At 67.8% G+C, this 55,997-nt stretch carries 55 protein-coding genes and 1 pseudogene (1 of these 56 running past the window's edge); 28 read left to right on the forward strand and 28 right to left on the reverse strand.

What is annotated here, in order from left to right:
• Positions 1-127, reverse strand: a 127-nt coding sequence (locus C3L37_RS22315; protein WP_129116374.1) for a GTP cyclohydrolase IIa, incomplete at its 3' end; no start/stop codon positions are given.
• 142 nt (positions 128-269) lie between these two features.
• On the opposite strand from C3L37_RS22315, the gene C3L37_RS22320 reads away from it, so the two are divergent.
• From C3L37_RS22320 to C3L37_RS25465, 3 genes are all read left to right on the forward strand, one after another.
• Positions 270-1,067: an HAD-IIA family hydrolase gene (locus tag C3L37_RS22320; RefSeq protein ID WP_129116746.1), complete on the forward strand. Its 798-nt coding sequence runs from the start codon at positions 270-272 to the stop codon at positions 1,065-1,067.
• Between the two features lie 123 nt (positions 1,068-1,190).
• Positions 1,191-1,787, forward strand: a complete 597-nt coding sequence (locus C3L37_RS22325; protein ID WP_129116747.1) for a DJ-1/PfpI family protein — start codon at positions 1,191-1,193, stop codon at positions 1,785-1,787.
• Positions 1,788-1,913: 126 nt separating this feature from the next.
• A complete protein-coding gene (locus C3L37_RS25465) occupies positions 1,914-2,042 on the forward strand; it encodes a hypothetical protein (RefSeq protein WP_267195355.1) in 129 nt (42 codons plus the stop codon).
• A gap of 87 nt (positions 2,043-2,129) precedes the next feature.
• Here C3L37_RS25465 and C3L37_RS22330 read toward each other — a convergent pair whose 3' ends face one another.
• From C3L37_RS22330 to C3L37_RS22340, 3 genes are all read right to left on the reverse strand, one after another.
• Complete coding sequence (locus C3L37_RS22330) at positions 2,130-2,528, reverse strand: OsmC family protein (protein ID WP_129116748.1); 399 nt, start codon at positions 2,526-2,528, stop codon at positions 2,130-2,132.
• Between the two features lie 128 nt (positions 2,529-2,656).
• The gene (locus C3L37_RS22335; RefSeq protein WP_129116749.1) at positions 2,657-3,052 is read right to left on the reverse strand and encodes an OsmC family protein; all 396 of its coding nucleotides are present in this window, start codon (positions 3,050-3,052) and stop codon (positions 2,657-2,659) included.
• A gap of 117 nt (positions 3,053-3,169) precedes the next feature.
• Positions 3,170-3,895 (reverse strand): metal-dependent hydrolase, encoded by a 726-nt coding sequence (locus C3L37_RS22340; protein ID WP_129116903.1) that lies wholly within the window; start codon positions 3,893-3,895, stop codon positions 3,170-3,172.
• A 251-nt stretch (positions 3,896-4,146) separates the two neighbouring features.
• Here C3L37_RS22340 and C3L37_RS22345 point away from each other — a divergent pair, with 251 nt between their 5' ends.
• Both C3L37_RS22345 and C3L37_RS22350 read left to right on the forward strand, forming a co-directional pair.
• Positions 4,147-4,878, forward strand: coding sequence for a fumarylacetoacetate hydrolase family protein (locus C3L37_RS22345; RefSeq protein WP_129116750.1), 732 nt, complete (start codon positions 4,147-4,149; stop codon positions 4,876-4,878).
• 57 nt (positions 4,879-4,935) lie between these two features.
• The gene (locus C3L37_RS22350; RefSeq protein ID WP_129116751.1) at positions 4,936-5,856 is read left to right on the forward strand and encodes a substrate-binding domain-containing protein; all 921 of its coding nucleotides are present in this window, start codon (positions 4,936-4,938) and stop codon (positions 5,854-5,856) included.
• A gap of 54 nt (positions 5,857-5,910) precedes the next feature.
• Here the strand turns inward: C3L37_RS22350 and C3L37_RS22355 are convergent, their stop codons facing one another.
• Positions 5,911-6,609, reverse strand: coding sequence for a helix-turn-helix domain-containing protein (locus C3L37_RS22355; protein WP_129116752.1), 699 nt, complete (start codon positions 6,607-6,609; stop codon positions 5,911-5,913).
• A 107-nt stretch (positions 6,610-6,716) separates the two neighbouring features.
• Positions 6,717-7,826, reverse strand: coding sequence for a glutamate-cysteine ligase family protein (locus C3L37_RS22360; protein WP_129116753.1), 1,110 nt, complete (start codon positions 7,824-7,826; stop codon positions 6,717-6,719).
• 169 nt (positions 7,827-7,995) lie between these two features.
• On the opposite strand from C3L37_RS22360, the gene hisC reads away from it, so the two are divergent.
• The 4 genes from hisC (at position 7,996) to C3L37_RS22380 (ending at position 10,830) form a co-directional block, all read left to right on the forward strand.
• Positions 7,996-9,081 carry a histidinol-phosphate transaminase gene (hisC, locus tag C3L37_RS22365; RefSeq protein ID WP_129116754.1) on the forward strand — a complete coding sequence of 362 codons (1,086 nt, stop codon included), beginning with the start codon at positions 7,996-7,998 and terminating at the stop codon, positions 9,079-9,081.
• A complete protein-coding gene (locus C3L37_RS22370; protein WP_129116755.1) occupies positions 9,078-9,581 on the forward strand; it encodes an adenylate kinase family protein in 504 nt (167 codons plus the stop codon). Before hisC ends, C3L37_RS22370 begins: the two co-directional genes overlap by 4 nt.
• Before the next feature lie 3 nt (positions 9,582-9,584).
• The gene (locus C3L37_RS22375; protein ID WP_129116756.1) at positions 9,585-10,190 is read left to right on the forward strand and encodes a CDP-alcohol phosphatidyltransferase family protein; all 606 of its coding nucleotides are present in this window, start codon (positions 9,585-9,587) and stop codon (positions 10,188-10,190) included.
• A gap of 112 nt (positions 10,191-10,302) precedes the next feature.
• Positions 10,303-10,830: a multiprotein bridging factor aMBF1 gene (locus C3L37_RS22380; RefSeq protein ID WP_129116757.1), complete on the forward strand. Its 528-nt coding sequence runs from the start codon at positions 10,303-10,305 to the stop codon at positions 10,828-10,830.
• 16 nt (positions 10,831-10,846) lie between these two features.
• Here C3L37_RS22380 and C3L37_RS22385 read toward each other — a convergent pair whose 3' ends face one another.
• Positions 10,847-11,038 (reverse strand): hypothetical protein, encoded by a 192-nt coding sequence (locus C3L37_RS22385; protein ID WP_228546435.1) that lies wholly within the window; start codon positions 11,036-11,038, stop codon positions 10,847-10,849.
• A 143-nt stretch (positions 11,039-11,181) separates the two neighbouring features.
• On the opposite strand from C3L37_RS22385, the gene tpiA reads away from it, so the two are divergent.
• On the forward strand, positions 11,182-11,826 hold the full coding sequence (tpiA, locus tag C3L37_RS22390) for a triose-phosphate isomerase (RefSeq protein ID WP_129116758.1): 645 nt from the start codon (positions 11,182-11,184) through the stop codon (positions 11,824-11,826).
• A gap of 91 nt (positions 11,827-11,917) precedes the next feature.
• Here the strand turns inward: tpiA and C3L37_RS22395 are convergent, their stop codons facing one another.
• The 5 genes from C3L37_RS22395 to C3L37_RS22415 form a co-directional block, all read right to left on the reverse strand.
• Positions 11,918-13,723: an ATP-binding protein gene (locus tag C3L37_RS22395; protein WP_129116759.1), complete on the reverse strand. Its 1,806-nt coding sequence runs from the start codon at positions 13,721-13,723 to the stop codon at positions 11,918-11,920.
• An 87-nt stretch (positions 13,724-13,810) separates the two neighbouring features.
• Positions 13,811-15,103, reverse strand: a complete 1,293-nt coding sequence (gene dinB / locus C3L37_RS22400; RefSeq protein WP_129116760.1) for a DNA polymerase IV — start codon at positions 15,101-15,103, stop codon at positions 13,811-13,813.
• Positions 15,104-15,268: 165 nt separating this feature from the next.
• A complete protein-coding gene (lrpA1, locus tag C3L37_RS22405) occupies positions 15,269-15,697 on the reverse strand; it encodes an HTH-type transcriptional regulator LrpA1 (RefSeq protein ID WP_129116761.1) in 429 nt (142 codons plus the stop codon).
• Positions 15,698-15,835: 138 nt separating this feature from the next.
• On the reverse strand, positions 15,836-16,774 hold the full coding sequence (locus C3L37_RS22410) for a thiamine pyrophosphate-dependent enzyme (RefSeq protein WP_129116762.1): 939 nt from the start codon (positions 16,772-16,774) through the stop codon (positions 15,836-15,838).
• 3 nt (positions 16,775-16,777) lie between these two features.
• Positions 16,778-18,676 (reverse strand): 2-oxoacid:acceptor oxidoreductase subunit alpha, encoded by a 1,899-nt coding sequence (locus C3L37_RS22415; protein WP_129116763.1) that lies wholly within the window; start codon positions 18,674-18,676, stop codon positions 16,778-16,780.
• Positions 18,677-18,988: 312 nt separating this feature from the next.
• Between C3L37_RS22415 and C3L37_RS22420 the strand changes: the two genes are divergently transcribed.
• The gene (locus C3L37_RS22420; protein WP_129116764.1) at positions 18,989-22,354 is read left to right on the forward strand and encodes a PKD domain-containing protein; all 3,366 of its coding nucleotides are present in this window, start codon (positions 18,989-18,991) and stop codon (positions 22,352-22,354) included.
• An 87-nt stretch (positions 22,355-22,441) separates the two neighbouring features.
• Positions 22,442-23,296, forward strand: a complete 855-nt coding sequence (locus C3L37_RS22425; RefSeq protein ID WP_129116765.1) for a hypothetical protein — start codon at positions 22,442-22,444, stop codon at positions 23,294-23,296.
• A 2-nt stretch (positions 23,297-23,298) separates the two neighbouring features.
• On the opposite strand, the gene aroC is transcribed toward C3L37_RS22425, so the two are convergent.
• The gene (gene aroC, locus C3L37_RS22430; protein WP_129116766.1) at positions 23,299-24,453 is read right to left on the reverse strand and encodes a chorismate synthase; all 1,155 of its coding nucleotides are present in this window, start codon (positions 24,451-24,453) and stop codon (positions 23,299-23,301) included.
• A gap of 248 nt (positions 24,454-24,701) precedes the next feature.
• Positions 24,702-25,988 (reverse strand): 3-phosphoshikimate 1-carboxyvinyltransferase, encoded by a 1,287-nt coding sequence (gene aroA / locus C3L37_RS22435; protein ID WP_129116767.1) that lies wholly within the window; start codon positions 25,986-25,988, stop codon positions 24,702-24,704.
• 146 nt (positions 25,989-26,134) lie between these two features.
• Here aroA and C3L37_RS22440 point away from each other — a divergent pair, with 146 nt between their 5' ends.
• From C3L37_RS22440 to C3L37_RS22455, 4 genes are all read left to right on the forward strand, one after another.
• Positions 26,135-27,310, forward strand: coding sequence for a M24 family metallopeptidase (locus C3L37_RS22440; RefSeq protein WP_129116768.1), 1,176 nt, complete (start codon positions 26,135-26,137; stop codon positions 27,308-27,310).
• Positions 27,311-27,412: 102 nt separating this feature from the next.
• Positions 27,413-28,585 (forward strand): MFS transporter, encoded by a 1,173-nt coding sequence (locus C3L37_RS22445; RefSeq protein ID WP_129116904.1) that lies wholly within the window; start codon positions 27,413-27,415, stop codon positions 28,583-28,585.
• 42 nt (positions 28,586-28,627) lie between these two features.
• Positions 28,628-29,389: a prephenate dehydrogenase/arogenate dehydrogenase family protein gene (locus C3L37_RS22450; protein WP_129116769.1), complete on the forward strand. Its 762-nt coding sequence runs from the start codon at positions 28,628-28,630 to the stop codon at positions 29,387-29,389.
• Complete coding sequence (locus tag C3L37_RS22455) at positions 29,386-30,795, forward strand: small ribosomal subunit Rsm22 family protein (RefSeq protein WP_129116770.1); 1,410 nt, start codon at positions 29,386-29,388, stop codon at positions 30,793-30,795. The genes C3L37_RS22450 and C3L37_RS22455 overlap by 4 nt, the downstream gene beginning before the upstream one ends.
• A gap of 85 nt (positions 30,796-30,880) precedes the next feature.
• Here the strand turns inward: C3L37_RS22455 and C3L37_RS22460 are convergent, their stop codons facing one another.
• Complete coding sequence (locus tag C3L37_RS22460) at positions 30,881-31,387, reverse strand: YciE/YciF ferroxidase family protein (RefSeq protein WP_164974848.1); 507 nt, start codon at positions 31,385-31,387, stop codon at positions 30,881-30,883.
• Positions 31,388-31,558: 171 nt separating this feature from the next.
• Positions 31,559-32,872, reverse strand: a complete 1,314-nt coding sequence (locus C3L37_RS22465) for a dicarboxylate/amino acid:cation symporter (RefSeq protein WP_129116772.1) — start codon at positions 32,870-32,872, stop codon at positions 31,559-31,561.
• 241 nt (positions 32,873-33,113) lie between these two features.
• Between C3L37_RS22465 and C3L37_RS22470 the strand changes: the two genes are divergently transcribed.
• A complete protein-coding gene (locus C3L37_RS22470; RefSeq protein ID WP_129116773.1) occupies positions 33,114-33,317 on the forward strand; it encodes a hypothetical protein in 204 nt (67 codons plus the stop codon).
• 109 nt (positions 33,318-33,426) lie between these two features.
• Here C3L37_RS22470 and C3L37_RS25470 read toward each other — a convergent pair whose 3' ends face one another.
• Positions 33,427-33,552, reverse strand: a complete 126-nt coding sequence (locus C3L37_RS25470) for a hypothetical protein (RefSeq protein ID WP_267195356.1) — start codon at positions 33,550-33,552, stop codon at positions 33,427-33,429.
• A gap of 225 nt (positions 33,553-33,777) precedes the next feature.
• On the opposite strand from C3L37_RS25470, the gene C3L37_RS22475 reads away from it, so the two are divergent.
• Positions 33,778-33,975 carry a hypothetical protein gene (locus C3L37_RS22475; RefSeq protein ID WP_129116774.1) on the forward strand — a complete coding sequence of 66 codons (198 nt, stop codon included), beginning with the start codon at positions 33,778-33,780 and terminating at the stop codon, positions 33,973-33,975.
• A 13-nt stretch (positions 33,976-33,988) separates the two neighbouring features.
• Here the strand turns inward: C3L37_RS22475 and C3L37_RS22480 are convergent, their stop codons facing one another.
• The 8 genes and pseudogenes from C3L37_RS22480 to C3L37_RS22510 all read right to left on the reverse strand — a co-directional run bounded on the left by C3L37_RS22480 (position 33,989) and on the right by C3L37_RS22510 (position 41,707).
• The gene (locus C3L37_RS22480) at positions 33,989-34,354 is read right to left on the reverse strand and encodes a hypothetical protein (protein ID WP_129116775.1); all 366 of its coding nucleotides are present in this window, start codon (positions 34,352-34,354) and stop codon (positions 33,989-33,991) included.
• Between the two features lie 132 nt (positions 34,355-34,486).
• Positions 34,487-36,016 carry a multicopper oxidase family protein gene (locus C3L37_RS22485; RefSeq protein ID WP_228546436.1) on the reverse strand — a complete coding sequence of 510 codons (1,530 nt, stop codon included), beginning with the start codon at positions 36,014-36,016 and terminating at the stop codon, positions 34,487-34,489.
• 107 nt (positions 36,017-36,123) lie between these two features.
• A pseudogene (locus tag C3L37_RS25475) lies at positions 36,124-37,894 on the reverse strand (carbamoyltransferase family protein).
• Positions 37,895-38,115: 221 nt separating this feature from the next.
• Complete coding sequence (locus C3L37_RS22495) at positions 38,116-39,120, reverse strand: sulfite exporter TauE/SafE family protein (RefSeq protein WP_129116777.1); 1,005 nt, start codon at positions 39,118-39,120, stop codon at positions 38,116-38,118.
• Positions 39,121-39,122: 2 nt separating this feature from the next.
• Positions 39,123-39,272 carry a DUF7512 family protein gene (locus tag C3L37_RS24625; RefSeq protein WP_164974849.1) on the reverse strand — a complete coding sequence of 50 codons (150 nt, stop codon included), beginning with the start codon at positions 39,270-39,272 and terminating at the stop codon, positions 39,123-39,125.
• A 183-nt stretch (positions 39,273-39,455) separates the two neighbouring features.
• A complete protein-coding gene (locus tag C3L37_RS22500; RefSeq protein ID WP_129116778.1) occupies positions 39,456-39,938 on the reverse strand; it encodes a YeeE/YedE family protein in 483 nt (160 codons plus the stop codon).
• Positions 39,935-40,480, reverse strand: coding sequence for a YeeE/YedE family protein (locus C3L37_RS22505; RefSeq protein ID WP_129116779.1), 546 nt, complete (start codon positions 40,478-40,480; stop codon positions 39,935-39,937). Before C3L37_RS22505 ends, C3L37_RS22500 begins: the two co-directional genes overlap by 4 nt.
• A gap of 36 nt (positions 40,481-40,516) precedes the next feature.
• On the reverse strand, positions 40,517-41,707 hold the full coding sequence (locus C3L37_RS22510) for an MBL fold metallo-hydrolase (protein WP_129116780.1): 1,191 nt from the start codon (positions 41,705-41,707) through the stop codon (positions 40,517-40,519).
• A gap of 287 nt (positions 41,708-41,994) precedes the next feature.
• Between C3L37_RS22510 and C3L37_RS22515 the strand changes: the two genes are divergently transcribed.
• Positions 41,995-42,249: a sulfurtransferase TusA family protein gene (locus C3L37_RS22515; RefSeq protein WP_129116781.1), complete on the forward strand. Its 255-nt coding sequence runs from the start codon at positions 41,995-41,997 to the stop codon at positions 42,247-42,249.
• Positions 42,250-42,252: 3 nt separating this feature from the next.
• Positions 42,253-42,855, forward strand: coding sequence for a DsrE/DsrF/DrsH-like family protein (locus tag C3L37_RS22520; protein ID WP_129116782.1), 603 nt, complete (start codon positions 42,253-42,255; stop codon positions 42,853-42,855).
• Positions 42,856-42,935: 80 nt separating this feature from the next.
• Here C3L37_RS22520 and C3L37_RS22525 read toward each other — a convergent pair whose 3' ends face one another.
• Positions 42,936-43,517, reverse strand: coding sequence for a flavin reductase family protein (locus C3L37_RS22525; protein ID WP_129116783.1), 582 nt, complete (start codon positions 43,515-43,517; stop codon positions 42,936-42,938).
• Positions 43,514-44,002, reverse strand: coding sequence for a VOC family protein (locus tag C3L37_RS22530; RefSeq protein ID WP_129116784.1), 489 nt, complete (start codon positions 44,000-44,002; stop codon positions 43,514-43,516). The genes C3L37_RS22525 and C3L37_RS22530 overlap by 4 nt, the downstream gene beginning before the upstream one ends.
• A gap of 573 nt (positions 44,003-44,575) precedes the next feature.
• Between C3L37_RS22530 and C3L37_RS22535 the strand changes: the two genes are divergently transcribed.
• From C3L37_RS22535 to C3L37_RS22545, 3 genes are read left to right on the forward strand one after another with little or no spacing between them, the layout of a single operon-like run.
• Positions 44,576-46,156 (forward strand): COG1361 S-layer family protein, encoded by a 1,581-nt coding sequence (locus tag C3L37_RS22535; protein ID WP_129116785.1) that lies wholly within the window; start codon positions 44,576-44,578, stop codon positions 46,154-46,156.
• A 6-nt stretch (positions 46,157-46,162) separates the two neighbouring features.
• Entirely contained in the window at positions 46,163-48,670 is a 2,508-nt protein-coding gene (locus C3L37_RS22540; protein WP_129116786.1) for an efflux RND transporter permease subunit, read from the forward strand.
• Positions 48,667-49,434 carry a TrmB family transcriptional regulator gene (locus C3L37_RS22545; protein ID WP_129116787.1) on the forward strand — a complete coding sequence of 256 codons (768 nt, stop codon included), beginning with the start codon at positions 48,667-48,669 and terminating at the stop codon, positions 49,432-49,434. The genes C3L37_RS22540 and C3L37_RS22545 overlap by 4 nt, the downstream gene beginning before the upstream one ends.
• A gap of 12 nt (positions 49,435-49,446) precedes the next feature.
• On the opposite strand, the gene C3L37_RS22550 is transcribed toward C3L37_RS22545, so the two are convergent.
• On the reverse strand, positions 49,447-49,725 hold the full coding sequence (locus C3L37_RS22550) for an acylphosphatase (protein ID WP_129116788.1): 279 nt from the start codon (positions 49,723-49,725) through the stop codon (positions 49,447-49,449).
• Between the two features lie 168 nt (positions 49,726-49,893).
• Between C3L37_RS22550 and C3L37_RS22555 the strand changes: the two genes are divergently transcribed.
• The 5 genes from C3L37_RS22555 to C3L37_RS22575 all read left to right on the forward strand — a co-directional run.
• Positions 49,894-51,249: a phosphopentomutase/phosphoglucosamine mutase gene (locus C3L37_RS22555; protein ID WP_129116789.1), complete on the forward strand. Its 1,356-nt coding sequence runs from the start codon at positions 49,894-49,896 to the stop codon at positions 51,247-51,249.
• A 165-nt stretch (positions 51,250-51,414) separates the two neighbouring features.
• Positions 51,415-52,524, forward strand: a complete 1,110-nt coding sequence (locus C3L37_RS22560) for a BMP family lipoprotein (protein WP_129116790.1) — start codon at positions 51,415-51,417, stop codon at positions 52,522-52,524.
• 58 nt (positions 52,525-52,582) lie between these two features.
• Positions 52,583-54,163, forward strand: a complete 1,581-nt coding sequence (locus C3L37_RS22565; RefSeq protein WP_129116791.1) for an ABC transporter ATP-binding protein — start codon at positions 52,583-52,585, stop codon at positions 54,161-54,163.
• Positions 54,160-55,488 (forward strand): ABC transporter permease, encoded by a 1,329-nt coding sequence (locus C3L37_RS22570; RefSeq protein WP_129116792.1) that lies wholly within the window; start codon positions 54,160-54,162, stop codon positions 55,486-55,488. Before C3L37_RS22565 ends, C3L37_RS22570 begins: the two co-directional genes overlap by 4 nt.
• Positions 55,481-55,997: the 5' portion of an ABC transporter permease gene (locus C3L37_RS22575; RefSeq protein ID WP_129116793.1), read on the forward strand. Its footprint extends 548 nt past the window's final position; 517 of the gene's 1,065 nt are visible here — the first part of the coding sequence; its start codon is at positions 55,481-55,483; the stop codon falls past the right edge of the window. Before C3L37_RS22570 ends, C3L37_RS22575 begins: the two co-directional genes overlap by 8 nt.

The raw sequence follows: 55,997 nt of genomic DNA on the forward strand, positions 1-55,997 counted from the left end.
ACTGCGCGAGGTCGGCGAAGAGCCGCGACTGCATGGTCTGGAGGTCCATCTCGCGTCTGGGCTCGGGCGTGACCGTCCAGGGGCCGTAGTTGTCGATCTGGATCTGGGTGAGCTGCGCGTTCGTCACGTCGGTATCGAACGGACGGTGAACACATCGTTCTTTGGTTCCTACAGGCCGAAGGTCGTCTCTACGGATCGAAACGGTCGGACGGCCGCCGAACGCGGCCCGAACCGCCGGGTTCAACAGCGGGTACGCCCTAGACGGGACGATGAATCATCGCGGTGTCGTGCTCGACGTCGACGGGACGGTCGTGATGGGCGACGAACCGATCCCGGGCGCGGCCGAGGGCCTCGCGGCGCTCTCGGACGCGGGAATGCGGCGGCTGTTCGTCTCGAACAACCCGACGAAGCCGCCGGTCGCCTACGTCGACCGGCTCGCCCGCGCGGGCTTCGACGTGGCGGCCGAGGAGGTGATGACATCGGGGACGGTGACGACCGCCTACCTGCGCGAGACGTACCCCGACGGGACGCTGTTTCTCGTCGGCGAGTCGGGGCTGCGCGAGCAGTTCCTCGACGCGGGACTCTCCGTCGTCCGCGACCCGACCGCGACGGAACCGATCGACGCCGCCGTCGTCTCCATCGACCGGCGGTTCGACTACGAGCGACTGACCGACGCGCTGTCCGTTCTCTCGGACGAGTCGGTGGCCTTCGTCGGGACCGATCCGGACGTGACGATCCCGACGGCCGACGGGCTGATCCCCGGGTCGGGCGCGATCATCAACGCCGTGTCGGGCGTCACGGGGCGCTCGCCCGACTGCGTGCTCGGCAAACCGTCCGCGGTGGCCCAGCGGATGGCGCTCGACCGCCTCGGGTTGGCCCCGGAGGAGTGTCTCGTCGTCGGCGATCGCCTCGACACCGACGTCGCCCTCGGCGAGCGCGCCGGGATGACGACGGCGCTCGTCCGAACGGGGGTCACGGACGAGGGGGCGCTCACCGACGCGGCCGTCGAACCCGACTACGTCCTCGACTCGCTCGCGGACGTCGAGCGGATCATCGGGGAGGGTTGAGATCGGAACCGGAGGTGGCGAGGAGGCGACGGCGAGGCGAGTAGCGGGACCGCTCACGAGTCGCCGACGGGTCGCCGATCGTGAACAACCGTTAACCTTCCGCGCGACGAACCCGCGAGTGTCATGTCCGGAAAGAAACTCCTGATGTTCGCCGGCGACTTCGTGGAGGACTACGAGATCATGGTGCCGTTTCAGGCGCTGGGGATGGTCGGCCACGAGGTGGACGTCGTCTGTCCCGAAAAGGAGGCGGGCGAGACGGTGAAGACGGCGATCCACGACTTCGAGGGCGATCAGACCTACACCGAAAAGCCGGGCCACGCCTTCGAACTGAACGCGACGTTCGACGAGGTCGACCCGGACGAGTACGACGGCCTCGTGGTACCCGGCGGGCGCGCGCCGGAGTACCTCCGGACGTACGACGAGGTGCTCGACGTCACCCGGCGCTTCGCCGAGGCCGGAAAGCCAATCGCGGCGCTCTGCCACGGGACGCAGATCCTCGCCGCGGCCGACGTCATCGAGGGGCGGGCCTGCACCGCCTACCCCGCGGTCGCGCCGGAGGTGACCGCGGCGGGCGGCGAGTGGAACGACGGCGTCACCGTCGACGGCAACCTCGTCACGGGGCAGGCGTGGCCGGACCACCCCGAGTGGCTCGCCGCCTTCCTCGACGTGCTCGGGACGTCCGTCGAACACGACGCGGCGGAGGCGACGGCCGACGACTGATCGCCGCCCCGCGGCGCGCGAATCCGCGGCCGTCGCGACGCGAACGCCTCCCCGTCGCGGTGCGATCGCCCGGATTTTCATCCCGTCTGACGATACGTTTATGTCGAGGAGCCCGTACTGTGTGGTATGGAAGCTATTGACACGACGTACGTCTTCCGCGACGAGGTGGAAACTCCCCGAACGCCCGATCCCGAGGGGCGCGACGTCGTCATCGTGGACGGGCAGGCGATGAGCTACCGAAGCTACCGCCGGTGAGAGCGGTCCCGTCCGCGCGGGTGAGAAAGATTCTGCCGGCGTCGCCGCACAGAGCGGTCGCGCCGGCGATCGGAGCCACGCCGCGGTCTAAAACGCGCCGCCGTTGACGGAGATGTCGGCGTGCAGCCCCTCGCGGAGCGCGGCGTGGACGTGGCAGATCTCCTCGCCCCGGGCGACGATCTCGTCGAGTTCGTCGTCGGCGATGTCCTTTTCGACGTGGATCTCGAAGCGGATCGCTTCGAGGTCGTCGTCCCCGTCGAGGTCGGCGTCGGCGTCGATCTGCACCTTCCCGAGGTCGTCGTGGCCGACCTGCCGGCCGCCGACGCGGAACGCGGGCAGGAAGCAGGCCGCGTACGTCGCCACGAGCGTCGCGTTCGGGTTCGGCCCCTCCTCGTCGGTCGGATCGATCGAGAGGTCGTAGTCGCCGACCTGACTGGTGCTCGCGAAGCCCTGCTCGCTGACGGTGGTCGTCTGGATGTCGCTCATGCGGTCTTTCCGTTGGACGCGACGGTCCTAAAACGTGTTCACTCTCGATCGCCGTCCGTTCTCGATCACCGTCCGCTCGCGATCGAATCGGCTCGAAAAATACGGAGGTTTCCGCCGGTCGGGCGGCGTCAGGCCGAGCCGCCTTCGATGGTCGCGTCGGCGTGGAGGCTGTCTTTGAGCGCGTCGTGGACCTTGCAGAGTTCGAAGGCGCGTTCGATTATCTTCTCGCCCTGCTCGTCGTCGACGTCGGCCTCGACCGCGATGTCGAAGGCGACCGATTCGAGCTTGTCGTCGTCGTTGAGTTCGCCGGAGGCGTCGATCTCGATGCGGCCGAGATCGTCGACGCCGCGCTGCTGGCCGCCGACGCGGAGCGCCGGCACGTAGCAGGAGGCGTACGCGGCGAGCAGGCTCTCCAGCGTGTCGGGCGCGTCCTCCCCCGTGGCGTCGATGGAGGTCTCGAAGTCGCGGATCTGGTTGGTCGTGCTGAACCCCTCCTCGGAGACGGTCTGGACTGTCTTCGCCATGCGGGTGCGATATCGACCGCCAGAACCTAAATCGTTCGCGCCGCGGCCAGTCCGGCCGGACCGGACATCGAGTCCGGGCTCCGAGATCGGGCGACGCCCGACGGGGCGCGCCCGGCGCTACTCCAGCGTGAACGTCTCGTCGCCGTCGAGGACGTGCACCTCGGCGCTCGCGCCGGTCGCGTCGACCTCCCGCACGAAGTCGTCGGTGTCGATCTCGATCGGCGGGAAGGTGTCGTAGTGCATCGGGAAGACGTGGTCGACGCCGAGCCAGTCCGTCGCGATCGCGGCCTGCCACGGTCCCATGGTGAAGTGGTCGCCGACCGGCAGCGCCGCCGCGTCGGGTTCGAGGTACGGGCCGATGACCTCGCGCATCTCGGTCATGAGCGCCGTGTCGCCGGCGTGGTAGAACGTGCGGCTCTCCTCGTCCGACACCTGCGTCGGCTTGGTGTCGCCGATCACGTACCCCGCCGGCACGCCGACGTCGTACTCGTAGCCCGTGTTGACGCCGTTCGTGTGGTCCGCGCGGACCATCGTCACGAACGCGTCGCCGCACTCGACGGTGCCGCCGATGTTCATCCCCATGCCGCCGACGGCGTCCTCGAAGCCGAGTTCCTCCTGCGCGTACCCGACGAGTTCCGGCGTCGCGACGAGCGTCGCGCCCGCGAACTCGCCGGCGTGGCCGATGTGATCCGCGTGGCCGTGCGTGAGGAGGACGTAGTCGGGCGAGTCGAGATCCGACGGCTCTTTCGACGTCTTCGGGTTGTCGAAGAACGGGTCGACGAGGAGCGTCGTGTCGCCGACGGTGACGCCCCAGGTGGAGTGACCGTGCCAGGTGAGTTCCATCGCCATGATCGGGGGACACTACTCACGACGCGCACCTGAATGTTGCCCCGGCGGAAGCGTTCGCCCCGTGTCGCCGCTCGCCCCGCGTCGCGTGATCGCTCGGTGTCACGTGATCGATCGACGTCGCGCGGCCGATCGGCGTCACGCGATCGCTCCGTGTCTCGCGGTCGTTCGCGCCGTCGACGCGCTTCGGCCGCCGTCGATTCGCCGCCTTGCAAAGGCCTAACAGACAGTGGCGCACACCGACCGCCATGCACCACGTCAGATTCCGAGACCCGGCCGGCGCGGTCCGGCGGGGCCTGTGGCACGACGACGCGATCACCTTCGGCGGCGAGCGCTTCGACCGCGACGAGGTGGACGTCCTCCCGCCGGTCGAGCCGTCGAAGCTCGTCTGCATCGGCCGCAACTACGCGGACCACGCGGCCGAACTCGGCGGCGACGTGCCGGAGCGTCCGCTCCTCTTTCTCAAGCCGCCGAACGCCGTCGCGGGCCACGGCGACACCGTGACGCTCCCGGCCGGCAAGGAGCGGATCGATCACGAGGCCGAGCTGGGCGTCGTCATCGGCGAGCAGTGCCGCCACGTCGCCGCCGCGGACGCGATGGACGTCGTCGCCGGCTTCACCTGCGTGAACGACCTCTCCAACCGGGACGACCAGCGACGGGAGACCAACTGGGTCCGCGGGAAGGCGTTCGACGGGGCCGCGCCGATCGGCCCCGTCGTCGCGGACCCCGAGCACGTCCCCGAGGACGCCGCCGTCCGACTGCGCGTCAACGGCGAGACGAGACAGGACGGCCGGCGCGATCGAATGGTGTTCGACGTGCCGTCGCTGATCGAGGAGATCACGACCTACATGACGCTCGAACCCGGCGACGTCGTCGCGACCGGGACGCCCGAGGGCGTCGGCCCGCTCGCCGACAGCGACCGCGTCGAGGTCGAGGTCGAGGGCGTCGGGACGCTCGAACACGCCGTTCGAATCCCGTAGGGCGGCGCTGCGAGCGAGTTCCCAAGGATCTTACGGGGCCGGGACGAACCCGTAGCGATGGATCGCCGACGGTATCTTCGCGCGCTCGGCGTCGGAAGCGCCTTCGGGCTAGCCGGGTGCGCGAAACACGCCACGGAGGCGCATCAGTCGGGCGATTCGCCCCGACGCGACCTCGACGGGACGGCGACGCTCACGCTCGCGACCGCCACGACGGCGTACGACACCGGCCTCCTCGACGCGCTCCATCCGGCGTTCGAGCGGCGGTTCGGCGTCCGCGTGAAGACGCTCGTCCGCGGGACGGGTGCATCGCTCCGAACGGCCGCCGACGGCGACGCGGACGTCGTTCTCGTCCACGCCCGCGACGCCGAGGACGAGTTCCTGCGCGAGGGCTTCGGCGTGAACCGACGAAACGTCATGTACAACGACTTTCTCGTCGTCGGCCCGGCGGACGATCCGGCGGGAATCGGGACGACGCGGGATCCGAGGGAGGCGTTCCGCCGCATCGCCCGGACGGAGGCGACGTTCCTCTCGCGGGGGGACGACTCGGGGACGAACCTCAAAGAGCGGGAGCTGTGGGACGCCGCCGCCGTCGATCCGAGCGGACGGTGGTACCTCGAAGCGGGCGACGGGATGGGAGACGCGCTCGTCGCGGCCGGACAGCGCGGCGCGTACACGCTCTCCGACCGCGGCACCTTCCGGGCGATGCGCGACACCGTCGACCTCGACGCGCTCGTCGAGGGGCCGCTCGGGGGCGGCCCCGCGATTCTACAGAACCCCTACGGCGTCATTCCGACCAACCCCGCTCGTCACGACGTGAACTACCCCGAGGCGATGGCCTACGTCGGCTTTCTCACCGGTCGAGAGGGACAGCGGCGGATCGACGAGTACGGGGGAGAAAGCGCGGGCGACGGGCCGCTCTTCGTTCCCAACGCCCTCTCCGGGAACCCGGCGTTCGGACAGTACGCGCCGGAAGACTGACGACTTCGTGACCGGAACCCCCGGCGCGAAATCGAGCCACGGGGTCTCGAAGGGCTACGCCGGGTCCGTCCGTCCGTCCGCGTCCCCCCCGGCTTCGTCCCCCTCGACGTCGAGGGTCCGCTCCGCGAGTTGCTTTTGCGCGCGTCGGAGTCGCTCGGAGAGCGCCTGGTGGGAGATGCCGAGGTCCTCGGCGAGTTCCTCCGCCGAGACGCCGCGCGGAACGTCGAAGAAGCCGCGCTCGACCCCGGCGACGAGCGTCTCGTACTGTTCCTTCGTCAGCCCGTACCGGCCGCGTTCGGCTCCGCGTTCGAGCCGGTAGATCCCCTCCGCGTCGAGGTCGATGCCGCGATCCTTGCAGGAGCGAAACGTGGCCGACAGCGACTCGTGGTCGGCGAACAGGATCCGGAGCCGCCACCCGTCGGTCGTCCCGCGCGCGCTCAGGATCGTCCCCTCGTCGCCGACGATCGCGCGCAGCGTGGCGCGCGTCCGCTCGTCCCACTCCATCGCGTAGAGGCGTTCGCCCTCCAGCTCGGCGACCGGTTCGATCGCGTCGACGCTCGGGTCGGCCCGGAGGGCGTCGTCCAGCCCCGAAAGGCGCGCTTCGTCGCCGACCGCCCACACGAACGGTATCACCCGCTCGCCGCCGTGTGCGACCACGCGCTCGATCTCGAACGAGACGTCCGGAACCGCGGCGAACGTCTCCGCGAGGGCGAACTGGTCGGTCGGGACGCGGACGGCGGCGATGGTACCCATGCGCGTGGAACGGCCGGCCGAGGAATCAGGGTGACGGCCACGGCGATCCGGCGGGCGGTCCGCCCCGTCGACGCGAACCGCGATCGCTTCGACGTTTCGCTTCGGCGTCACGCGTACAGGTACGGCGCGCCCGCGGGCTCGGGCTCGACGACGCCGCGCTCGGCCAGCCGCTCGACGTCGGCCCGAAGCCGGGCGGCGCAGTCGAGGCGCATCCGCCGCGCCTCCCCCTCGTACAGTTCGCCCGGACCCGAGAGTTGCATCGAGAGCGGACGGTAGGCGCGGGGGTCGAAGCCGAGGGCATCGAGGTACTCGCGGACGCGAACCGACCCGAGTCCCCACCGGACGGCCTCGTCCGAGACTCCCCGAAGGCGTTCGAACGGGGGGACGCGGATTCGGTCGGCCAGCACCCCCGGTTCGCCTCGCTCGATCGGTTTCCGGTCGGTTTGCGCCATCAGGGCGGCGACGTCGGCCGCGAGCTGCAGGAGCTGGCTCGGCAGCGCGGCGTCCGGCGCGCGCCACTCGACCGTCGGGAGCGATCGCCTGAGTCGGACGGGAGCGAGGACGGCGTCCTCGGGCGAGAAGTGCGCTTCGACCTCCTCGCGGGGCACGCCGCGCTCGGCCGCGATCTCGACGAAGCGCTCGAAGTCGCGCTCGACGCGCCGGTCCCACTCGTCCTCGCCCTCGACGTACGGCTGGAGGTCGCAGTAGCGCCGGAACCGTCGGCCGCAACGTCGGCGATAGGCGTCCGCGCGGGCGCAGTCCACGGTGCGCGTTCCCAGGTAGTACGGCGAGGAACTGACGAGCGCGACGGCGGGATCGAGCGCGGTGAGCAGATCGAGTTGCCGCTCGACGTTCCCCTGCTCGAAGTGGAGGTGCGTGCCGGCGCAGTTCTTCGCACTCGCGACGCCCTCGCCGTAGATCTCCTCGAAGAGTTCGCCCCGGCGGGTCGTCGCCGGCGCGGACAGCTCCGAAAGCGGCGTGCCGAGCGGGACGAGGTGCCGGCCGCTCTCCTCGGCCGCTTCGAGCACCGTTCGGAGCGTCTCGCGCAGTTCGCGGCCGAGCGAGCGAACGCTCCCGTGCGGCGAAGTCTGGATCTCGAGCAGCGGCCCGACGAACTCGGGCTTCGCGCGCTCGTGCGCGTCGACGAGGTCGCGCCCGTCGCAGGGACGACCGCGCTCGTCGACGACCCAGTACTCCACCTCGAGTCCGAGTTTCATGAGTGTGTTCCGGGCGCGACTCTCGGGTCGCGCCCCGGGATCCGGTTTTCGATCCGATACCGACTAAGCGCAGAGCCTGCGAGCGCAACTCGGTTAAGTAGGCGCGGCGGCGCCGGTGCCCCCGACCGCTGTAAGCACCCTTAAGAGCCGCCGCCCGCATCCATCGCACATGCAACCACGGGACCTCTCAGCGCACACCCCGTACGTCCCCGGTCGCGGCTCCGAGGAGGTCGCCCGAGAACTCGGGATGGACCCCGACGACCTGACGAAGCTCTCGTCGAACGAGAACCCGTTCGGCCCGAGTCCGAAGGCCGTCGACGCGGTCCGCGAGGCGGCGGCGGACGTCGACGTCTACCCGACGACCTCCCACACCGACCTGACGGAGACGCTGGCCGCGAAGTGGGACCTCGCGCCGGCGCAGATCTGGGTGAGTCCGGGGGCCGACGGATCGATCGACTACCTCTCGCGGGCGATGCTCGACCCCGGCGACAGCGTGCTCGTTCCGACCCCGGGCTTTTCGTACTACGGGATGAGCGCGCGCTACCACCACGGGTCGGTCGCGACCTACGAACTCTCGAAGGCGGACGACTTCGCGCAGACGCCGGAGGCGGTGCTCGACGCGTACGACGGCGAGCGGATCGTCTACCTCACGACGCCGCACAACCCGACCGGGGCGGAGTTCTCCACGGAGGGGGTCGTCGAACTCGCCGAGTCGGTCGACGAGGACGCGCTCGTCGTCGTCGACGAGGCGTACGGCGAGTACGCCGACGCGCGGAGCGCGATCGACCTGCTCGGTGAGCGCGACGACGTCGCCGTGCTCCGGACGTTCTCGAAGGCGTACGGCCTCGCCGGCCTCCGGATCGGGTGGGCCGCCGTCCCCGACGAGTGGGCCGACGCTTACGCCCGCGTGAACACGCCCTTCGCGGCCAACGAGGTGGCCTGTCGGGCGGCGCTCGCCGCGCTCGACGACGAGGCGCACGTCGAGCGGACCGTCGAGACCGCCCGGTGGGCGCGCGGGTACGCGTCCGACCACCTCGACGCGCGCACGTGGGAGAGCGCGGGCAACTTCGTGCTGGCGGACGTGGGCGACGCGAGCGCCGTCGCCGAGGCGAGCCAGCGCGAGGGCGTCATCGTCCGCGACTGCACCAGCTTCGGCCTCCCCTCGTGCGTGCGGATCTCCTGCGGGACGGAAGACCAGACCAGACGCGCCGTCGAGACGCTGAACGGCGTCCTCTCCGAGGTGGCGAAGGCGTGAGAGTCGTCGTCACCGGGACGCCCGGGACCGGCAAGACGACCGCCGTCGACGCAGTCGACGCGGATCTCCCCGTCGTCCACCTCAACGACGCCGTCCGCGAGCGCGGGCTCTGGACCGAACGCGACGAGGGCCGCGACTCGCTCGTCGTCGACCTCGACGCCGTCGACGAGTGGCTGGGCGACCGCGAGGGAATCGTCGAGTCGCACGTCGCACACCTCCTCGACGCCGACAGGGTCGTCGTCCTCCGCTGCCGGCCGGACGTGCTGGAAGCGCGGCTCGAAGAGCGCGGGGAACCCGAGACGAAGGCGGCGGAGAACGCCGAGAGCGAGGCGCTCGACGTGATCCTCTCGGAGGCCGTCCGGCGCCACGGCGAGTCGCGGGTGTACGAGATCGACACGACGGACCGGACGCCGGCGGCGGTCGCCGCGGAGATACGGGCCGTCGTCGACGGCGACCGCGGACCCAGCGCGGGAACCGTGGACTTCGTCGACTACCTCTGAGAGATGACGCTCGACCAACTCCGCCCCGTCGCGGACCGCGCGCTCGGCCCGTTCGTGTCCGTCGCCGACACGGCCGGGCTGACCCCGAACGGCGTGAGCGTCATCGCCTTCGGCTTCGCCGCCGCCGCGGGCGTCGCGTTCGCCCTCGCGACGCCCCTGTGGTACGCGGTCGGCGCGGGCTTCGTCTTCGTCAACGGCTGGCTCGACCTCCTCGACGGCGCGCTCGCCCGCGAGCAGGGCGTCGCGTCGAAGGGCGGCGACCTGCTCGATCACGTGCTCGACCGCTACGCGGACGTCGTCATCCTCGCCGGACTCGCCGCGGGCGTCGGCCGGTACGCGCTCGGCTTCGCGGCGGTCACCGGCGTGCTCATGACCTCCTACCTCGGCACGCAGATTCAGGCGGTCGGCCTCGGCCGGGAGTACGGCGGGCTGCTCGGACGGGCGGACAGGCTGGCGCTCGTCGGCGTCGTCGGCGTGGTCGCGGCCGCCGTCCCGGAGCCGATCGTCGGCGGGGTGACCGTCGTCGGGCTGTTGCTCGCGCTGTTCGCGGTGGTCGGTCACGTCACCGCGCTCCAGCGCTTCTGGGGCGCGTGGTCGGACCTGCGCTGATCCGCGCCGGCGAGCGTCGGTCCGCGACGGCAGCCGAGCGGCGTCGTTCGCCGGAATCGGCCGACGGGGTCGCGGCGTGCGTTTTATAGCGAGGGGTACTCTATGGGGACTCATGCCCCAGTGCGAGATGTGTGGCGCCGAGAAGCCGTCACTCACCACCACGAAAGTCGAAGGCGCCGAGCTGGAGCTGTGCGGCAACTGCAAGGGGTTCGGCACCGAAGTCCGCACCGAGTCCTCGGGATCGGCCGCCTCGACGAAGTACTCGACGTCCTCGTCCTCGTCTTCCTCTTCGTCCTCGTCGCGCTCGTCCGGTGGCCCGTCGGGTGGCTCGTCACGTCGTCGCCGAGACATGTTCGACGACATGGAGGAGGTCGCCGCCGACTACGACGCCCGCATCCGCAACGCGCGCGAGTCGAAGGGATTGAGCCAGGAGGACCTCGCCAAACAGCTCAACGAGAAGGCGAGCCTCATCCGAAAGCTCGAACGCGGCGACATCCTTCCGAGCGACGACGTGCAGCGGAAGCTCGAACGGAAGCTCGACATCTCGCTAACCGAAGGCGGGGACGCCGACGAGGCCGAGTGGTCCGGCGGCGGCTCGACCACGACCACCCTCGGCGACGTGGTCAAGCGGAAAGACTGAGCCCCCCACTTCTTCCTCACCGCCCGTACCCGTGCCCGGCCGCCAGCGCGACGGCGTTCAGCGCGAGCAGACCCAGGAACACCGACAGCCAGCCGCGAGGGAGGCCGACGGCAACGAGCGCGAGCAGCGCCAGCGGGAGAATCACCGCCAGCCAGAACGCGACGAACTGGACGGATCGGGCGACGGAACTGTCGTTGTGCGCTCCCATGTTTCGTACCGCGCGGTACGGCGGTCGGGTACGTAGCTAAGCGGTCCCTAGCCGGCGGAAACGATCCACTTCGATGGTCATCCGTCGGCGACGGGCGCGCCCGAATGCTCAAGCTATTTGGCACCTCGCCTCCGTGTTCCGGTATGTTCATCCTGGTAAACCTCAAGGCGTACCCCTGTGATCCCGTCGAGGTCGCGACCGCCGCGCGCGACGTGAGCGACGACGCCGGCGTTCGGATCGCGGTCGCGCCGCAGGCCGCACACCTCGACCGGGTCGACGAAACCGGGGTCGAAACGTGGGCGCAGCACGTCTCGCCGAACGACTACGGCAGCCACACCGGGAGCACGCTCGCCGAGGCCGTCGCCGAAGCCGGCGCGGAGGGGACGCTCGTCAACCACTCCGAAAAGCGCCTGAAACTCGCCGACATCGACGCCGCCGTCGAGGCGGCGACGCGATCGGGGCTCGAAACGGTCGTCTGCGCGAACAACCCCGCACAGGTCGGCGCCGCCGCGGCGCTGTCGCCGGACGCGGTCGCGGTCGAACCCCCGGCGCTGATCGGCGGCGACGTCTCCGTGAGCACCGCCGATCCCGAGATCGTCGAGGACGCCGTCGACGCCGCCGCCGCGGTCGACGACGACGTGGCGGTGTTCTGCGGTGCGGGCGTCTCGACCGGCGACGACGTCGTCGCCGCCGCGGAACTCGGCGCGGAAGGCATCCTGCTGGCGAGCGGCGTCGCCAAGGCGGACGACCCCCGCGCCGCGCTCGAAGATCTCGTAGAGAAGTTGTAACCCGCCCGAAACGGTCGGTAACGAACAGTTTTGCCGACCGTTTCGGCCCGTCGGTCGCCGTTACTCCCGCGTTTCGTCTCCGTCGACGATCTTACGGTCCGCGGTCGGGCCACGGATGCGGGTCGTCGGCGTCCGCGTCGGAATCGACATCGGCGTCGGCTCCGACGCTCGCGTCCGCGCACTCGCCGTCCTCGGCCGTGTCGCCGTCCGCCGCTCCGTCGAGAAACGTCGCCTCGACCGCGGCGATGGTCTCCTCGAACTCGTCGTCGTCGAGCCTGTCGGCGTACTCCTCGCGGACGAGCTCCGGGAGGGCGTACGCGTACCGGCCGCGGCCGGCGTGTCGGACGAGCCCCGCGCGCCTGAGGGGCCGGTTTCGGCTGTACGCCAGCCGCTGGTCCCCCGACCCGCCGGCGGCGACGTGGGCGTCCACCGGTTCTCCGACGCGATGGTCGCGGTAGTACCGGAGCATCCCGCGGGAGATCGGGTCGAGGTTCGCGACGGTCGCCCCGAGCCTGACGACGACCCCGCGTTGCGTCGCGGCGGCGTCGTTCGGTTCGAACGCGGGTTCGTCGTCGGCCGACTCGATCGCGGATTCGGCGTCGGATTCGGCCGTACGCCCGTCGTCGTCGCCGAAGCCGGGGTACGGCGGAGCCACGAGTTCGACGTCGTCGGGGTCGTCCTCGTCGTCACCGTTCATCGGCGTTTCGGCGTCGACACCCGTCGGCGTTTCGACGTCGCCGACCGAGTCGGTCGTTTCGCCCTCGTCGCCACGCTCGTACTCGTGGAGGTCGGTCTGGTGCTCCGGCCGGTCGAGGTTGCGCCCGTTGCCGCCGCGGTACGGCGCTTCCGCCTTCTGGAGCATCGCCTGCGCGAACTGGTCGGCCATCCGGCTCATGTCGCGGGCCTCCTCCAGTTCCGCCTCCAGCTGATCGATCCGCTTTCGCTTTCTGTCGAGTTCCTGTCTCAGGTCCGCGAGTTCGCTCTCGCGGCGCGCCCGCTCGTCCGAGATCTCGCGGATCTCGGAGACGAGGTCGTCGCTGACGGACTTGAGTTCGGGGCGCTCGAAGTCGTCGAGACCGGGCGTCGCCCCCGCGTCGAACGTCTCCTTGCGGTGGAACTGCACCCGGCGAACGGATTCGCTCCAGTCCGTCACCAGGAAGGCCTCGCCGTTGCCCATGTCCTCGATGGCGTCGGCGTACTCGCGTCCGAGGATGCGGCCGACGACCTTCGTGTCGTTACCCCACGTGAGCCGGTGCCAGACGAGCCAGTCGCACTGGGTGATGAAGTCCTTCTTCACGTCCGCCGGGCGCTGGCTGATGCCGACGACGCCGAGGCCGTGTTTGCGCCCCCGCTTTCCGATCTTGATGAGCATCTTCCCCGCCTCGTCCATCCCGCCCTTCTCCGGGATGTACTCGTGGCACTCCTCTACGAGCATGAGGAAGGGCTTCTTGAGCTTCTTCTCCTTCGCGAAGAGCTGTTTGGAGACTTCGAGCAGGAGTTCCTGCGCGTCGCTTTCGTCGAGGTAGCCGGACACGTCGAGGATGATCGGCACGTTCTGCTCCAGCGCGAGCGACGCGATCTTCTCCGCGTGCTCGGGGCTGACCTGGATGTCGCACTCGTCGTCCGCGCCGACGTGGAGGATCTCGTACGACTCCTTCAGGCCGTAGTACTCGCCGTCGGTGTCGACGATGAGGACCGGAAACTGCGAGTCGAGCAGCTTCTCGATGACGACGCTCGCCGTGTTCGACTTTCCCGACCCGCTCTTTCCCGTGATGAACCCGCGTCCGGTGAGGATCTCGACGACGGGGAGCGCGACCGACGAGCCGGGCTCGGCGCCGTCGGTGCTCCCGGGACCGGCGCTCACCTCCGCGACCGTGATTGTCTCCGTGTCCGTCATGCGCTCCGTGGCGGTTCCTCTCGCCCGGGCGGTATAACTTCTCGGGGCTTCGATCGATCGCCGCGGGATCGGTCGAACCGGCGGCGGTCACCCGAACTCGCCGAGCGACGCCTGGCCGTCGCGGTGCCGGTCGCGGTCGGTCGGGATCACCTCTTCGCCGTCCGTTCCCTCGCCGATCGTCTCGTCTTCGTCCCCCGCCGATTCGTCCCCCCACCCGTCGAGGCGAGATTGATCGGCCGCGTCGAAGCTCAGCTTCGAGACGCGGACGCCGAGTTTTCTCACCGTCTCGTCGTCGAACTCCGAGAGCAGATCGAGGGCGACGCGTTCGACCAGCTCGGGGTCGTCAACCGGCCCCGACAGCGACCGGGCGCGGGTGTGCACGTCGAACGGCGGGGTGACGACCTTGACGCCGATCGTCCGGTACAGCGCGTCTCGGGTCCGCGCGCGTTCGGCAACGTCCGCGGCGAGCGCGCGCACCTTCTCGCGCTTTCTCTCCGCGTCGGCGGTAGCCTCCGTGAAGGCCGACTCCCTCGAGAGGCTCTTCGGTCGGCCGGTCGGCGTCACCTCGCGGTCGTCCGCGCCGCGGGCGCGGTCGTACAGCTCCCTCCCGCGCTCGCCGAACCGCGAGCGGAGTTCCGCCGGGTCAGCCGACGCGAGGTCGCCGGCCGTCTCGATCCCCATTTCGCGGAGTTCTCGGGCGGTGACGGGACCGACGCCGTGGACGTCCGCCACGTCGATCGGCGCGAGAAAGTCGCGCACCTCCGACGGTCGGACGACGACGAGTCCCTCGGGCTTGTCGTAATCGCTCGCGACCTTCGCGGTGCTCATGTCGGGCGCGACGCCGATGCTCGCCGGCACGCCGACCTCGCGGGCGATGCGATCTCGGACGTGCCGGGCGTACCCCTCCGCGAGCGTCCGATCAGCCCCTTCGACCGTCTCCCACGACGTGCGGTCCGTCACGTCGAGGTACGCCTCGTCGACGCTGACCTCGCGGACCACGTCGGCGCACTCGTGGAGGATCTCCTTGATCTGCGCGCTCACCTCCTTGTAGAAGTCCATGTCGACGGGGCGGTAGTGGCCGGCGTCGGCGGGATCGAGGCTATCGTCCTCGCGCGCGTCCTCGATTCGGGGGAGCGCCTCCAGCGCGCGCGAGATGGCCTGCGCGCTCTCGACGCCGTACTCGCGGGCCTCGTAGCTCGCGGTCGCGACCGCGCCGTGTCCCTCGCCGGGTTCGTACCCCATCCCGACCACGACGGGCTCGCCCTCCAGCGCGGGCTCTCTGAGGCGTTCGCAGGAGGCGTAGAAACAGTCCATGTCGACGTGGAGGACGATTCGCTCCTCGGCGTTCGAGCGCGCGCCGGGCAGCGTCCTCCCGTCCATCGACGAAGGGTAGGGGACGGCGACAACTTAAGCTTCCCAAAGCGCGGCGAAAGTGAAGCGAGAGCGGATCGGGCGTCGATTCGGGATCGCGGGGCACCGCGACGCTCCGGCACCGGTATCGGGTTCGGCGCTATCGCGGCGGTCGAGGGCGCGACGGACGGGCGGTTACTTCAGCCGTTCTTGCAGGAACGAGGGGTGTGCGGCGGTCACGCCGTCGACGGAGAGGATCTGTTCGCTGATCACGTCGCCGAGGGAGTCGCCGTCGGACGCGCGCACCTCCGCCATGAGCATGTGGTCCCCGGACGAGGTGTACAGCGACTCGATCGCGTCGAGCGACTTCAGCGCGCGAGTGGCCTCGACGTACCGCTCGCTCTCGACGTCGATCCCGACGAGCGCGATCGACTGGCTCGAAAGCTTCTTCGGGTCGATATCGGCCGAGTAGCCGACGATGACGCCGTCGTCTTCGAGCTTTTTGATGTACTTCCGCACCGTCGGCTTCGACACCCCCGCCGTCTCCGCGATCTCCGCGTAGGAGGCCTGCGCGTCCTTTTCGAGCGCTGCGAGGACGCGGTCCTCCGTCGATGGCGCTCTCATGGCTGCTACTTTTGCTTCCCATAAAAAATATCTTGCGAACCGTAAAGGGTTGTCGGCGAGCGAGAAAAGGAGCGTCGTGATCGCTGACGGCGGCGCTCGGTCCCCTTACCGATGCCCGTCGAGCACGCCGCCTTCCCCTTACCGGTGTTTGTCGAGGAAGTTGTCGTACGACCGCTCCCACTCGTAGTCGCCGTCGAAGTAGCGCTCAGCGAGCGGCGTCTCGGGCATCTCGCCGATGGCTTGCTTTTCCTGCTGGTACGAGGGACGGTCCTCGTCGACGTAGTAGCGGCCGGTGAGCACCTTGCCCTCATGGAGGGCGTCCTCGGTTTCGGCCATCATCTCCGCCGCCTCCCGGCGGTCGTGGACGTCGAAGTCGTAGTCGTCGGACTCGTTGACGTCGATGTAGGGGACGTACTGCCGGGCGTCCTTGTTCCAGGTCGGACACTGCGTCAGGAAGTCGATGTGCGCGAAGCCGTCGTGCTCCATCGCCTCCTTCAGGATCTCCTTCGCCTGGTTCGGGTTGACGGCGGCCGTCCGCGCGATGTACGACGCCCCCGCGTTCAGCGACATCGAGAGCGGCCGGAGCGGCTCCTTCGCGCTGCCGTGGGGCTGCGTCTTGGACTTGTGACCCTTCGGGCTCGTGGGCGAGGTCTGGCCCTTGGTCAGGCCGAAGATCTCGTTGTCGAACACGATGTAGGTCATGTCGTGGTTCTCGCGGGCCGTGTGGATGAAGTGGTTGCCGCCGATGCCGTAGCCGTCGCCGTCGCCGCCGGCCGCGATCACTTCGAGGCCGGGGTTCGCGAGCTTCGCGGCCCGCGCGATGGGCAGCGATCGGCCGTGGATCGTGTGGAACCCGTAGCTCTCGAAGTAGCTATTCAGTTTGCCCGAACAGCCGATACCCGTGACGAGAAGCGTCTCGTCCGGGGTGCGGCCGACTTCGGGCATGGCCTGCTTCAGTGCTTTGAGGACGCCGAAGTCGCCGCAGCCGGGACACCACGTCGGCTGCGGTTCGAGTCCGGGCGTGAACTCGTCGCGGTCGATCTCGCGTTCTTCACCGATTGCGCTGAATGCACTCATTGGTTAATCACCCGCCGCTGGGACGAATTTGGTTCGAGTGTGGGGCAGGTCCCCCTCCTCGACGATGTTGACTTCGAACCCCTCGACGATGTCCTGCGGTTCGAAGGGGTTGCCGTTGTACTTCAGGAGGCTCGACAGTTTCTCGCCGTACTGGCCGAGTTCCTTCTGAGTCAGTCCGCGGAACTGCGCCGAGGCGTTCATCTCGACGACGAGACACTTGTCGACGCTCTCGAGGAACTCGGAGACCTCCTTCTCGGGGTAGGGCATGAGGTCGCTGACGCCGAGCGCCTTCACGGAGTGACCTTCCTCGTTGAGCCGGTCGACCGCCTCCTCGACGGTACCCTGCTGGCTGCCGAACGTCATGATGCCGTACTCGGCCTCTTCGGGGCCGTGCGGCGTCTGGTGACTCGCCTCCGCCTCGTCGAGCTCCGCGCGGATGGATTCGAGCTTCTTCATCCGGCGGTTCATCTGGAAGACGCGGTTGTCGGCGTCCTCGCTGATGTGCCCTTCTGGCATGTGTTCGTTGCCCGTCGCGAGGAAGCGGCCGCCCTTCTGGCCGGGAACCGACCGCGGGCTGACGCCGCGGTCGTCGCCGTCGTGCTGGAACCGAGCGAACTTGCCGCCCTCGTGGACCGCGTCTTCGAGTTCGGCCTCCGTGAGGGTGCTGCCGAGGCTCGGATTCGGCTCGCGGTCGAAGTGGCCCGCCGGCACGTTCGTCAGCTCGCCGCCGAGTTTCTGGTCGTACAGGATGATGCTCGGAATCTGGTACTCGTAGGCGATCTGGAACGCTTTCCGCGCCTGATCGTACGCCTCGTCGACGGTTCCGGGCGCGAACACGATGCGGTTCGAGTCGCCCTGGCTCGTGTAGAGGACGTGCTCGAGGTCACCCTGTTCGGGCTTCGTCGGCATGCCCGTCGACGGACCTGCGCGCATCGCTTCGATGAGTACGACCGGCGTCTCCGTCATCTCGGCGAGGCCGAGCGGCTCGGACATGAGCGCGAACCCGCCGCCCGAAGAGCCGGACATCGCCTTGACGCCGACGTGGCTGGCTCCCATCGCGAGCGCGGCCGCCGCGATCTCGTCTTCGACCTGCTCGGAGATGCCGCCGACCTCGGGGAGGTTCTGCGACATGATGGTGAAAACCTCGGTCCACGGGGTCATCGGGTACCCCGCGATGAACCGACAGCCCTCGTCGAGCGCGCCGTAGGCGATCGCGTCGCTGCCGGAGAGGAGCACCTGCTCCTCGTCGTGGTCGCCCTCGGGAACCGCGACGTCGGGCGCGTCCACGTCGTACTCCTCCTGGACCATCTCGTAGGCCTCGTGAAGGATTTCGATGTTCGGTTCGAGGATCTTTTCCGGCATCGCGTCCGTCATCAGCTCCTCGATCCACTCGAGGTCGATGCCGGCGATCGCGCAGGTCACGCCGACGCCGGCCGTGTTGCGCATGACCTCGCGTCCGTGCTCGCGCGCGAGACTGCGCAGATCGAGGTCATAGACGTGCCAGCCGTTCTCCTCGACGCGTTCGTCGAAGTCCTCGATCTCGCTCGGGTCGAGCAGGCCGGCGTCGTAGATGATGACGCCGCCCTCGCGGAGTTCGTCGAGGTTCTCCGAGAGCGGTTTGATCTCCTCGTTGCCGTAGTAGGCCGCGTCCTGCGGATTTCGGGCGAACGAGTCGCCGAGTGCGAGGAGGAAGTTGTACCCGTCGCCGCGCGACTTCACCGGATCCGCCGACGCGCGAATCTCGGTGTACGTGTGACCGCCGCGGATGCGCGAAGGGTAGTGGCGATGCGTGAAAACGTGCAGGCCCGAACGCATCAGGGCCTTTGCGAAGTTCTGGCTCGTCGAGGCGATGCCGTCGCCGGACCCGCCCGCGATCCGCCAGATGAGTTCGTGGTCAGTCATATTGTGCAATCACGGCCCCCGTAAGGACCACTGGTATTCGTTTTTCGCTAGGCCCGGACTAAAGGCTTTGCTATGGATTACCAAGGATCGATAATGAAGAATCGAAGGACCGGGCGGGGATGGTCAGAGCTAATATTTCAAAATCATGTGTGCATGAAATCACGCGAACGGGACGGTACAGATCGGATTTCTTATTCGATCTAATGAGCGTGAGAGAATCGATTTTACACGGAAATAATAATTAATCGCACATGATGTGAGCTCATCCGAACGTTTAAATCGGGTAATCAGACAATCAATTCCCAGCACGAAATGAAGATCCGGATACTTGTCGTGATTTTGGTACTGCTCGCGTTCGTTTCCACCGACGCGGTCGCGAGCGAGAACGAACCGCCGCTGGTCGACGCAGGGCTCGATCAGACCGTCGAACGCGGATCGACCGTCCTGCTCGACGGGACGGGCTCTCGTGATCCGGACGGCGAAATCGAATCGTATCGGTGGACCGTCACCGCTCCCGATGGGACGACCGTTTCACCGGACGACTCCTCGGAACCGAAAACGCGGTTTTCCGCGGATCAACGCGGTCGGTATGAGGTCACGCTGACGGTGACGGACGACGACGGAAGGCGGAGCGACGACACGCTCTACGTTACCGTCGAGAGAGGGGCGAAACCTGCCGTGTCGCTCTCGGGACCGGGAGAACCCGAGGTCGGTTCGGAGCGTACGTACACGGCCTCGGTAGAGCCGGGCGCAGCGCCGCTCGATCGAGTCGTCTGGATCCTCGACGGCGCGACCGTCGCTCGGCGCGATCTCTCGGCGGAGCAGGAGACGGACGCGTTCAGTAACGCCTTCGGGACGACGACCGAGCGAAATCTGACCGTCGTCGTTCACGACGAGGACGGACAGAGCGCGTCCGCGACGCAGGCGGTGACGCCGGAGTCGGCGTCCTCTTCGGAACCGTCCGGCGAGACCGATAGTTCGCTCGCGGAGCGGCGCTCTCCCACGGTCGACGGTGAGCAGATCGTCACGGGTGAGGAGCCGCTGACGGCGGAATATGATCTCTCGGGCCTTTCGTCTGGAGACGTCAGGTCCGTACGGTGGTACGACGAGACGGGACCTGTCGAGCGAGGAAAACGAGTCGAGACGGAGTGGGAGCCGGGCGATCACGAGCTCCACGCCGCTGTCACCTACCGGGACGGCTCGCGCGATATCGCGAAATTCGACGACGGAACGACCCGCGTGGTCGCCGACCCGGCTCCCGAACTGTCCCTCGATAATCTCTCCACCACCAACCTCATCTCGGGTGAGACGGTTGCGACCGACGGGTACGGCAACCTCGAAGACGTCGAGATCAGAGTCGGCGACGACCCGATCGAACGGTGGAAGCAGAACGGAACGGCGGTACGCGACCGGGAGAGTGATCGGCACGAACTCGGATTCGAGACGGAGGACGTCGACTTCGGTAGCGAGTACAGACTCACAGTCGTGGCTCGCGACGCTCGCGGGCAGGAGACGACGGTCGAGCGCGAGGTGACGCCGACCGGGACACCCGAGATCGTCGAGTCGAGGTTCGTGAACACTCCCGTGGACTCGTATCACGAGCGCATCGATCCAGAGCGGTACACCGCGAAGCACGTTTTGAAAATCGATTTGAACGGGGTTTCGAGGGATGATTTGGAGTGGAAGTACAGGCCAGGTGAACAAGAACAACTTAAAAAAATTGGAGAAACATCTACCACGTACACATCACATAATGATGGTCTTGTCATAAAGTCTTCCTGGGCTGGCCATATACCCGGTACCCATTACATGTCATCTTATGCCGAATATACTGGAAATAACGGTGATATCGTCAACGCTGATAAGAGCACAGATAGTCTTCACGTTGAATCAAGTCCACCAGAACTTCGGCTAGATATTCTCGATGACGGCACGCCACGACAGGTGACAGAGTGGGGGATCACCGTGGACGTGAGTGACTCATTCGATCCTGATGGGACGGACTTAAAATACGTGTGGGGTGCAGGCGCGACTCCGATAAAACCGGACAATCAAACGGCGAAGTTCCGTTCATTCAGGCGCGCCTCAATAACGCTCACTGATGGATACGGCAACTCTGTGACTCGGCACGATAGATTTCACCAGTATTACGCGCCCGAGATCGCGTCCGTCGAACCGATCGAAAAGGGTCCGTACGGACCGAACGATACCATCCGATATCGAGTCCAGACGGAGAAGTACGCATTCAGTAAAAACACGTACAAAGTCCGGTTGGCTCTCACGCTGAACGACGTGCCGGGTGAGGTAACGAACTGGAAAAAGTTCAGAGACAACGCGACAAAAACGGCCGAAATCGATCGCTGGTGGGTGGGCGGAGTCGAGGTTCCTGCCAGGGCTGTGAGAGACGAAAATGATGGGCGTCTTGAGGTGTACGGCAAAGACAAGCCGAACCAGGCCAGAACTTCCACGTCACTCCCTTCGGTTACCGTCCTGGAAAACGCTAGCTCGGTCAAAAAAGACGTACTCGTCTCAGACCTCGAATACGTGGTCGAAAAGCCGAAGATTTCGCGTGTCCGCACAGAATCCCACGACAAACGAGACGAGTATCTCGCGGACGGGTACAGCCTCGAAGAGACGAGGAATCTCGCTCCGGAGTTCACGATCGAAAAACGCGTGAAGGTCAAGGACGCCGTCTACGAGACCGAGACGGAATCGTTCAGACACCCGTCCCATCGGCGGCAGTTCATAAACATGAAGCCGGAGTGGGAGGACTCGGGTACGAAGACCATCGTGAAAGAACGGACGAGGACGGAAACCGAATGGCGCGACAAAAAAGCCGGAAAGGGAACGTTCACCGGCGAGACACGGCGAGTCGAGTCGAAACCGCCGCAGTATCGCGTGAAGAAGCAGTTCGAGTACGATCGAACCGTGGAAAAAACCGGCGAGCGGACGGTCAAGCGACCGAAGACGATCACCGTCCGTGAAAAGAGAACTCGAATGGTCCGTCGGTGCACCTTTGGCTTCTGTCGCAAGGTGCCGGAAACCTACACGGTTCCGGTCAAGAAGACGGTCCGAGTACCGACGACGGAAACCTACACGTACACCACCACCGAGACCGAGACGTACTGGTCCTTCAGTAAGCAGCAGCCCAGCCACAGCTACACGGGTGAAAGCAAACGGGTCAAGATCGCGGATGCAGAGTATAAGACTCAGTACCAGTACGAATTCGAGGAGACGTACGAGGAAAGAGAGACGATGTACGTCGCGAGTCGAGAGGTTCAGGTCGAACCGGCTCAGTTCGAGTGGCAAGAGCACGTCACGACCGATAACCGCCTATTCGTGAACGATATCACGAAGAAAAAGCAGTTCCGGCTCGGATCTGTCAAGAGGCCTAAAGAATGGACGCTCACGAAGGAAGTCGGGACGAGACGGGTCACGGCGGACAGTTACGAGGACGAAAGTGACGTAGTCGAGACGCGTGCGAATGTGGTGGGGACGACCGAACACCGGTTGTTCAATCCGGAAACGGGACGATTTGTGGTTGATAAGCGCACGCCATTCAGCGAGGACTATACGTCTTCCAAAGCGGAATCGGAGACAGAGGTCTCAAAAAACATAACACACAATCAGGATCAGAGATGTAGTCCCGAAAAAATGAATATTCCTAGGTGTAGATGAGATCATAGTATGAAGAATATGAGTATTCTGTTACTGCTTATGTGTGTATTCTTTAGCATGATGAGTACCCCAGTAACAGCAATAATGATGGAAGATCAGCATAGAAACAACACAATTAATGAAAATAAGACTATAGTTTCAGCAGAGGGGATGGAGGTGGATATAAATATAAAGCAAAGCAGAGTCCTCACCCTCAATATTCTAAATCCAACAGATGATAAAATTTCGTCTGATATCTTTATTCGGCTAGATGGGATACGAGTCAATACATTACGCTACAAATTGTCTCCCTACGAGAATCAAACTGATCAAATAAATATATCAAAATATTTAAAAGTGGTTCAAATTAATCACACCGTTACAGTCTCCACGTACGGAGACTACGCCCAATTCAACTTCACCCGCGAATTCGATTCGGCAGATCCGGGACCGATTCCGACGCCGACCATCACGGACGTAGAGATCACGAACGGAACGATCGACGGTCAACCGTCCGCAGTCGCAAAGGTGACCGTCTCGAACCCGGGCGTCCAGCGGTACGGGACGAAACTGATGGTCCACACCGAAGGAACGGACGGAAGCCTCTACCCGGCCGTCGTCCCCCCGGGCGAGAACAAAACCATCACGGTCGAGCTGCTGGACGAACGCGGCGCGAAAGTCGCCGGAGAGGCACGCCTCTACACCGGAAACATCTCGGAACGCGACGGGAGCATCGACCAGGTCGAGTTCGTCGGACAGGCCGAAAAGAACACGACCGTCTGGAACGCGGACTACCAGCCGGTGAGCGGACCGTGGCGCGAGAACCACTACACGTATCAGAACGACTCGATCGAAACGGGCGCGGACGAATCCGACTCAGACGGATTCGACCAAACGCAGAAGATCTATTTGGGCGTCGGCGTGGTGCTTCTCGCGTTCGTGGCCGTACGGCGGTTCCGATAGCGCTACTCGGTGTTCTCCGGGCTCCGCGGGTGGTAGTCGGTTCGGTACTCTCCGGGCTTTCCGTCCAGGCGATCCGGATTGATGCGCCCGCCGAGTAACATGAAGTCGACGACCGTCAGCGCCAACATCGCCTCGACGACGGGGACGCCGCGCGGCGGGAGCACGGGATCGTGCCGACCGATGACCTGGATTTCCTTCTCCTCGCCGGTCTCCCAGTCCACCGTCCGCTGCGTCTTCGGGATCGACGTCGGCGCGTGGAGCGTCACCTCGCCGTAGATCGGTTGACCGGTCGTGATGCCGCCCTGTAGCCCGCCGTGTTTGTTACCGACGGGCGCGGGATCACCGTTCTCGTCGAAGGTCCAGTCCTCGTTGCGATCGTGTCCGGTCCACTCGCGGGCCTCCTTGCCGAGTCCGTATTCGAAAGACGTCGTCGCCGGAACGGAGAGCAACGCTTGACTAAGTCGCGCTGGAAAGGCATCGAACCGCGGTGCACCGAGCCCCCGCGGGACGCCCCGAATCTCGAAATAGATGCTCCCGCCGATGGAATCGCCCTCCTTTTGGTATCGATCGACGAGACCGAGCATCCGGTCGGCCGTCTCGGGGTGGGCACAGCGCACGTCGTTTTCTTCGGTGTGTTCGAGCATTTCCTCGAACGTAACCTCGGGCGCTTCGACGTCCCCAATCTGATTGACGTGCGCTTTGATCCGGACGTCGTGCTGGTCGAGGATTTTTTTCGCGATCGCGCCCGCCGCGACCCAGTTTACCGTCTCTCGCGCGCTGGAACGCCCGCCACCACCCCAGTTCCGGGTGCCGAACTTGGCGGAGTACGTGAAGTCCCCGTGGCTCGGACGTGGCGCGGTGATGAAGGGCTCGTACTTCTTCGAGCGCGCGTCCTTGTTCTGAATGACCATCCCGACGGGGGTTCCGGTCGTGTGTCCGTCCTGGATACCGCTCTTGATCGACACCTCGTCAGGTTCGCCTCGACTCGTCGTGATCATCGATTGACCGGGTTTTCGTCTGTCCAGTTCGCGCTGGACGTCTTCCTCCGCGAGTTCGAGCCCGGCCGGGCAGCCGCTCACCGTGACGCCCATCGCCTCGCCGTGGCTCTCCCCGAACGTGGTGACCTGAAACAACCGACCGAATCGGTTTCCGTTCATTACCTGTGCGTGTGAGTTCGGGGCATTTAGCGTTTGCAGAAGACGCAAGGGCACGAGCAGTGAACGCTACAGTGTCGTCACGATAGTTTAAATCCGAAGACGGAACCACCGACCTTATGAGTTGATCGCCGACCGCGAGTCGGTCAGCGGTTGTACGGCACACCGTCTCGCACGTCCGCACGCCGTCTGTTAGCCCATCAACCTCATAGCAATTCCCATCAACCTCATAGCAATTCGAGGCTTCGCGTTCACGGCCGTCGGACGTCCGCGCCGAGGTCGTAGAGAACGTCGAAGAAATTGGGGAACGACACGTCCACGTGTTCCGCGCCGGCGATCAGGGTCGTGCCGCTCGCGACGAGACCCGCTATTCCGAGCGACATGACGATCCGGTGGTCACCACGACCGTCGACTGCCGCTCCATCGAGATTCGACGCGCTCCCGTGAACGGTAAGGACGTCCTTCTCTTCGGTCACGCTGGCACCGAGTGTCGTCAGCTCCTCAGCCATCGCACTCACGCGGTCCGTCTCCTTGTAGCGGACGTGTTCGCAGTTCACGATTCGAGTGTCTCCGTCCGCGATCGCACCGAGCGTCGCGATCGTCGGCAGGAGATCGGGCGTGTCACCGACGTCGACTTCGATCCCGGAAAGGTCCGAGCGAGCGACGGTGATCCGACCGTCACTTCGGTCCCAGTCGATTTTCGCGTCCATTCTGCCGAGCACGTCGACGATGGCGCTGTCGCCCTGGGAGCTAGGTTGCGCTCCCGTGACGACGAGTTCGTCCTCCGCGGCGACAGCACCTGCCGCGAGCAGGTAGGACATCGAGGAGAAGTCGCCAGGAACGTGGTACGTCCCGTCGGCCGGTTCGTAGAACTGTCCACCGTCGACGGAAAATCCGGCCGACGTTGTGTCCGCGTCGATGCCGAAGTCTTCGAGTACTTCGATCGTGATGTCGACGTACGGCGCCGACTTCAGCGCGGTCTCCAGTTCGACGTCGATCCCGTCGTCGGTGATCGCACCGGCCATCAGGAGCGCCGAGATGTACTGCGATGAGACGTCACCCGGGATTGAAACGCTCCCTCCTTCGATCGATCCCTTGATGACCAACGGGGCTTGTCCGTTTCCGCGGGTACTCTCCGCTCGCCCCCCGAGGTCGTCCAGCGCGGAGAGCAGCGGACCGTGCGGCCGCGACCGGAGCGAGCTGTCGCCCGTGAGAACCGTTATACCGTCGGCCAATCCGGCGCAGGCGGTCACGAGCCGCGTCGTCGTTCCGCTGTTCGCACAGTCGACGACGTCGGCCGGCACGTCCGGTCGACCGGCGAATCCGGTAACGTCGAACGTTCGCCCGTCGCGATCGACGTTTCCACCGAACGCTTCGACCGCCCGCACCGTCGCCTTCGTGTCGGCGCTGACGAGCGCGTCGCGGACGGTCACGCCGTCGCTGTAGCCGGCGGCGAGGATCGCCCGGTGCGTGTAACTCTTCGAAGGCGGCGCGCGCGCCGTTCCGTGCACGCGCGACTCGGAGATCTCGATGTCCATGTCGGGGTGTGAACGTCACCCGGCATGAGGGTACCGGAGGTGGTGATAATGGTGATAACTGTCTCGCACGGGAAGGAGACTCGTCGTCACGGCAGGCCAGTTCCGCGAAGGGAACCAATTTACCGTCGCGGCGACCCACCGTAGACATGGAACCGGACTTCTCTCCGCTCGCTTCGTTCCTCGACGCCAACGACCTCGGCGGGTATCTCGTCGACGCCGACGGCGCGGACTCCGACCAGTTGTACCTGTCGGGATTCGACGCGCCGGATTCGTTCGTCACGCTGTACGCGCCGGACGGCGTTCACCTGCTCGTCTCGGGGCTCGAATACGGACGCGCGAAGAAGGAGAGCCGCGCCGACACCGTCTCGCGGACCGCCGAGTACGATCTGCAACGAAACGTCTCGGAGTACGGGTCGGTCGAGGGATACGCTCGAACCGTCACTGCGTTTCTCGTCGACCGCGAGATCGATTCGGTCGCCGTCCCTCGGCGGTTCCCGGTCGGCGTCGCGGACGGTCTTCGCGAGCGAGGCGTGTCGGTGACCGTTGAAACCGACGACGTCGTAACGAGCATCCGCGCGGTCAAGACTGACGAGGAAGTCGATCACGTCCGAGCCGCACAGCGGGCGAACGAACGGGCGATGGCGGCCGCAGAACGCCTCGTTCGCGAGGCGGCCGTCGAGGACGGCGTGCTCCGCTACGACGGCGAACCGCTCACGAGCGAGCGCGTCAAGGAGGAGATCGAGGTGACGCTGCTCCGCGAGAGCTGCGCCCTCGACGAGACGATCGTCGCGTGCGGAGCCGCCGCTTCCGACCCCCACAACCGCGGGAGCGGACCGCTCGAAGCCGGCGAGGCCATCGTCGTCGACATTTTCCCGCGAAGCAAGGCGACGAAGTATCACGCCGACATGACTCGGACCTTCGTCAAGGGCGATCCGAGCGACGAGATCCGCGAGCGGTTCGATCTGACGGACGAGGCGCGGCGGGCCGCCCTCGACGCCGTGGAACCGGGTGCGACGGGCGCGGCGGTCCACGACGCGGTCTGCGACGTGTACGAAGACGCCGGGTTGCCGACGCTCCGAAGCGATCCCACGACGGAAGTCGGATTCATCCACAGCACCGGCCACGGCGTCGGCCTCGACGTGCACGAGCTCCCGCACGTGAGTCCGAACGGCGGGGAGTTAGAGCCCGGTCACGTCATCACGATCGAACCGGGGCTGTACGATCCCGCGGTTGGGGGCGTCCGGATCGAAGACCTCGTCGTCGTCACGGCGGACGGCTACGAGAACCTCACCGACTATCCGATCGAATTGGTCGTGGAGTAGCCCCGGCGACTCGAGACGGCCGCGTCGCTGTCCGCTCGCGATTTCACCGGATCCCATCTCCGCAATCACAACCAACTTGGGCCAGTGCGAACGAGCGTCCGCGTGAACTGGCAGTACCGGCACACCGTGCTGGGTCTCGCCACCCTCGCGTTCTTTTCGACGATGGTGGCGAGGCTCGCTATCAGCCCGGTGGTGCCGGACATCAGGGCGACGTTCGGCGTCTCGAACGGCGTCGTCGGGGTCGCGCTGGCGGGTATGTGGACGGCGTACGCGTGCTCACAGTTCCCGAGCGGCGTGCTCGGCGAACGGTTCGGCGAGCGGCGGATCATCCTGACCGCCGTCGGGCTCACCGGCGTCGCCAGCGTGCTGCTCGCGGCGTCGCCCACGTTTTCGACGTTCTTCGCGTTCACGCTCGTCCTCGGGGCGGGCGCGGGGCTGCACTACAGCGTCGCGACGACCTTCATCTCGAAGCAGTTTCCGAACGTCGGGCGGGCGATCGGCGTCCACGTCGCCGGCGGCCCGCTGGCCGGCCTGCTTACGCCCGTCGTCGTCGCGGTGATCGCCGTCCGCTTCGGCTGGCGAAACGCTCTCGGCCTCGGTGCACTCGTCGCGATTCCCGTGTTCTTCGTGTTCGCCGGTCGGATCCATCCGACGCAACCCGACCGCCCGGATCAACCGATGCGCGAGCGGTTCGCGCTCGGGTCGCTCTTCGAACTCGTCTCGCGTCCGGAGATCGCGTACACGATCGTCCTCGCCGTCGCCGGCGCGTTCACCTGGCAAGCGACCGCGTCGTTTCTGCCGACGTTTCTGGAGGAGCACCACGACCTCTCGGGGACCGTCGCCGGCGTGCTGTTCTCGCTGTACTTCGTCGTCCACGGGGCGACGCAGCCGATGACGGGGTGGCTGTCGGATCGGTTCAACCGGGACGCCGCGGCGGCGCTCACGATGGGCGTCGGCGTCGTCGGCTACGGGCTCCTCGTGTTCGGATCGGGCCTCGTCGCGTTCGTCCCCGGCGTCTGCCTCGCCGGGCTGGCGATGAGCTGGGGCGCACCGATCCAGTCGCGGTTCATCGACCTCCTCTCCGCGGAGGAGCGAGGATCCGGCTTCGGCCTCGTCCGAACCGTCTACATGGTGCTCGGCGCGAGCGGAAGCGTCGTCGTCGGCGGTCTCTCCGACGCGGCCGGGTGGACGATCGCCGTCGGACTGCTCGCGTGCGTCATGGCGTTCGGCCTGTCGGTGCTCGTCCTCAACCGCGCGCTCGGGCTCGGGCTCTGAGCATCGAACCCCTTTTGAGACGCCGCCGGCTATCACGGGCCAATGAACCTACTCATCGTCGGCGCGGGTACGATGGGCCGCTGGGTCGCGAGGGTCGTCGACGCGGAGATCGCGTTCGCCGACGCGGATCCGTCGGCGGCCCGCGCGGCGGCCGACGCCGTCGACGGCCGCGCCGTCGAGGTCGACACCGACGAGCCGTTCGACGCGGTCTGTCTCGCGGTGCCGATCTCGGCCGTCGCCGAGGCGACCGAGAGCTACGCGCCGAACGCCGACCGCGCGATCTTCGACGTATCCGGCGTGATGGCCGCCCCGGTCGCGGCCATGCGCGAGCACGCCGAGGGACGGGAGCGGGTCAGCTTTCACCCCCTCTTCGCGCCGGAGAACGCGCCCGGGAACGTCGCGGTGTTCGCCGACGAGTCCGGGCCGATCACCGACGGCGTCCGCGAGGACGTGGTCCGCGCCGGCAACCACGTGTTCGAGACGACCGTCGAGGAGCACGATGAGGCGATGGAGACCGTGCAGGCGGGCGCGCACGCCGCCGTCCTCGCGTACGCGATCGCCGCTGATCCGGTGCGAGAGGAGTTCGCGACCCCCGTCTCGGCGAGGTTGGAAGCGCTCGTCGACGCGGTCGCGGGCGGAAGCCCCCGGGTGTACGCCGAGATCCAGTCGACGTTCGGCGGCGCGGACGCCGTCGCCGACGCCGCGAGGCGGATCGCCGACGCCGACGCCGAGGCGTTCGAGCGGCTGTACGCGGAGGCGGGCGAACGCGACCGCTCGGCGGCGGAGATCCCGACCGACGGATGATCGATCGAGACGCCGTTCGCGCGAACGCGAAGTACCTCCGACGCGTCCGCCCGATCGACCCCGAGGAGATCTGCGAGTACGTCGAGGGTTCGCCCCACCCCGCCGTCGTCCGACGGACGCTCCGCGAGGAGGCGTTCGACCTCGGACTCGTCGAGCGGGCGGACGGGACCTTCGTCCCCGTCGACGACGACCCGATTCGGCCGCCGGGGTGGCGACCGGAATCGTTTCCGGAGGACTACGCGTCCGCGCTGGAGGACTTCCTCGCCGAACGCTACGGCGCGAACTGGCACGGCGGTGAGTCGGGCGATCGGCTCCGGGAGACGATCCGCCGGCTGAAGGCCGACTACTACCACGGGAACGACGTCGAGTACGACGCCGAGGCCGCGGCCGGGTACGCGATCTACCACCTGCCGGACTACTACGCGACGGTCGGGTACGTCCTCGACGACCTCGCGGAGCGCGGGTTGCTTCCGCGAACGCTCCGCGTCCTCGACGTGGGCGCGGGGACCGGCGGCCCGGCGCTCGGCCTGCACGACTACCTCCCGGACGACGCGCTCGTCGAGTACCACGCGGTCGAGCCGAGCGCGGCGAGCGACGCGCTCCGTGCGCTGCTCTCGGGGACGCGGACGAACTTCCGCCCGGCCGTCCACCGGACGACGGCCGAGGCGTTCGAACCGAGCGAGGTCGCAGACGAGTGGGATCTCGTCCTCTTCGCCAACGTCCTGAGCGAACTCGACGATCCCGTCGCCGTCGTCGACCGCTACCTCGACGCGGTCGCGGACGACGGCTCGCTCGTCGCCGTCGCCCCAGCCGACCTGAACACGAGCACCGGGCTCCGCGAGGTCGAGCGGGCGGTCGCGCCGCCGGATTCGGGGGCGGCCGTCTACTCGCCGACGCTCAGGCTGTGGCCCGGCCGCGCCCCCTCGGACCGCGGCTGGTCGTTCGACGTGAAGCCGGACCTCGACGTGCCGCGGTTCCAGCGGCGGCTCGACGAGGGCGGCGACGACGAGCCCGGGACGTTCGTCAACGTCGACGTGCAGTACTCCTACGCCATCCTCCGACGGGACGGCGCGCGCCGGTTCGACGTCCGGGCCGACCCCGGTCGTCACGCCGCGATGGCCGAGATGGAACGGCACGTCACGGAGCGGATCGACCTGCTCGCGGTCAAACTGAGCTGCGACCTCTCCGAGGGCGGCAACCCGCTGTTCAAGGTCGGCGACGGGAGCGAGGCGATCGAACACTACGCCGTGTTGACGCGGGAGTCGGGCCTCAACGAGGCGCTTCGCCGCGCGCCCTACGGCGCGGTGCTCGCGTTCGAAAACGCGCTCTGTCTGTGGAACGACGACGAGGGGGCGTACAACCTCGTGGTGGACGGCGAGACGGTGGTCGACGTTGTCGCCGCGTAACGTCGTCCCGTCGCGCGGCGGCCGCGCGGCCGCCGCGAGTCGTTCTCCGCGAGCCGGTGTTCCGGCCGAGAACCGCCCTCAGCGATCACCCGGTCAGTCGTCGGATGAGCGATCCGAGTTTGGATCCGCCGGCCATGCTCCGCAACCGATGCAGCGTCTCCTCCTCCTCGTCGAGGGTGTCCTCCAGCGGCTTGCGGACCTCGTTGCCGAGGTCGAGTTTGTCGACGTGCATCAACAGGGTCCGGTAGCTCGCGATCTCCAGGCGCTCCGCCCTCGCGGCTGCCCCGAGGTAGTACATGTCGCGCAGATCGTCGTCGCGGATCGACGCGTCGAACCGCTCGCGATCTTCGATCAGGCCGTCGAGTTCTCGCACCGCCGCTTCCGCGGGCGTTCTCCCGAGCAGTTCGAACACGCGTTCGAGCCGATCGACGTGTTCGCGCGTCTCGTCCCGGTGCGCCTCGAACGCGCGGCTCACCTCCTCGTGGGTGGCCCTCGCCGCCATCCCGTCGAGTTCGTCGACGAGGCGGTTCTCGACGTAGTACGTCCCGTCGAGTTCGTACTCGAACAGGTCGGAAAGCGAATGTATCTCCACGATGTTCCCTCCCTCGTCGAGGGTAGGTGCCGCGCCGACATAGATCTGTCAACTCCCGCCCCGCCGGACAGTACCGTCGACGCGTCGTTCGGATTCGCGGGGTCGACGACGGGGGAGTCGCGAGCCGCGAGAACGAGGCGAGAACGCGAAACAGAGACAGTTTCCACGGGATCAGTCGTCGACCGCGCCGTCGACGACCGAACCGGTCGGCGCGTCGCTCCAGACGGTACCGGCGTAGTCGATCGCGCCGTTCCACTTCGCGACGAGCGTCGTCACGGCGAGGTCGCCCGTCACGTTGTTCATCGTACGCATTCGGTCGAGAAGCGGGTCGATACCGGCGATCATCCCGACGATTTCGAGCGGCAAGCCGACCTGCGTCAGGACGATCGTCATCATGATGAGCCCCGCGCTCGGGACGCCCGCGGTGCCGACGCTCGCGAGCAGCGCGGTGGCGAGGACGGCGAATTGCTCGGCGATCGTGAGCGACTGACCGACGACGTTGGCGGCGAAGACGGCCACGATCCCCAGGTACATCGCCGTGCCGTCCATGTTGATCGTCGCGCCGAGCGGGAGCGAGAAGCTGTACACCTCCTCTGCGACGCCGAAGTTCTCGTCGGCGTCGCTCATCGACACCGGGAGCGTTCCGCTGCTCGAACTGATGCTGAGCGCGGTGACCATGGCGTCCTTCGCGCCGCTGAGGAACGAGAGCGGCGATTCGCCCATGAGGCCGCGCTGGATGACGACCAGGTAGACGAGTCCGATGTGGATGCTGACGGCGAGCGTGAGCGCGAGCGCGAGCTTCGCGTAAGGGACGATCGCGTCGACGCCCGCCTCGCCGAAGGTCGTCGCCATGAGCGCGAACACGCCGAGGACGCCGAACTCCATCACGCCCCAGACGATCTTGAACATCGCCTCCGACCCGGCCTCGGCGACGTCGAAGATCGCCTCGACGCCGTCGTGAACGGCGCTTCCGGGTTCGAACTCCTCGCTGAGCATCGCGAGGGCGATCCCGAAGACGACGGTGAAGAAGATCGTCGGCAGCACGTTGCCCTCGGCCATCGCGCCGAGCGGATTGTCCGGGACGACCCCGAGCAGGACGTCGACCATGCTCGGCGCTTGCTCCGTCTCCCCCGCCGATCCGGCGAGTTCGAGACCGACGCCGGGCTGGACGAGGTTCGCCACGCCGAGGCCGATGACGATGGCCACGGCGGTGGTGAGCAGGTACAACCCCACGACCTGTCCCCCGATACGTCCGAGTTTCGAGGGGGTCAGCCGGCGCGCCCCGAGCAAGAGCGTGAAGACGACGATCGGGACGACGATCATCTCCAGCAGGCGGACGAACAGCTCGCCGATCGGTTCGAGCGCCGTCGCCCGTCCGCCGACGACGAGCCCGAGCGCGGATCCGAGGACGAACGCGATCCCGATCCGGTAGACGAGCGGAACGGAACGGTACCGCCGCCACGATCGCGTGATAGTACCAGTCATGCTGATCGTCCGTGTAGTGGACCGGTCACCGACAACAACGTTTCGGTCATCGACGGGTCGAGAAATTACAATTATTATCTTTTTGTGTCATATATTGAGGTTCGGCCATTTCGCCGTCGAAGGGCAGTAGCCGGACGAATTCCGCGCCGAGAGCGGAGGACACGGGCGGACGGGAGACGAAGTCGGGATCGGGACGGACGCGACTCGCCAACTTTTTTATTTGCTGTCCGAATAGAGCAGTATGATAGCGCCGTTTTCTCTCGTCCGAGAAACGCTCGCGGACGTCGCCGAGGGGGAGTACGACCGGGCCGTCGTGTACGCCGACGCCGGCGAAGAAACCGTCCTTCACGAGGATCCCGTGCGCATCCAAGCGAACGGATGGATCGAACTCCCCGCCGAGCGGTTGCTCTCGCCGTCGTCCGTCCACCACGTCGACGTGTGGTGAGCCGGGACGTCGACGGTCGAATCGCGAGCCTCGAAGTCGGGGATCGCGCGGGGATCGGCGAGCGACGCCCCGGGAAAACCTCCCCCGTCAGCGCGCGTGCGGGACCGTGCTACTCGTCGTCCTGTTCGGTTTCGGATTTTCGGCCGCGTCGCCAGACGTTCGAAGCGGACACGCCCGTCGGTGCTTCGTGACTCACGTCTTTCATCGTTCGATTGTCTCGGTCGTCTTCGTTCATCGTGCCACGGATTAGCACAACCGTATATTAACTCTTTCTCGGATGTGATTATAAGACATAATACCGATCGGATCACCTAATATCGGCCCGCCGAAGCGGCGGAAACGCCGCGCCGACCGGTCGCCGAAGCACTTACTTGAAATGAGGCGCAAAAGCCTCTTCCTCAAGAGCGAGCGAAGCGAGTAGGGAGGAGATACAGCGTTCACAAGAGCTTTGCTCTTGTGCGTGAACGAGACGCTGTGCGTCTCGTCAACGTCGCACGAGTACCGAATACGTTCGACGCTCGCGGTCGCGGTCGCGGTCGCGCTCGGGTTGGCCCCGCTCGCCGTGCTGTTCTCCTTCGTCCTCCGTCTCGCGTGGATCGCACAGCAGACGGCGACGGTGGCACCCTTCGCCCCGAAGAATCGAGAGTACAGGCGGTAGCTCGCGTTCGGAGTCACTCGACCCGCGTCTTCGCGACGCCCCCGTCCGGACGACGGGCGACGAGGTATCTCCCGACTTCCACGACGACGGTCGCGGCGAGCCACACGCCGATCGCGAGCGACGCGACCGCGATGGAGTCGTTCGGATCGAGCAGGTCGAGCGCGCGGTGGAACCAGAACACGTCCGCGGCTGCCGAGTCGTGTACGGCCTCCGTCCGCGCGGCGAGCGCCGGAGCCGGCTTGTACGCGTCGGGGATCAGCCCCCAGCACCCGCCCAGGAGGATCAGCGTCCGCTCGAACGGGACGCGGCGGCCGACCGGCGCGAGGAGGACCGTCATGACCGTCGCTCCGACGGCGAAGTGGGTTATCGCCTTGGACATTCTGAGCGGGTCGGCGTAGCGTCGGGTCGCGCTTAGTATGGCTCCCGCTTCTATTCGGTAAGCCGTGCGTACCCGGTCGCGACTCGGCGTCTTCGGCTGCGAGGCGGCCGCGGACGTCGCCCGACCGCCGCCTCAGCCGTACCGGAGGACCCTCGCCATTCCCGCTTCGAGGTGATACAGCGTGTGACAGTGAAAGAGCCACTCGCCCGGGTTGTCGGCGACGAAATCGAACGTCAACTCGCCCATGCGACTCGGGACGCGCACCGTGTCCTTCACCGCGTCGCCGACGCGAAAGAAGTGCCCGTGGAGGTGCATGGGGTGGACGACCGGGCTGTGGTTCACCATGCGAACGCGGACGTGTTCCCCCTCCCGGACGGTCAGCGGCTCGGCGTCCGGGTACGCCCGTCCGTCGATCAGCCACGCGTCGGATCCGCCCGCTCCGCCCATCCCGTCCATACCCCCCATCCCGCCGGACAGCGTCAGATCGAACGTCCGATCGGGGGTCCCGTCGATCCCGTCGAGCGGCTCGATCGCCCGCAGATCCGCGTACCGTAGCCGCCTGCCGCCGGACCGCGGCGGGGCGGGAGTCCCGCCGCTCCCGTCGTAGCGCAGGACCGCTCGCGCCGGCGGTTCGGTGCCGGAAACCGCGTCCGCCCGGAGTTGCCACGCGCCGGGGTTGTCCGCCTCGACGACGGCGTCGTAGCGCTCGCCCGAGCCGAACACGAACTCGTCGACGGGAACCGGATCGACCGGTCGGCCGTCGGCGTGCGACACGTTCAGTCGGTGGCCGGCGAGTCGGACGCGGAAGGTCGTCGCGCTCGCGGCGTTGACGAACCGGAGGCGGACGCGCTCGCCGCGTTCGACGGCGAGGGTCGGCGGATCAGACGGCAGTCGACCGTTGACGAGCAAGCCGGCGTACGACGGTCGGCGGTCCCTCATCATCCCGCCGACCGCGCCGCCACCCATTCCGCTGCCGTTCGGTCCGCCGCCCATCCCACCCCCGCTCATCCCCCCCATTCCACCTCCGCCCGTTCGACTTCCGCTCATTCCGCCCATACCCGTTCCGTCCGATCCCGACGGCATCTCCGGCTCTCCGACGAGGTAGTCGTCGAGTACGAGGGTGTACTCCCGATCGTACTCGACGTGCGGCTCTCCCTCCTCGACGATCAGCGGACCGAGCAGTCCGCGGTCGGATTGCAGACCGACGTGACTGTGATAGAAATACGTCCCCGCGGGATCCGCCTCGAACTCGTAGGTGAACGTCGAATCGGGGGCGATCGGCTCCTGCGTCACGCCGGGGACGCCGTCCATCCGGTTCGGAAGCGGCACGCCGTGCCAGTGGATCGTCGTCCCCTCGGAAAGCCCGTTCGTCACGTCGACGCGGAGAACGTCGCCCTCCCCGACGCGCAGTTCGGGGCCCGGAAACGTCCCGTCGTAAAGCCAGGTCCGGGAGGCGTCGGAGTCCGACGCCCCCGGACGAACCGTCCCCGTCGAAGCCGTCAGGTCGACTGTCGCGTCGGCGGGGCCGGATACCGTCGACCGGGGCGTTGACGAGCGAGCGGGGTCGTCGGGGGAACCCTGGACCGTACATCCGGCCAGCGCGACCAGCCCCGCGCCGCCGAGCGAGCGTAGGACGCCGCGTCGCGTCGAGTGTCTGCGCATCATCTCGTCCGAAAGAAGGCGTCGATCGGTGATAAAGTGTAGTTGTGGGTAAACCGAGAATCACTGGATCGGACTTCACAGGGAGTCCTGACGACGCGGGGATGAGGTCAGTTCTCGGGAAGCGCGGCTTTCCGCGCGCCGGACGCCGTCCCCTCCGTCGTCGCCGCTTTCTCGACCACCAGATCCTCCAGCACGAGCACGTCGAGGCCCATCCCGTAGAAGTCCTTGAGCGCCTCCACCGGCGTCGTGACGATCGGTTCGGCGTGATCGTTGAACGAGGTGTTGAGCAGGACGGGCACGCCGGTGATGCGGTCGAACTCCGAGATGAGGCGGTGATACCGCGGATTCTGATCGGCGCTGACCGTCTGCGGGCGGGTCGTCCCGTCGGCCGGGTGGAGCACCGCCGCGACGTCGTCCGTCCGTTCGTCTCTCACGTCGAACGCGTCGATCATGTACGAGGAGGCGGTCGCGTCTTCGAGGTACTCCGCCGCCGCCCCTTCGAGCATCGACGGCGCGAAGGGCCGCCACTCTTCCCTGTGCTTTACGAATCGGTTGACCCGGTCGCGCGATTCGACCGTTCGCGGATCCGCGAGGATGCTGCGGTTGCCGAGCGCGCGCGGTCCCATCTCGGCGCGACCCTGAAACCAGCCGACGAGCGCGCCTTCCGCGAGCCGTTCGGCCGCGTACCGCGCCACGTCGTCGGGTTCGCCGTACGGGATCTTGTTCGTCTCCAGCAGCTCGCGAATCCCACCGACGGCGAACTCGGGGCCGAGGGAGACGGTCTCCATCTTCGGGACGTCCGCGGGCCGTCGATCGATCCACCCCGCGCCGAGCGCGAGGCCGGCGTCGTGGGCGACCGGCTGGACGAACACCTCCTCCACGACCGGCGACTCCCGGACGCGGGCGTTCATCTTGCAGTTGAGGGCGACGCCGCCCGCGAGCGCGACGTTTCCGACGCCGAGCCGACCGGCGTAGGTTTCGGCGATGTCGACGACGGTCTCCTCCAGCAGTTTCTGGGCGACGTGCGCCAGGTCCTTCTGCCACTGATCGAACTCGCCGGGCGTGCCCTGTCGCGGGCGGCCGAACGCCCGCTCCAGCCGCCGCACGCCCCGACCGGTTCCCCAGCCCTCGGTCAGATCGGTCACGTCGTAGTCGACGCCCGTCGCGACCAACCGCCGGAGCGTCCGCTCGATCTCCGGGTTCTCCGTCCCGTACGGGGCGAGCCCCATCACCTTCCCCTCGCCGTTGAACATGCGATAACCGAGGTACTCGGTGACGACGGCGAAGAACAGCCCGAGGCTGTTCGGGTGCTCGTAGGTTCGGAGCCGCCGCAGGCCGTCCCCGTCGCCGTACCAGACGACCGTGGAGTCGTACTCCCCCCTTGGCGTCGACGGTGAGCACGAGCGCCTCGTCGAACCCGGAGGGGTGGAACGCGCTCGCGGCGTGGCACGCGTGGTGCGGCCTCGTGTGAATCGGGGGGACGGGCGTCCCGATCTCGGCCAGCCGCGACTCGATCTCACCGACGGGTCGGAGCCGCGCCTGCAACTGCGTCATCGCGGTCCGTTCGAGCGCGGAGAGCTTCGACAGGACGCCGGGTTGGCGGAGGGAATCGCGGAGGTAGTGCGGGAGGATCTTCGCCCTGAGGCGCGGGTCGTAGGGGAGGACGATCCGGTCGAGGTCGCCCAGTTCGAGGCTCCGGTGGTCGAGACACGCCCGGATCGCCCGTTCCGGGAACGTGTTCGTGGCGTGCTTGGTTCGACAGAGCCGCTCCTCCTCGATGCCGAAGACGAGGTCTCCGTCCGCAAAGAGGGCTGCGCTCGGGTCGTGCTGTCCGTAGAGACCGATCGCGGGTTTGAACGCGAGGACGTACGTCGTCATGGTGCGCGAGGTGTGTCGTTCCGGCGGGTTCGACGTTCGAACGCCGGGTCCGTACCCGAAGCGACGATGCGGGGGAGAATGAGTCGGTGAGCGCGGTTTCAGAGCGAGCAAACGCGCCTCGCCGTTCATATAGTCAGGGAGTGTCGTCGTCGAACGGGCGGCGTCCGGAAGGCTCCGGTGCGGGCGTCGAGGGACCCCCATCGGGGGGAGGCGCGGACCCGTCAGATCTGACGGTCCGTCCCCGACTCGGGCGACGGACGTCCCTCGCGCAGGCGCTTTACGCCGCTGTACACGATCGCCCCGCTGACGAGGACCGCCGATCCGAAGATGAGTGCGACGCTCAGCGCGTCGAGCGCGGCCACGCCGTACGCCGCGCCCAGTTTCTTGCTCGCGACGGCGACGCTTCCCGCGAGAAGCATCGCCGCGAAATACCCTTTGATCTCGTCGTCGTCGACGAGGTTCGTCGCGGCCGATCCGACGCGGGCGCCGAGTGCGCTCCCCGCGAGCAGCGACGTGACGGCCGGGACGTCCACGGCGTTCGCCTGGGCGTAGACGAAGGCGCCGAAGCCGCCGGAGACGGTGATCTGGAGCGCGTCGGTTCCGACGGCGACGGACGCAGGGACGCCGAGGCCGTACACCATCGCCGGCATCAGGAGGAACCCGCCCCCGACGCCCAGGAATCCGGAGAGGACTCCGATCGCGGCGGCGATCGCGAGCGCGATCCACACGGAGACTCGGGGGCCGCCCCTGAGTTCGACCGTCGGCGGTAGCTGGTGGCGCTGAACCCACGCGGCAGCGGCCGCGTCTTCCCCGCCCGTCGCGTCGCCTTCGCCGAGCGAATCGCGCAGCGTGAACAACCCGACTCCCGCGAGCAACCCGACGTACGCGACGCCGATGACGAGATCCGCGAGGCCGAGCGATTCGAGGTGGAAGACCGCCCGCTTTCCGACCTCGATGCCGGCGGTCATGCCGACGGTCATCAGTCCGGCCAGCTTGTAGTCGACCTGCCCCAGATCGCGGTGACGGAGCGCCGCGATGATCGACGTGCCGAACACGAAGGCGAGCCCGCTTCCGACGGCGACCTTGGCGGAGTAGCCGAGCACCAACAGCGCCGGGGTCACGAGGAAGCTCCCGCCCATCCCGAAGAATCCGAACAGGACGCCGATGAGGAGTCCGAATCCGACGAACAGTCCGATCAGCGCGAGGCTCAGTCCGAACGGCTCCATCCTCACTCACCGCCGATCGCGTCCACCACGGCAGCGCCGGCCGCGTTCGTCACGAACCCGTACCCGACGTACAGCGCGAGGGATTCGGCGAGTACGAGCCCCACGACGGCCGCCGCGTGCGCGTTTCCGGAGAGCGTGGCTAGTCCGAACATCGGTCCATCCTCCTTCGACGGAATCGCGGTGATCGCGTGCGTTTCATGCTGCGCTGTCCGTTCGATCGTCGATCGACGAGTTTCTTAATGGTTGTGGGCATATTGTACAATATTATCTCGTTCCGACAGGACTCGGACGGTTCGGTCGTGATCACGTTCTTCGCTCCGTGGGTTCGGTCGCGGTCAGTCCGCCTCCGTCGGCGTCGAACGGGCGTCGTCGGTTCGGGTCCGCCAGTACCCCTGCGCGTACGCGCCGAGGAACATGCCGGCGACGGCCCAGAGGATCGGCAGGTTTCCGACGCCGAGGCTGGCGTACGCAGCGCCGGGGCAGATCCCGGAGATTCCCCAGCCGACGCCGAAGACGGCGCCTCCCGCGACGACGTCGCGGTCGAACTCCTTCAGCCGTCGGCGATAGGCGTCGCCGGTCAGCGGGGCGCTTTCGAGGTACCGGGTCGCGATCGCGAACGTCGATCCGGTGACGAGCGCCGCGCCGCCCATGACGAACAGGAGGCCGAAGTCCTCGAACCGGAGGAAATCGAGCACGACCTCCGGCCGGGCCATGTGACTGTACCCCAGTCCGAAGCCGAACGCCAGCCCGCCGACGAGGATTACCGCCACGAACGGGAGGCCACGCCCCCCGTCGCCGCCCGCCGCTCGTTCGCTCACGGCGTCACCCCCAGCGCCGCGACGAACTGCGCCGTTCCGACGGCGACGGCCATGAACGTCAGGACGTTCGCGATCGAGGTCGGAGACCCCGACCCGACGCCGCAGACGCCGTGGCCGGAGGTGCACCCCTTGCCGAGGCGGGTGCCGACGCCGACGAGGGTCCCCCCGACGAACAGCCGCCACCACTGCACGTCGGTCGTCCAGAAACCCTCCTGAAACAGCGCCGCGTAGAGCGCCGCGCCCGCGACGATGCCGACGGTGAAGACGACGCGCCAGTCCCGCGAGGCGACGTACCGCGGGCGGTTGAACCGGTCGACCGACGAGACGTACGACAGCGTCGATTCGAGGAACGTGCTCGCGCCGGCGATGATGCCCGTTCCGAGGTAGATCGTCGCGACGCCGATCCCCACGAGGACCCCGCCGACGGCGTAGTGACTGACGCCGTTCGGGAACGCCTCCCCGAACGACGCGGGGGCGGGTCCGGCGAGCGGCGCGACGATCGAGGCGACGGTCGCGACGGCCGAGAGCGGATCCGACGTCATCGGCGGTTTCGCTCCGTCGTCGATTCCTCCATCCGTCTACTCGCCCGCCGTGGCGTCCCGACCGGCGGCGCAGTTGTTCGGCCCGAGTTCGAGCTCGAACGCCTCCCCGTCGGTCGCTTCGTTCCGTCCCAGGTTCGTCGCGACGATCTCCTCGTGGTTCGCCGGCCGCGGCGGCAGATCCGAGCGGACGAACTCGACGAACGTCGCCTCGTCCATCGACAGCGCCGCCATCGACGACTTCAGCTCACCGAGGGTCGCGGTGTACGTTCCGTCGGCGGCCGGCGTCGCGGCGTCGCTGAAGTGCCCCGGCGCGACAGTGGTGTCGTCCGGAAGCGGCAGGATCCGCTCGTGCAACGTCTCGTAGAGCCGGCGGGCGGCGGCGGGCGCGCACTCGTCACCGTCCTCCAGATCGGGCCGGGCGACGCTCTCGACGAAGAGCCCGTCGCCGGTGAGGAGAACGTCGCCGACGCGGTAGGCGGTCATCCCCGTCGTGTGTCCGGGCGCGTGGACCGCCTCGATCGTCTCGTCGCCGAGCGGGAGTTCGTCGCCGTCCGCGACGGTCGCGTACGCGCTGTCGTACTCGACGCCGCGGGCGGCCGCGGGTTCCGGAATCACGGCTTCGGCCCCCGCCTCGTCGGCGAGCGCGCGGACGCCGCTGACGTGGTCGGCGTGGACGTGCGTGTCGATGGCGTACGCGATCTCCGCCCCGAGCGCCCGGGCGTCCCGGACGTACTCGGGGACGAACGCCCGGAGCGGGTCGACGACCGCCGCCTCGCCGCCCGAGACGATCAGGTAGGCGAGACAGCCGCTCGACGGCCGCCGGTACTGCGCGACCGTCGCGTCCGCCCCGACGTCGAGCTCCGCGTACTCGTAGAGGCGCGCCCAGCCGTTCATCCCCTCGGCGAGGTGGACCGCGTCGTATCCGCGCTCCGCCAGGAGACCGGCGACGTACTCGCTGGACTGTCCCTTCGCGCAGACCGCGACGAGCCGTTCGTCCTCGGGGAGCCGCTCGAACAGCTCCTCGTCCGGATCGTCGACGAGGAAGCCGTAGTAGGGGAGGTTGATCGTCTCGACGCCGTCGCCGCCGATTCGCCACGATTCGGATTCCTCGGGGGCGCGCGTATCGAGAACGACGACGTCGTCGCCCGCGTCGATTCGCTCCTTCAGAGTCTCCGGTTCGATGCTCTCGACCGACGCGTCCGGCCGCGGAAACGCTGGTTCGCTCATGTGTTCCGTTTCTCGCTACCGGACCGTCGCACATAAGAGTTGTCATAGTATTCCCAATAATATACAATACTATTGGCGAAGACGCTCGAAACAGGGACGGGAGAAAACGCGCGCTGAGCGCCCTGAATGCGCGGAGGTGACTGGGACCGCACGATTTCGTCCGTTTCGCCCGCCCGTTCGGAGCGACCTCGGTCGATGTAACCGCGTCCCGTCGTCCCGATGATCGACACGCTTTTAGCCGAGCACAAGATATTGTGCTTTGAAGCCAATATAATACACTACTACCCATGAACACGAACGACATCGCGGAAACGCTGGACGTGAAGGGGCAGAGCTGCCCGATGCCCGTCGTGAAGACGCGACAGGCGATCGACGCGCTGGAGGCGGACGACGTGCTCGAAGTCCTCGCCACCGACTCCGGAAGCGTGAGCGACATCCGCGGGTGGGCGAACGCGACGCCGGACGTCGAACTCCTCGACCAGACCGAAGACGGGTCGGGCGGCGAGACGGTGTACAAACACTACGTGAAGCGGACGAGCTGAAGAATGAGCGCCGACGCACGTCCGGTCGGAACGGACGACGAGGACGCCGGCGACGGCGTCGAGAGCAACGACGTCGCGGTCCTCCGCGAACGAGTCGCGGATCTCGAAGCGCGGCTCGCGGACGCACGGGCCGAGGGGGGTGACGGCGGCAGGAAGATGACGATCGTGGCGACGAAGGGGACGCTCGACATGGCGTATCCGCCGCTCATCCTCGCGAGCACGGCGGCGGCCTTCGGCTGGGACGTGGTCGTCTTCCACACGTTCTGGGGACTGGACATCCTCCGCGAGGGGAAGTCCACGAACCTGCGGCTGAGCGCCGTGGGGAATCCGAACCTGCCGATGCCGAACGCCCTCGCGGCGCTTCCGGGCATGGACGGGGTGGCGACGCGACTGATGAAACGGAAGATCGAGGAGAACGGGACGGCCACCGTGGCGGAGCTGATCGACGTCTCGCTCGAAAGCGGGGTCGACCTCCAGGCCTGCCAGATGACGATGGACCTCATGGGATACGAGGCGGAGGACCTCCACGACGGCGTGACGACGGGCGTGGGCGCCGCGACCGCCCTGGAGCACATGGCCGACGCCGACGTGCAGCTTCTGATCTGAGGGCCCCAGTCGACGGGCGCACCGCCGGAACCGCGGCCCGGGATGGCCGCGTCCGGCGGACCCCGCTCCGGAACCGGGACTCAGGGCGGTCGTTCCATCGCGAACCGATCGCGGGTCGTCGCGTAGTGGCTCCCCGACAGCCGCCCGACGGCGTCGAGCTTCGTCACGTCGAGTTTGCCGCCCGTCGTCACCTCGTCGTCGACGTGGGCGTAGACGACCTCGCCGAGGATCATCGTGGAGCCGCCGACCTCGATCGAGTCGTACAGCCGACACTCGAAGGAGATCTTCGCGTCCGCGACGCGCGCCGCGTTCACCCACTCCGCCTCGGCTTTCGCGAGGTCGGCGCGGTCGAACTCGCTCTCGCCGGACGGAAGCGACGCGCTCGTCTCGTTCATCCGCTCCGCGAGGTCCGCCGTCACGACGTTCACGACGAACTCGCCCGTGTCGAGGACGTTCCGCGGCGTGTCCTTGAGGTCCCCGCCGGTCCCGACCGGCGCGAACATCAGGACGGGCGGGTCGACCGCGACGACGTTGAAGAAGCTGTAGGGCGCGAGGTTGTCGACGCCCGCGGCGCTCCGGCTGCTGACCCACGCGATGGGTCTGGGGACGACCGCGCCGGCGAGGAGTCGGTAGGGGCCGAACGTCCCCGGTTCGCCCTTCATTCGTCCGCCCCGCGGCCGTCTTCGAACGGATCGATCGCTCGGCTCCCCGGCTCGTCTTCGTCGACGCCGAACCCCGGGCCCGCGGTCGCGAGTTCGAACACGAGGCCGTCCGGGTCGGTGAAGTAGACGCTCCGGAAGTACGTCCGGTCCTTGACCTCCGAGACCCGCACGTCGCGCGAGCGCAGGTGCTCGCGCCACTCCCGCAGCGTCTCCTCGTCCTCGACGCCGAAGGCGAAGTGGTGGCTCGCGCCCGGTCCGGGCGTTCCCCGGGAATCCGGGTACTCGAAGTACGTCACCGTCGTTCCCGGCTCGCCCGCCGGCGTCGACGAAAAGTAGTAGTGGGGCGTCCCGGGGTCGTCGTAGTTCTGCGTCCGCTTTACCGTGTGCCAGCCGAGTGCCTCCTCGTAGAACTCCCTCGTCCGCTCCATGTCGGTACAGACGTTCGTCACGTGGTGCAGGCCGGTGGTCGGTGGTGCGTCGGTCATGTCGAGTGCGGTGCGTCGAGCTACGCGCCCGACGCACATACCCGTTTTCGGACGCGAACGTCACCCGGTGACGCCGACGTTAGCGGGGAGTCGCCACCGCGCACCGCGTGCGTTTCCCGTCGACTCTCGATCGCAGTCCGACGAACCGACTATTTTTAGACGTATGGGGTTTAACGCGAGGTATGGCCCGATTTCCATCGGGCTTTAACCGTATATACTATCTAATCATCTGGTGTAGGAGCTTTTTTATGCGATAATGTGATTTTCTACTGTGGCGCGATCCGCTCTGGAACCAACCTGTCATGTGTGAGCTATCAACCGTTACACGGTCGCGCCGCGCCGAAACGGCGTACGCTCGTCGGCGCGGGCGTCAGCCCGTCCGCGTCCGGCGTTCGCACGAACGACTACTTGACCGGCGGGGAGTGACGACGCGGTCGACCGGCGAGGGGCGACGTCACAGTCGATACACGGGGAGCGGCCGCGCACGTCGCGCCGGGCGAACAACGCGAGATCCGTTTGTAGAAATTTACAACACCTTATATAGGAAGGCTCCGAGAGACGGATAAGCGGCGGGTGAGCGCGCCCCGACGATCGCCGGCGGTCGACGGAGCGGCGTTCGACGCCGGCCACAGAGACATGCAACGACGCACGCTCGTCACCGCCCTGATTCTGGTATCGCTCCTCGCGTCGCAACCGGCCGGCGCGGCGGATCCCGAGTTCCGGGTGTACGTCCCCGAGCCGACGCTCGCGCCCGGCGGGGAGGCCGAACTCACCGTTCAACTGACGAACGACCCCGACGATCCGGACGAGCGGGCCGAACCGGCCGAGAACGTCCGTGCCACCGTCGAGTCGGGCGACGCGCCCATCGACGTCACCTCCGGCACGCGGCTGCTCGGTTCGACGGCGGACGGGCAGGTACAGGAGGTCACGGTTCGCGTCGACGTCCCCTCGACGATCGAGCCGGGGTCGTACGAGCTACCGATCGACGTCGAGTACGAGCACGACGGCGACGAGGAGTCGGAGCGCGTCTACGCGTCCGTCGAGGTCGAAGACCGCGCCCAGTTCGCCGTCGACGGGGCGGAGACGACCGCGCCGGTCGGCGGGGGCGGCACGTCGACGGTGACGATCACGAACGTGGGCACGGAGGCGGCGTCGAACGCCTCGACGACGGTCACCTCGACCGATCCGGACGTCCAGTTCGGCGGGAGCGAGTCGGCGACGCAGTACGCCGGCGAGTGGGAGCCCGGCGAGAGCAGGACGTTCGAGTACCGAACGACGGTCGCAAACGGCGCCGACGCCCGGGATCACACGGTCGAGAGCGTCGTCGAGTACGACGACGAGGGCGGCACGGAGCGGACGTCGCGGACGCTCTCGTTCGGGCTGACGCCCCTCGGAGAACAGACGTTCGCCGTCGAAAACGTCGACAGCGCGCTCCGGGTCGGACAGGAGGGGACGCTCGGCGGCGAGATCGTGAACACCGGCGAGACGACGGCGAGCAACGCGGTGGTCGTCCTGGAGAGTTCGAACCCGAACGTCGAGGTGCTCGAATCGGAGTACGCCGTCGGCGAACTCGGGCCGGGCGACCGCGCGGACGTCGCGTTCGACACCGAGGTGACCGACTCGGCCGAGGCCGGACCCCGTCAGCTCTCGATGCGGGTCGAGTACCGCGACGAGGACGACGACGAACGCGAGAGCGACCCGATCGACGTGCGCGCCGACGTGGGACCGAAAGAGAGCGAGTTCGACGTCGAGCCCGTGAACGCGACCTTCGAGGCGGGCGAAGACGGCACGCTCGAGCTGAACGTGACGAACAACCGCGACGAGACGCTCCGCGAGATCTCCGCGAAGCTGTTCGAGGAAGCGCCGATCTCCGCGTCGGACGACGAGGCGTTCGTCCCCGAACTCGAACCGGGCGAGAGCGCGACGCTCCGCTTCGAAGTCGGCGTCGAGGGCGACGTGCTCGCGAAGACCTACCCCCTGAAACTCGACTTCCAGTACGACGACGAGGAGGGCGAGACGCTCATCTCCGACACGTACCAGGTGCCGATCGCCGTCACCGACGAGGGCGGGAGCGGCCTGCCGCTCGGCATCGCCGTCGGGATCGTCGCCTTCGTCGCCCTCGGGGCGGTCGGGTACGTCTACAGCCGGCGGTAAGCGCGGATGGACCACCAACGACTCATCGACTGGGTGGACGACCGCATCGTCGACAGCCCGTGGCGCGTCGTCCTCGCGTTCCTCGCGTTGACGGCCGTGTTCGCCGTCGGACTGGGGAACGTCTCGACCGAGGCCGGAACCCAGCAGTTCGCCGAGGACATCCCCGAGGAGCGCGCGCTGTCGGACATCAACAGGGAGTTCGGCCCCTCGTTCGAGCCCGACACGGGAAGTACGCAGCTCATCCAGCGGGGCGACGACGTGCTGTCGAAGCCGGAGCTCCTGCGGATGCTCCGTGCTCAGGAACGCCTCGAAGAACGCGAGGATCTGCGCGTCTCCTCCACGTCGAGCGCGGCGCAGGTCGTGGCGCGGACGATCGATCCGGACGCGGACACGCTCGACCGACAGATCCGGGCGATCGAGGGGGCGACGGCGACCGAAGTCGAGCGCGCGGTGCGGGAGAACGCGAACAACCCCGGGTTCACCGGCACGGTGAGCAACGACTTCAACGAACGCGACGCGTCGGCGTCCGCGACGATCGGCGTGGTCGAACACACGCTCCCGGCCGGGCTGAGCGGCGGCACCGGCGAAGGCGGCTCCAGTCCGCTGACGCCGATTCAGCTGAACGCACAGCGCGTCGTCGACACGGTCGGGGGCGACATCACGGTGTTCGGGAGCGGGATCACCTCCGAGGAGTTCGGAAACGTCATCAGCGACTCGCTCTTCATCGTCACGCCGGCCGCCGTGGTCTTCATCCTCTTTTTCCTCGTGATCGCCTACCGCGACCTCGTGGACCTCCTCCTCGGCTCGTTCGCCCTCCTCATGGCCGTGGTGTGGACGTTCGGCTTCCTCGGGCTGGCGAACATCCCGTTCAACCAGATCATGATCGCGGTGCCGCCGCTCTTGCTCGCGGTCGGCATCGACTTCGGCATCCACGCCATCAACCGCTACCGCGAGGACCGGATGGACGGCCGCGGCATCGACGAGGCGATGCGTCTCGCGACGGACCAGCTGCTCGTCGCCTTCTTCATCGTCACCAGCACGACCGTCATCGGGTTCCTCTCGAACCTCGCGAGCGACCTCGTTCCGATCCGCGACTTCGGCGTGGCGGCGGCGATCGGCATCGTCTTCACCTTCCTCATCTTCGGGATCTTCCTCCCGGCGGCGAAGGTGCTCGTCGACCGGGCGCGGGAGCGCTACCCGATCCCGACGTTCAGCCGGACGCCGCTCGGTGCGGAGGGTTCGCGGCTCGGCTCCGCGCTCCGCGGCGGCGTCGTCGTCGCCGAGCGCGCGCCGGGCGCGTTCCTCGCGCTCGTCCTCGTTTCGAGCGCCGCGGCGGGCGTCTACGCGACCGAGATCGACACCAGCTTCTCCGACGAGGACTTCCTCCCGCCGGAGGAGACGCCGGCCTACCTCCAGGTGCTTCCGGAGCCCTTCAGGCCGGGCGAGTACACCGTCGTCGAGCAGTTGAACTTCCTCGAACGGAAGTTCCAGACGACGCAGGGCGGCACCGCCACGGTCTACCACGAGCGGCACATGGAGGACGACACCGCCCTCGAATCGCTCCACCGCGCCGGTGACGACCCGCCGGAGACGTTCGTCAGGCAGGGTCGCCACGCCGACGAGGAGAGCATCGTCACCGTCGTCGAGTCGCACGCGGAGCGGGATCCCGAGTTCCGCCGCCTCGTCGACCGCAACGACCGCGACGGCAACGGGATCCCCGACCGCAACCTCGATCGGGTGTACGATTACCTCCTCGACTCGTCCGCGAGCGCCGAGGCGAGCCAGTACCTCGCGGACGACCGGCGGAGCACCCGGGTCGATTACGCGGTGAAGGGCACCGCCGAGAACGACGAGGTGACGAGCGACGCGCGGAGCGTCGCCGATCGCTACCGCGGCGACGCCGTCGCGACCGGCGACATCGTCGTCTTTCAGGCGGTGTCGGACCTCATCCTCGAGTCCGCGGTCCTGAGCCTCGCGGTCGCGCTCTGTGGCACCGTCGCCTTCCTCGTCTTCATCTACTGGGTACTGGAAGGACACCCGTCGCTGGGGATCGTCAACACGGTTCCCATCGCGGTGGCCGTCGCGTTCGTCGCGGGGTCGATGCGCCTCCTCGGCATCTCCTTCAACGCCTTCACCGCGACCATCCTCGCGCTCACGATCGGCCTCGGCATCGATTACTCGGTCCACGTCGTCCACCGGTTCGTCGACGAGCGCCGCGGATACGGCCTGTTCGACGCGCTCGATCGGACGGTCCGGGGGACCGGCGGGGCGCTGACGGGGAGCATGCTGACGACCGCGTTCGGGATCGGCGTGTTGACCCTCGCGGTCCTCGACGTGCTGGGGCAGTTCGGGATCCTCACCGCCCTCAGCATCGTGTACTCCTTCCTCGCGTCGCTTCTCGTGCTCCCGTCGACGCTCGTCCTCTGGGATCGGTTCGCGAACGACGACCCCGAGACTCCGATGGACGCGGCGGCGGACGGGGCCGTCCCGGATCGGGGGGGTGACGCCGCTTGAGCGCCGACGAGCACGACGCGGTCGCCTCGCTCGAACGGCTCGGCCTGTCGAACTACGAAGCGCGGGTGTTCCTCGCGCTCCAGAAGCTCGGGACGGGGACGGCGCGCGACGTCCACCGCGTCGCTGGCGTCCCGCGATCGCAGGTGTACGGGGCGGCCGAGGAGCTGGAGGAGCGCGGCCTCGTCGAACTCCAGCAGTCGACGCCGAAGCGGTACCGGCCGGTGAGCCTCGACGCGGCCCGCGAGCGGCTGTCGGCGCGGCTGGAGCGCGAACAGGAGCGGGCGTTCGGGTACCTCGAACGGGTTCAAAAGGAACGCACCGGTCCCGAGACGCGCGAGGACGTGTGGACGCTCCGCGGCAGGGAGCCGATCTCGAACCGCGTCGTCGACCTCGTCGGCGGCGCGGACGAGCGCGTCCTGCTCGCGGCGGCGGCGCCGGAACTCGTCTCCGACGGGATGGTCGAGGCGCTGTTCGAGAGAGCCGAAACTGGCGTCGAGGTCGTGGTCGTCAGCGAGGACCCGGCGGTCAGGGAGCTGTTCGCGGGCGGGCGGTGCGCCGTCTACGCGCCGATCGAGGAGCCGCCGTCGGACCACACGGGTCGCCTCCTGCTCTGCGACGACAACGTCGTCCTCCTGTCCGTGCGCGCCGGCTCCGCCTTCCCGGACTCGACGGAGGAGACGGCGATCTGGAGCGCGGACACCGCGCTCTCGGCCGTACTCACCCAGGTCATCCGCAGCGGCATGGCCGCCCTGCTGGGAGAGTAGCCGGCCCGCCGATCACCGCCGAACGCGGAAGCCCTCCTCGCCCTCCGGCTCCCCGTACTCGGCGTCGACGCTCTCGACCCTGGCGGCCGGGCTGCCGGCGTGGCACCACTCGACCATCCCCTCGACGGCGTCCTCGGGCCCCTCGAAGACGGCTTCGACGCGGCCGTCGTCGAGGTTCCGAACCCAGCCGTCCACGCCCCGCTCGCGGGCCTCGTCGCGGGTGTTCGCGCGGTAGTAGACGCCCTGCACCGTCCCGGAGACGAACACGTGTGCGCGCGTGCGGTCTGCCATGGCCCCGGGTTCGATCGACGGGCACAAAAAACGAGGCGGGATTCGGTCGGTGAACGGAGCGGGATTCGAACGGCGGACGCACGCTCCAGGCCGACGGCGGTCGTCCGAGTTCGTGCGCGCGTCGCCGAAACCGGTTCCCTCTAAGTGTCCGGACCGAGAGGGGCCGGTATGGAACTGTTCGGTACAGCCGGGATCCGGGGGCGCGTCGCCGATCGGGTGACGCCGGAACTCGCGCTCGCGGTCGGCCGGGCGGTCGGCGAGGACGGTGACGAGTTCGTCGTCGGCCGGGACGGGCGCGTCACCGGTCCCGCCCTCGCCGCCGCCGTCGAGGCGGGGCTGGAGTCGGCAGGCGCGAACGTCCACCGCGCCGGGACCCTCCCGACGCCCGCGCTGGCGTTCGCCTCGCGGGGACGGCGCGGCGTGATGCTCACGGCGAGCCACAACCCGCCGACGGACAACGGCATCAAGGTGTTCGACGACGGCGTCGAGTACGACCGGGCGCTCGAACGGGCGATCGAAACGCGCGTCGACGCGGGGTCGGCGGCCGCGCCGTGGCACGAGTGGGGGCGCGGCGACCGCGTCGAACCGCTCTCGGCCTACCGCGAGGCCGTGGTCGAGTACGCTCGGCGGCGGGGTGCCGCCCCGGACGGCCTCCGGATCGCGGTCGACTGCGGCAACGGGATGGCGGGCCTCGCCACGCCGCAGGTGCTCCGCGCGCTCGGCGCCGGCGTCGTCACGCTCAACGCCAACGTGGACGGCCACTTCCCCGGTCGGGAGAGCAAGCCGACGCCCGAGTCGCTCTCCGACCTCCGCGAGTTCGTCGCGGACGCGGCGGACGTCGCCTTCGGAATCGGCCACGACGGCGACGCGGACCGAATCGTGATCGTCGACGCGGACGGCGAGGTCGTCCACGAGGACACGATCGTGGCCATCCTCGCGGAGCACTACGTCCGGTCGAGCGGGGCTGACGATCCTGTCGTCGTCACGACGCCGAACGCTTCCGCGCGCATCGACGAGCGCGTTCGGGCGGCCGGGGGTCGGGTCGAGCGGATCCGCCTCGGCGCGCTGCACGAGGGGATCACCGCGGCCCGCGCCGACGGCGGCGACGTCGTCTTCGCCGCCGAACCGTGGAAGCACATCCACACCTCGCTCGGCGGCTGGATCGACGGCGTCGCCAGCGCGGCGGTGCTGGCCCGCCTCGTCGCCGACTCCGGCCTGTCGACGCTGCGCGCCCCGGTGACGGAGCGCCCGTACCGGAAGGTCGCCGTCGACTGCCCGGACGCGTCGAAACCGACCGCGATGGCGACGCTGGAGGCGACGCTGCCGGAGGCGTTTCCCGATGCCGACGCGAGCACGGAGCACGGCGTCAGACTGGAGTTCCCCGACGCCTCGTGGGTGCTGGTCCGCCCGAGCGGGACGGAACCCTACGTCCGCGTCTACGCCGAGAGCGAGGCGGTCGACGAACTCGTGGAGCGGACCGCCGACCTCGTCGCCGCCGCCGTGGCGGACGCGTCGAGCGACTGATCCGCGCGGGGTCGACGGCAACCGCTCGAACGAGTCGTCGGCCGGCCGACATCCTCCTGCCGTCGTCTACTTTCCGCCGTATTTCTCGTTTTCGGCGCGCACGGGGGCGAAACGACGCACTTATGGGATCTTCTCCGCCCCTTCAGTACAGAGGGATACACACTCATGGACAGACGTACGTTTCTCAAGGGGACCGGCGCGGCCGGCGTCGTCGGATTGGCAGGTTGTACCGGCGGACCGACGGAGGGCGGAGACGGTAACGGCGACGGCAATTCGAGCGACGGAGGCGGTGGCGGCTCCGGGAGCGCCGAGGCCAACGTCGGCGTGGTGTACGCCACGGGCGGACTCGGCGACGGGTCGTTCAACGACCAGGCGAAGGCCGGCGCGGAGCGGGCGACGGACGAGTTCGACGTCGACTACGAGGAGGCCCAGCCGAGCGAAGTGTCGGAGTTCGCCAACTACCAGCAGCAGTTCGCCGGGTCGACGAACCCCGAGTACGATCTGATCTGCTGCATCGGCTACCTGCAGGAGGACGCGCTGTCGGAGACGGCCCCCGACTACGAGGATCGGAACTTCATGCTCGTCGACTCGGCCGTCGAGGAGCCGAACGTATCGAGCTACGTCTTCGGCGAGGAGCAGGGGTCGTTCCTCGTCGGCCACCTCGCGGGGCTCCTGACGACGCGGGAGTTCGAGGCCGGCGCGGGCGCGACGCAGTCGGACGCGGCGAACGTCGGCTTCGTCGGCGGCGAGGAGGGATCGCTCATCGGCAAGTTCGAGGCGGGGTACAGGGCCGGCGTCGCGCGCGCCGGCGGCGACATCGAGGTCCAGCGCACGTACGTCGGCAGCTTCAACGACCCGGCCGGCGGCAAGGAGGCCGCGCTGGCGATGTACAACGACGGTGCGGACGTCATCTACCACGCGGCGGGCAACACCGGAACCGGCGTCTTCCAGGCCGCACAGGAGGCCGGCCGGTTCGCCATCGGCGTCGACCAGGACCAGTCGAAGACGAAGTCCGGGTACGCCGACGTCATCCTCGCGAGCATGGTCAAGCGGGTCGACACGGCCGTCTACACGTCCATCGAGAACGTCGTCAACGGCGAGTTCGAGGGCGGGTCGACGACGACGCTCGGCCTCGAACAGGAGGGCGTCTCCATCGAGTACGGGCAGGAGCTCGAAGGCGAGATCTCCGGCGACGTGAAGTCGGAGATCGAGGCGTCGCAGAAAGCGATCGTCGACGGCGACGTCTCCGTTCCGTCGAGCCCCGACGAGCTGTAGGCGGGCGGACTCGCGGCGAATCCGCGCGCTTAAGGGGAAAGTGGGCGACGAACTACCAATGTCACCGTCCGTCCATCTCGACGGAATAACGAAGCGCTTCCCCGGCGTCCTCGCGAACGACGACGTCGACCTCGTCGTCGAGGACGGGACGGTTCACGCGCTTCTCGGCGAAAACGGTGCGGGAAAGACGACGCTCATGAACGTCCTCTACGGGCTGTACGAGCCCACGGAGGGACGCGTCGTCGTGAACGGCGAACCGCGGCGGTTCGACGCCCCCGGCGACGCCATCGACGCCGGGATCGGCATGATCCACCAGCACTTCATGCTCGTCGATCCAATGACCGTCGCCGAGAACGTGACGCTCGGCAACGAGCCGACGAAGTGGCTCGGGCTGGCGGTCGATCGCGACCGCGCCAGAGCCGAAGTCGTCGAACTCCGGGATCGCTACGGCTTCGACGTCGATCCCGACGCGACGATCGCGGACGTGGGCGTCGGCGTCCAACAGCGGGTCGAGATCCTGAAGGCGCTGTACCGCGGCGCGGAGATCCTGATCCTCGACGAGCCGACGGCGGTGCTGACGCCGCAGGAGGTCGAGGACCTCTTCGTCGTGTTCGACGAACTCACGTCGCAGGGCAAGACGATCATCTTCATCACGCACAAGCTCGGCGAGGCGATGGCGGTCGCGGACGAGATCACCGTCCTCCGCGACGGTCGGAACGTCGGCACCGTCGCGGCCGGCGGGACGACCCGCGAGGAGCTGGCCGAGTTGATGGTCGGCCGCGAGGTGCTCGACCGGGTCGAAAAACCGCCGGCCGCGACCGGCGACGTGGTCCTGCGGGTCGAGGACCTCGCCGTCGACGACGATCGCGGGATTCGAGCGATCGACGGCGTCTCGCTGTCGGTCCGCGGGGGCGAGGTGTTCGGAATCGCCGGCGTCGACGGCAACGGGCAGGCCGAACTCGTCGAGGCGATCACCGGCCTGCGCGAGCCGGAGGCGGGCGCGGTGATTTACCGGGGCGAGGACGTCACAGACTGGTCCCGCCGGCGGCGCATCGACGCGCGGATGGCGTACGTCCCGGAGGACAGACACGAGCGCGGGCTCGTGATGGACTTCGACCTCGTAGGCAACGGCATCCTCGGCAGCCAGCACCGCGAGCCGTTCTCGCGGGGCGGCCGCATCGACCGGGCGGAGACGCGCGAGCACGCCTCGGAGATCATCGCGGAGTACGACGTCAGACCGCCGAACCCCGACGCGACGGCGGAGTCGCTCTCCGGCGGCAACCAGCAGAAGTTCATCGTCGGCCGGGAGTTCGCGCGCGATCCCGAACTCGTCGTCGCCACGCACCCGACGCGCGGGGTCGACATCGGCTCGACCGAGTTCATCCACGATCGGCTGCTCGAACTCCGCGCCGCGGGCGTCGCGATCCTCCTCGTCTCCTCGAAGCTGGAGGAGGTGCGGGGGCTCTCGGATCGGCTCGCGGTCGTGCACGACGGCGAGATCATGGACGTGGTCGATCCCGAGGCCGTCACCGAGGAGGCGATCGGCCTGTTGATGGCCGGCGAGGAGCCGGCCGCGGACGGTGAACGCGCGTCGGCCGGCGCTGTGGACGGTGTCACCGCCGACGGGGAGGGACGATGAGCGCGGCCGACCGGCTCGGCGACCGGGGGCGGCGGGCGCTCTCCCGGCTCGTCCGCGCCTCGGCGTTCGAGCGGGCGCTCATCAGCCTCGCGGCGCTCGCGCTCGCGATGCTCGTCGGGATCGTCGTCGTCCTCGCCGCCGGGCGGATGACGACGTGCACGACGGCGGCGACGACGTACTTCGGCGTCGGCTTCTGTTACGACCCGTTTCAGGTGTACGACCGGCTCTTCCTCGGCGCGCTCGGCGACCCGATCAACCCGCTGTTCCGGCCGCTCGAAGGGCAGTTCGCGCCGCCGTTCCGCCGCGGCTGGAACCCCCTCAACGGCCAGATGGCGGTCACGCTGGCGGAGACGACGGTGCTCGTGTTCACCGGGCTGTCCGTCGCGCTGGCGTTCCGCGCGGGCATCTTCAACATCGGAACGCAGGGCCAGCTCGTCGTGGGGGCGCTCGCGACCGCGCTCGCGACGCTGTACGCGGCCCCCCTCGTGACGGGCGTCGCCGGGACGCTCGTCCTCGTCCCCTTCGGACTGCTCGTCGGCGCGCTCGCCGGGGGGCTGTACGGCGCGATCCCGGGCGCGCTGAAGGCGTACGCGGACGCGAACGAGGTGATCACGACGATCATGCTCAACTTCGTCGCCACCGGCGTCGCGCTGTACCTCGTCGCGGGGCCGTTTCAGGATCCGGAGAGTCAGGCGAACGAGACCGCCGCGCTGCCCGACTACGCACGGTTTCCTTCGGTGCTGTACGAACCCCGGGACGACTTTTCCATCCTCGCGCTCGCCGTCGGCGTCGTCCTCGTCGTCGGGACGTACTACCTGCTCGAACGCACGTCCTTCGGGTACGACATCCGGACGAGCGGGAAACAGCCCGCCGCGGCGGAGTACGGCGGCGTGAACGCGGCGCGGACGGTCGTCTCCAGCATGACCCTCTCGGGCGCGCTCGGCGGGCTGGGCGGCGCGGTGTACGTGCTCATGATCCTCGGCAACTTCGAGACGGGCGTCCCCTCCTACGGCTTCGACGGCATCACCGTCTCGATCCTCGCGGGCAACAACCCGCTCGGCGTCGGGCTCGCGGCCTTCCTCTTCGGCGTCCTGAAGAGCGGCTCCATCGTCGTGGACGTGGGGACGGACGTGCCGCCGGAGCTCGTGGGCGTCCTCCGCGGGCTCATCATCCTGTTCGTCGCCATGCCGGAGTTCTTCCGGTTCGCCGGAAGGCGGGTGCTCCCCGACGCGCCCGAGGCGCGCGGACGGGTGGCGACGGACGGCGGCGTGGCGAACGGAGACGAGGACGCCGCGCGGTCGAACGGGGGTGGGCCGGATGAGTAACGCCTCCGTCGACCGGGTGCGCGGGCTGTCGGCGAAGGAGACCACCGTGGCGGTCGTCGGCGTCGCGCTCGCGGCGTTCGTCGTCGTCGGCCTCGCCCTCCCGGGATCGACGCCCGGGCGGGTTCTGCGGGTCGCACTCACGAAGAGCACGCTCTCCTCGATGCTCCGGCTGTCGGTGCCGATCGCCTTCGCGGCGCTCGGGGGAATCTTCGCCGAGAAGAGCGGCGTCATCAACATCGGGCTCGAAGGGCTGCTCATCGTCTCGGCGTTCGCCGCGGTGCACGGGGCGTACGTCGCCGACGGAAATCTCTGGATCGGCCTCCTCGTCGGCGTCGCGTCGAGCACGGTGCTCGCGGCGCTCTTCGCCGTCGTCTGCATCGAGTTCCGCGCCGACCAGATCATCGCCGGGTTGGCGGTGTGGCTCATCGCCCTCGGACTCGCCCCCTTCCTCTCGCGGGCGATATACGGCGGTCCCAACACCGAGAGCGTGGACACCCTCGGGGCGGTGA

This window comes from Halegenticoccus tardaugens, from assembly GCF_004116405.1.
Classification (GTDB): domain Archaea; phylum Halobacteriota; class Halobacteria; order Halobacteriales; family Haloferacaceae; genus Halegenticoccus; species Halegenticoccus tardaugens.

Bases quoted from the DNA above. Each gene is read 5' to 3' on its own strand.
- C3L37_RS22320 (WP_129116746.1), top strand. From the start codon at position 270: ATGAATCATCGCGGTGTCGTGCTCGACGTCGACGGGACGGTCGTGATG.
- C3L37_RS22325 (WP_129116747.1), top strand. From the start codon at position 1,191: ATGTCCGGAAAGAAACTCCTGATGTTCGCCGGCGACTTCGTGGAGGAC.
- C3L37_RS25465 (WP_267195355.1), top strand. From the start codon at position 1,914: ATGGAAGCTATTGACACGACGTACGTCTTCCGCGACGAGGTGGAAACT.
- C3L37_RS22330 (WP_129116748.1), bottom strand. From the start codon at position 2,528: ATGAGCGACATCCAGACGACCACCGTCAGCGAGCAGGGCTTCGCGAGC.
- C3L37_RS22335 (WP_129116749.1), bottom strand. From the start codon at position 3,052: ATGGCGAAGACAGTCCAGACCGTCTCCGAGGAGGGGTTCAGCACGACC.
- C3L37_RS22340 (WP_129116903.1), bottom strand. From the start codon at position 3,895: ATGGAACTCACCTGGCACGGTCACTCCACCTGGGGCGTCACCGTCGGC.
- C3L37_RS22345 (WP_129116750.1), top strand. From the start codon at position 4,147: ATGCACCACGTCAGATTCCGAGACCCGGCCGGCGCGGTCCGGCGGGGC.
- C3L37_RS22350 (WP_129116751.1), top strand. From the start codon at position 4,936: ATGGATCGCCGACGGTATCTTCGCGCGCTCGGCGTCGGAAGCGCCTTC.
- C3L37_RS22355 (WP_129116752.1), bottom strand. From the start codon at position 6,609: ATGGGTACCATCGCCGCCGTCCGCGTCCCGACCGACCAGTTCGCCCTC.
- C3L37_RS22360 (WP_129116753.1), bottom strand. From the start codon at position 7,826: ATGAAACTCGGACTCGAGGTGGAGTACTGGGTCGTCGACGAGCGCGGT.
- hisC (WP_129116754.1), top strand. From the start codon at position 7,996: ATGCAACCACGGGACCTCTCAGCGCACACCCCGTACGTCCCCGGTCGC.
- C3L37_RS22375 (WP_129116756.1), top strand. From the start codon at position 9,585: ATGACGCTCGACCAACTCCGCCCCGTCGCGGACCGCGCGCTCGGCCCG.
- C3L37_RS22380 (WP_129116757.1), top strand. From the start codon at position 10,303: ATGCCCCAGTGCGAGATGTGTGGCGCCGAGAAGCCGTCACTCACCACC.
- C3L37_RS22385 (WP_228546435.1), bottom strand. From the start codon at position 11,038: ATGGGAGCGCACAACGACAGTTCCGTCGCCCGATCCGTCCAGTTCGTC.
- tpiA (WP_129116758.1), top strand. From the start codon at position 11,182: ATGTTCATCCTGGTAAACCTCAAGGCGTACCCCTGTGATCCCGTCGAG.
- C3L37_RS22395 (WP_129116759.1), bottom strand. From the start codon at position 13,723: ATGACGGACACGGAGACAATCACGGTCGCGGAGGTGAGCGCCGGTCCC.
- dinB (WP_129116760.1), bottom strand. From the start codon at position 15,103: ATGGACGGGAGGACGCTGCCCGGCGCGCGCTCGAACGCCGAGGAGCGA.
- lrpA1 (WP_129116761.1), bottom strand. From the start codon at position 15,697: ATGAGAGCGCCATCGACGGAGGACCGCGTCCTCGCAGCGCTCGAAAAG.
- C3L37_RS22410 (WP_129116762.1), bottom strand. From the start codon at position 16,774: ATGAGTGCATTCAGCGCAATCGGTGAAGAACGCGAGATCGACCGCGAC.
- C3L37_RS22415 (WP_129116763.1), bottom strand. From the start codon at position 18,676: ATGACTGACCACGAACTCATCTGGCGGATCGCGGGCGGGTCCGGCGAC.
- C3L37_RS22420 (WP_129116764.1), top strand. From the start codon at position 18,989: ATGAAGATCCGGATACTTGTCGTGATTTTGGTACTGCTCGCGTTCGTT.
- C3L37_RS22425 (WP_129116765.1), top strand. From the start codon at position 22,442: ATGGAAGATCAGCATAGAAACAACACAATTAATGAAAATAAGACTATA.
- aroC (WP_129116766.1), bottom strand. From the start codon at position 24,453: ATGAACGGAAACCGATTCGGTCGGTTGTTTCAGGTCACCACGTTCGGG.
- aroA (WP_129116767.1), bottom strand. From the start codon at position 25,988: ATGGACATCGAGATCTCCGAGTCGCGCGTGCACGGAACGGCGCGCGCG.
- C3L37_RS22440 (WP_129116768.1), top strand. From the start codon at position 26,135: ATGGAACCGGACTTCTCTCCGCTCGCTTCGTTCCTCGACGCCAACGAC.
- C3L37_RS22450 (WP_129116769.1), top strand. From the start codon at position 28,628: ATGAACCTACTCATCGTCGGCGCGGGTACGATGGGCCGCTGGGTCGCG.
- C3L37_RS22455 (WP_129116770.1), top strand. From the start codon at position 29,386: ATGATCGATCGAGACGCCGTTCGCGCGAACGCGAAGTACCTCCGACGC.
- C3L37_RS22465 (WP_129116772.1), bottom strand. From the start codon at position 32,872: ATGACTGGTACTATCACGCGATCGTGGCGGCGGTACCGTTCCGTTCCG.
- C3L37_RS22470 (WP_129116773.1), top strand. From the start codon at position 33,114: ATGATAGCGCCGTTTTCTCTCGTCCGAGAAACGCTCGCGGACGTCGCC.
- C3L37_RS25470 (WP_267195356.1), bottom strand. From the start codon at position 33,552: ATGAACGAAGACGACCGAGACAATCGAACGATGAAAGACGTGAGTCAC.
- C3L37_RS22480 (WP_129116775.1), bottom strand. From the start codon at position 34,354: ATGTCCAAGGCGATAACCCACTTCGCCGTCGGAGCGACGGTCATGACG.
- C3L37_RS22485 (WP_228546436.1), bottom strand. From the start codon at position 36,016: ATGCGCAGACACTCGACGCGACGCGGCGTCCTACGCTCGCTCGGCGGC.
- C3L37_RS22495 (WP_129116777.1), bottom strand. From the start codon at position 39,120: ATGGAGCCGTTCGGACTGAGCCTCGCGCTGATCGGACTGTTCGTCGGA.
- C3L37_RS24625 (WP_164974849.1), bottom strand. From the start codon at position 39,272: ATGTTCGGACTAGCCACGCTCTCCGGAAACGCGCACGCGGCGGCCGTC.
- C3L37_RS22505 (WP_129116779.1), bottom strand. From the start codon at position 40,480: ATGACGTCGGATCCGCTCTCGGCCGTCGCGACCGTCGCCTCGATCGTC.
- C3L37_RS22510 (WP_129116780.1), bottom strand. From the start codon at position 41,707: ATGAGCGAACCAGCGTTTCCGCGGCCGGACGCGTCGGTCGAGAGCATC.
- C3L37_RS22515 (WP_129116781.1), top strand. From the start codon at position 41,995: ATGAACACGAACGACATCGCGGAAACGCTGGACGTGAAGGGGCAGAGC.
- C3L37_RS22520 (WP_129116782.1), top strand. From the start codon at position 42,253: ATGAGCGCCGACGCACGTCCGGTCGGAACGGACGACGAGGACGCCGGC.
- C3L37_RS22525 (WP_129116783.1), bottom strand. From the start codon at position 43,517: ATGAAGGGCGAACCGGGGACGTTCGGCCCCTACCGACTCCTCGCCGGC.
- C3L37_RS22530 (WP_129116784.1), bottom strand. From the start codon at position 44,002: ATGACCGACGCACCACCGACCACCGGCCTGCACCACGTGACGAACGTC.
- C3L37_RS22540 (WP_129116786.1), top strand. From the start codon at position 46,163: ATGGACCACCAACGACTCATCGACTGGGTGGACGACCGCATCGTCGAC.
- C3L37_RS22550 (WP_129116788.1), bottom strand. From the start codon at position 49,725: ATGGCAGACCGCACGCGCGCACACGTGTTCGTCTCCGGGACGGTGCAG.
- C3L37_RS22555 (WP_129116789.1), top strand. From the start codon at position 49,894: ATGGAACTGTTCGGTACAGCCGGGATCCGGGGGCGCGTCGCCGATCGG.
- C3L37_RS22560 (WP_129116790.1), top strand. From the start codon at position 51,415: ATGGACAGACGTACGTTTCTCAAGGGGACCGGCGCGGCCGGCGTCGTC.
- C3L37_RS22565 (WP_129116791.1), top strand. From the start codon at position 52,583: ATGTCACCGTCCGTCCATCTCGACGGAATAACGAAGCGCTTCCCCGGC.
- C3L37_RS22570 (WP_129116792.1), top strand. From the start codon at position 54,160: ATGAGCGCGGCCGACCGGCTCGGCGACCGGGGGCGGCGGGCGCTCTCC.